We start from the raw sequence: 57,671 nt of genomic DNA on the forward strand, positions 1-57,671 counted from the left end.
AGATAGAAGCAACAGATGGTATAAGTCTTAAATGTGGATCAAACGTTTTAACAATAGACCCCTCAGGTATACACTTTAACACTGATAACTTTAAAGATAATAGTGGGTTGGATGGGGTTGTGGCTGATGCAGTTGAGAAAAATTCTCAAAAAACTATCACGAATACTTATTGGTCATATGGAGAAGATGAAATAAAAATTTCAGATACTTCAAGACACTATAGTGATTTAAATTTACATTTGGAAACTTTAGATTATGAAGCTGGAGAAGATCTAAGTATAGATATTAAAATGGGAGAAGAAATACATAGCTTTTCTACTCAAGTGCAAGAGGATGGTACAGCTAAAATTTTAAATATATTTGAAGATAAAACTTTAATATTAAAGGAAGATTAATATGGCGGGAATGGCAGAAGTTCAAGTTAATGGTCAAACTATAAATACCATTAAAATTAATAGACCAAAATATTCTGATTTAGAACCATATTTTATGAAAGTTGTTAAACTAAAAGCTTGTGAAGTATTTAAATTGATACATAAAGAGTTAGCAGCAAGATGCAAGGGTGAGCGAGAATCTGAAGGTTGTCATCAAGTAGATTATAGTAATGCTTGTGCGACAAGAATGAGTTATACTTTTAACAAAAGTAATTTTAAACTAAAGCTTCCAAAAGATTTTCAAGATGAAAAAACTGGTGAACCGTATGTTCTTTCTGTTAATAAAATGACGCAAGTTTTAGAAAAGGCATTTGGTAATTCAGATATAACATTTGATGGAAATCCTAACAACTTTAAATCTGAAATCAATGGTAAAAAAGGAATACTTATTTTTAAAGTTTCTGGATGGGGTGATGCAAATGGACATATTACTTTATGGGATGGTACTATTTGTCCTAATGGTAATTTAGATTATAATCACTGTTATTTTGAACATCATCAAAATGGAGTAAAAACAACTGATATCATATTTTGGGAGTTAAAATGAAAATACTATTATGTATATTAATGTTTATATCATTACTTTATTCTCAACAAGATTTACCAAATAAAATAAATGATAACATAGTTTTTGCAATTGGTGCGAATCATTTATCTTTAAATGAAACAAAAAAAATTGTTAAAATATTAAGAGATTCCTCAAATAAAAAGCTTAAAAAATTATTAGATGATGGGTTAGACCCCAATTCTGCATTAGCATATAAATTTCCAATAAGAATTTTACATGCAGCAGTATATTCAGAAAATATTGGGGCTGTCAAATTGCTTATCAATTATGGTGCAAACCCCAATGTATTAGCTATTAAAGGGTTTATCCATACGCCACTAACATCAGCTATTATAAAAAATAATTTGCGAATAACAAAATATTTACTAGAACATAATGCTAGTTTAAACATAGAAGAAGAAATGAATTTTGAGTGTAAAGGAAGCTATGTAGAACCACCTTTTTTTTATGCAAAAACAAAAGAAATGATTGAACTTTTAGTTTCAAATGGTGCGAAAATAAAACAACAAACTAGAAACGGGGAAACTATTCTAGATAATATTGATGATTTAACTTTAAAATCTTGGCTTATTAAAAAATATAATTTACCAACAAAATATTTTAAATGTGGTACTCAATTTATAAATATGGAAAAAATTATAAAAGTTACTCATACAAATGATGGATATAAAGAATATGATGCCAATGATAATTTGGTATATGAAGTTAAAAATGGAAAAACAGTTTTTCAAAAATGAAAATCTTGATATATTATCATCAAATCAAAAAGCAAATCAATTAGTTACTTCTTTAGAATTAAATGTACTTGCAAGTTTATGGTATTGGTTTGAAGGAGATAAAAGTGCATCTATTCGAAAATATGTTGCAAAAGATGACATATATTGGGTGTCAGTGAAAGTAAATGGTAGAAAAAAACAGAAAAATCCATATTATACAAATAAAAAATTAGAACCAAATGGAGAGAGAACTAAAGAAAATGCAGAATTCCCCTCAACCAAAGAGATAACACAAGAACACTATCCATCTCTAACTATTCAAAGAGCAAATAGTAATTTTGAAGAGTTCTTGAATACAACAGAAGTTGGTATAGGAAGTATAGACTTTAAAGTTGTAAATTATCGAAAATTTATTTATACAGGGGATAAAAAACATTGTTTAAATGGAGATAGTTGGATGGAAGGTTCACGGGGGCAAAGAAAGCATCATGAACCTTATTCTTATAAAAAACTTTATATACCAGATGATGATGCAGAAAATAATAAAACTGTATCTGATATACATCAAACTTTTATACACTTAGCATTTGATGGGAAAAAGCTAGAAGTAAAAGAGATACTTTTAGAACAAGTAAAAGATAATGAAGGTACGTTAGAACTTATCCCGCCAAATAAAGAAGAAAAAAAATCTCAAGATAATAGCTCTACAGATTTTTGATCTGTCTACAATAATTCATACAAAGAACAAATAAACGCAGATTTTTATAATTTTTCTTTAGGCTTTTCTATAAAATAGCCTTGTGATTTATCAACACCTAGCTCTTTAAGTTTTTTCTCTATATCTTCATTCTCAACAAACTCACCAATTGTTTTCATATGCATCTCTTTTGCAAACGAAACAATGATAGAGGTAATCAGTGCTGATTTTTTATCATGAACGATATTTTTGATGATACTGCCATCAATTTTTATATAATCCGCTTGAAGTCGCATGAGATATTCAAAGTTTGAATATCCTGTTCCAAAATCGTCTATAGAGATTTTAGCACCATACGATTTAACTTCATGTATAAATTTTTCAACAATATCAAACTTCTCAATACCTTCTGTTTCAACAATTTCAAAAGCAACTTTATGCCCTATATTGTACTTTTGTAGCGATTCTATAATGTATGAATTGATTTTTGGATCAAGAATATCTTCAATTGTAATATTGACTGAAAAGTTATAATCTTTATCTTTAAAATATTCAAAACTTTTGTTTATGACAATTTTTGTAAGTTCTTTATAGAGTTTTGATTTTTTTGCGATTTCTAAAAAACTATGTGGAGAGATGACATTTCCATGAGTATCTAAAAGTCTTATAAGTGTTTCATATTTATAAATTTTACCTGTTGGATTGTCTTTTATCGCTTGATAATAGAGTACGATTCTATCTTTTTTAATAGCCTCACGAATCTCTTTTACCCATTTGATATTGTTTTCATACTCGTGGTTGAGTGAAACTTGGTCAGAGTAGATCACAATATGTTTTCCAAGACGCTTAGCAAATTTAAGTGCCATACTCGCAGTTTCTAATAAACTTTCATTCTCTTCTAGTGAAATTCCTACAGAGATGCCTATACTTACCTCTTGCCCATCTATACTAATTGGTGTATCATTTAAGTACTGAACCATATTGTTGATATTGTTTCTTAATACCTCTGCATCTCGCTCTACAGAGAGTACAACAAATTCATCACCAGCAAGTTTATAAAGTTCACATGTATCTCTTTGCTCAACAGCATGATTCATAATTTGACTAAAAGCTAAGAGAACTTTGTCTCCAAAAGATTCTCCATAAAGGTTGTTAATTTGACTAAATTTATCTATATTTATAAGAACTAAAGAGTTATGAGCATTTTTATTTTTATCTCTAAAAAGTGCTTTTCTATTTTTTAAGCCTGTTAAAGTATCTGTATGGAGTAACTGTGTTAAACTCTCTTGTTTTTGTAAAATTTCAGTGATGTTATAACGTATAGCAATAAATTCTACGATGTTATTGTCTTTGTCTAAAATAGGAGATATGGTACTTTGAACCCAGTATGTTGTACCATCTTTTCTCTTATTTTTAAGTTGCCCATGCCATGTTTTTTTTGCTAAGATAGTTTCCCATATCTCTTTATACACACTATCATCGGTCTCTGGATGACGTACTATATTGTGACTTCTGCCTAAAACTTCATTTTCACTATAACCTGAAATATCATAAAAATTTTGATTTGCAAAAGTGATATTTCCATAAAGGTCAGTTTTGGTTACTACAAGGTTTGTATCTATACTTGTTTTATAACTTTTTAAAAAGGAGATATTGTTGTTCACATCATCTTTTGTTTTATCGATAAAATATTTTAGAAGAAAATAGATACCAGAGAGAATGGTTGCTAAGTTAAGAAAAAATAGTACTTCTTTTACATTATGAGATAGTTCATAGTTTGGAAGTTGATGTTCTAGCGGTAAAGAGATAATTAATAATAGTAAAAAAGCGTAAAACCAGAACAAAGCCTCTTTTTTTTCAGTATATAAAAGTGCCATAATAGGAGCCATAAAGCCCCATATGATAATGTTACTTCCATTATCATAACCACCCAAGTTCCACATCATCAAAAATGGAAGTAATAACATCATTACCATTTGCAGACGTATAATGAGCGCTACTTGGAAAGTTATTTTATAATATACTAAACTCATTAAAGAGACGAAAATATATACTAAAGTTATGCTAGAAGCTACAAATAGTTGATAGTAAAGCATTATAAGCATCCAAAGAGATGCTATAGGTAAAATATATTTTATAAGTGTAATAATAGAAATAGTATGTTTAAAATTTAAAATATTTGGCTCCGCTTTATAATTAGTGGATGGAATTATATCACAAAAATATCACATAGATATTATATGCTTGATATAAAGTATTAATATGTTACTATTTTATAAAATATAATCTATGCTATAAATTAAAAAAGGGAAATAATGTCATTTGAAAAGCTTGGGGTTTTTAAGCCTTTACTTGATGCAGTTGAGGAACTTGGTTATAAAGAACCAACTTTGATCCAAAAACGTGCAATCCCTTTAGTGATGCAAAATAAAGATCTTTTTGCAACAGCACAAACGGGAACTGGAAAAACAGCAGCTTTTGCACTTCCTCTTTTACAAAAGTTAAGAAAAAAAGATGAGAGCAAAGGGGTGCGTGCTGTTATCATCTCCCCAACAAGAGAGCTAAGTGTTCAGATCTATAAAGATATAAACGATTATGCAAAATACATGGATGTTAAGTCTGAAGCTATCATTAGTGGAAAAGATATAACAAAGCAGATAGCAAAACTTAAAGGTGGAGCGGAAGTAATTGTAGCAACACCTGGGCGTTTACTTGAACTTACTAAAAACGGACTTAAGCTTGATGATGTTGAGGTTTTTGTTCTTGATGAAGCTGATCGTATGCTAGATATGGGATTTAGCAAAGATATAAGAGCGATCCACCCGCTTTTACCAAAACGTCATCAGACGTTACTTTTTTCGGCGACATTTTCTGAAAAAGTGAGAAAGCTTTCAAAACTTATTTTGACTTCACCTGCATTTATTGAAACTGCAAAGAAAAATACAACGGTAGATACGATCAATCAAGTAGCATACCTTGTTGATGCTGATCGAAAAGCAGAGCTTTTAGCATATCTGATCGGCTCACGTAACTTTCCACAAGTTTTAGTTTTTACAAGAACAAAAACAAGTGCTGATTTATTAGGAAAAGAGCTTGAAAAAGATGGTCTAAAAACGGGTGTAATTCATGGCGATAAAACAAAAGCAAACCGCCTTAAAACTCTTAACCAATTTATGGAAGGAAAGTTCCGTGTACTAGTTGCAACAGATATCGCTTCACGTGGTCTTGACATTGAAGAGTTACCGTATGTGATCAACTATGAACTTCCATCAATTCCAGAGGATTATGTACACCGTGTTGGGCGTACAGGTCGTGCTGGAAGAGAAGGAGAAGCTATCTCTTTACTTGATGTATATGAGAAGTTTGAGATCCGTGACATTGAAAAGCTGATCGGACAAAAGATTGAAAAAGAGACAGTTGAGGGATTTGAACCAGACCCTAACATCAGACGTGTAGATCGTGATGAGGTAAAACTCAAAGCAGAACATAAAAAAGTAGAAAAAGCGTACTTCCAACCTAAAAAAGAGGTTAAAAAAGTAACTGCAAAAACAATCAAACAATCAAAAAAAAGAAAAACTACTAAAAGAGATCCACGATAATCTTCTATGTTTGCAAACTACACTTTAGAGATAATCTACCAAGATGAATATTTAGTCGCTATCAATAAGCCAAGTGGTTTATTGGTGCACAAATCGATGATTGATCGGCATGAAATTTATTATGCAATGAAGATGTTGCGTGATCAATTGGGGCAGTGGGTCTATCCAATCCATAGACTTGATAAACCAACAAGCGGAGTGCTTCTATTTGCCCTTGATAAAGAAACAGCCAGACTTTTAAATGAACAATTTCGTGCCCGAGAGCCAAAAAAAACTTACATAGCAGTTGTGCGAGGCTACCTTGAAGATGGTGTGATCGATTATCCATTGCAAGAGAAACTCGATAAGATTGCCGATAAAGATGCACGGGAAGATAAAGAGCCCCAAGAGGCGATTACAGAGTATAAAGTATTGGACAGTATAGAGCTTCAAGCAAATGTTGGCAAATACGATACTGTACGTTACTCCTTGGTGGAACTTTATCCAAAAACAGGACGAAAACACCAATTGCGCCGTCATATGAAACATATCTCCCATCATATCCTAGGCGATACAAAATATGGGCGAGGGGAACACAACAAGTTTATCCGAAAAGAATATAATGTGCATAGATTATTATTGCATTGTAAAAGTTTGGAATTAGATCATCCTTATAATGGAAATACAATTGTTTTAAAAGCAAAATTAGATAATACATTTATAGAATTATTTAAAAAGTTTAATTGGAGTCGACCTCTCTTATAACCTCTGAATATACTTCAGAGGGCTAAAAAAAGTTAAGATTGTGCAAAATATTTTTTGAAGCATAGCCAAAGCTACGCTGATGAAAATTTTTGTGCAAGGTTGATTTTTTTTAACCCTCCCTTCGGGTAAACTATACAAGCGTATACTCTGCGTTAGACAACCTTCAGCATAGTTCACTATGCTAAAGAACATCTGCCTTGATTATAAACTTGTATAGTTTACTGAAGAAAATTCAGAGGTTATAAGAGAGGTCTAGATGAGTGAAGTAAAAGAGATATTTTTAAAAGACTATAAAGAACCAGATTTTAATATCGAGAGTGTCAATCTTACATTTGAGTTATTTGAAGATGAAACAGATGTAACGAATATTATGAAAATTGAAAAATTAGATAATGTAAGCGACTTAGTTTTAGATGCAGGAGAATTAGAATTAAAAGAGATTGTGCTTGATGGTGAAGTACTTGGAAGTGACAGATACATAACAAGTGAAGAAACGCTTACGATCTTAAATGTACCGCAAAACTTTATACTAGAGATCAGAAATAAAATCTATCCGCAAAACAATACCGAACTTGAAGGTTTATATAAATCGGGTGCTATTTTTTGTACTCAAAATGAGCCCGAAGGGTTTCGTAGAATTACACCATATCTTGATCGTCCAGATGTGATGAGTGTATTTACTACAACTGTTATCGCTGATAAAGAGAAATATCCGATACTCCTTAGTAATGGAAACAAGATCCATTGTCATGAAAGTTTTGATACTCGTCATGGTGTAACGTGGCACGACCCACATCCAAAACCATCATATCTTTTTGCGTTAGTTGCAGGGGATTTAGATTTCATTACAGATAGCTTTACTACTGCTAGTGGTAATGAAGTTGAACTTAACATCTATGTTGACAAAGGTAATAGCCAAAAAGCTACACACGCTATGGCAAGTTTGATCAATGCAATGAAATGGGATGAAGAGAAATATGGACGTGAATACGATCTTGACATCTATAACATCGTAGCAGTAGATAGTTTCAATATGGGTGCAATGGAGAATAAGGGGCTGAATATTTTTAACTCTGCGTATGTGTTAGCAGATGCAGATACAGCAACTGATGCAAATTTTATGGGAATCGAGTCTGTAATCGCTCATGAGTATTTTCATAACTGGACAGGAAATCGCATCACATGTAAAAACTGGTTTCAATTAACACTCAAAGAGGGACTTACAGTCTTTCGTGATCAAAGCTTCTCAGCTGATCTAAACTCTAAAGAGGTGCAACGCATTGATGATGTAAAAGCATTACGTGAGCGTCAGTTTGTAGAAGATGCCTCTCCAACTGCACATCCGATCCAGCCAAAGTCGTATATATCTATGAATAACTTTTACACGGCAACCGTATATGAAAAAGGTGCGGAAGTAATTCGCATGATCCATACTATGTTAGGCGATGAGAACTATAGAAAAGCCACAGACTTGTATTTTGAGAGTTTTGATGGACAAGCGGTCACTACTGATGACTTTTTATGGGCGATGAAGCAAAATGGAGAATTTGATCTTGAACACTTTAAACTTTGGTACGATCAAAGCGGTACACCAACACTTCAAGTTACAGAGTCGTTTGAAAATGGAACGTATGCTTTAACACTTGCACAAAAGATACCAAATAAAGTAGGTGGTGAGACTCAAAAAGCGATGTACTTTCCACTAAAAATAGCACTCCTTGATAAAGATGGGAATGAAATTTTAGAAAAAATGCTGATTATCTCAAAAGAGAGTGAAACATTTAGATTTGATGATTTAGTAGCAAAACCTACACTTTCAATCAATAGAGATTTTAGTGCACCTATCATTATAGATCATCAAGGTGTTGATTATCCATTTTTAATGAAACACGATCAAAACAGCTTTACACGTTATGAAGCGGCACAAGAGTTTGCAGGGCAGAGTATGTTTAAACTGATCGATGGGGAAGATATAAGTGAATTTGTAGATGCATATGGATATCTACTTGATTTAGAACTTGATCTCTCTTATAAAGCACTCTTGTTAGAGTTGCCATCTATCACAACACTTATGCAAAAACAAGAGGTTGTAGATTTTGAACCACTGTATGAGGCAAAAGAGAAGTTGAGTATGATGATTGCCCAAAGATATGAGACAAAACTTTTAGAGCTTTACACGCAAAATAATGAACCAAATAATAGTGAGTTAGATAGTTTAAGTATTGGTAGACGTGCTTTAAAAAATAGAGTTTTAACACTTTTAGGTGCTTTAAAATCTGAGAAAGTACTCACACTTGCAAAAGAGCAGTATGATAATACAGTCACAATGACAGATAAAGTAGTCGCTTTAGATGTATTGGAGATGTTTGAAGAGAGTGAGAGAGTAGAAGCATTTGAAGATTTTTATAATAAGTATAAAAATAACACTTTAGTAATGAACAAATACTTTGCACTTCTAGCAGCTTCTTCGAGAGATGGATTACTTCAACGAGTTCAAGATTTACAAAGTGATGCAGTATATGATGAAAAAGTTCCAAATTTAGTGCGTTCATTAATCGGGGTATTTGCAAGAAATTATAAATATTTTCATAAAAAAGATGGAAGTGGCTATGATTTTGTCGCAAATAAGATCATTGAGATAGATAAATTTAATCCACAAATGGCTTCTGGACTTGCAGGAGCATTTAAAATCTACCCAAAAATGAACGAAAAAAATAAAAATTTAATGGAAATCACGCTTAAATGTGTAATTTCTACACAAGGGCTTTCAAAAAATACATTTGAGATAGTCAATAAAATTTTAAAGTAAAATAATTTTTTTTAATTAATAATTCTATTTGAATACGATAAATAAGTGGTTTCAAAATTATTACAGCGGTTACAAAATTGTTATATCGAGAAGTTTAAGTTTTTTATGTGATAATAATGTGATTTTATTCTGTTAAAGTTATGTAACAACTTATTTAAGGGGAAGGTATATATGGCAAGATTAGTCGTACTTGGTGGTGGAGTTGCAGGTCATACTGCAGCTACATTCGCCGCAAAATGGTTAGGTTCAGCTCATGAAGTTGTAGTTGTAACTCCAAATGCAAAATGGAACTGGATACCATCAAACATTTGGGTTGGTGTCGGTGAAATGACAAAAGAGGATGTAACATTTGATTTAGCTCCAGTATACGCGAGTGCAGGTATTACATATAAACAAGCAAAAGCAGTATCATTAAACCCAGAGGGAAATGAGTCTAGTGATAAACCTTTTGTAACGATCGAATATACAGATCCAAACAAAGCTGGTGAGAGTGAAAATGTTGAGTATGATTACTTAATCAATGCAACAGGTCCAAAACTAAACTTTGATGCAACTCCTGGTCTTGGTAATGGACAAGGGCAAATTGGTGAAAATACAGTTTCAGTTTGTACAGCAGATCACGCAGTTCACGCTTCAGAAGAACTTGCAAAATGTATCGAAAAAATGAAAAATGGTGAACGCCAAAAATTCTTAATCGGTACTGGTCATGGTATGTGTACATGTCAAGGTGCTGCTTTTGAGTACATCTTTAATATTGAGCACGAGTTAGGCAAAGCTGGTGTTCGTGATATGGCAGACATTAAATGGATCTCAAATGAGTCTTTCTTAGGTGACTTTGGTATGGGTGGACTTCATATGAAAGTTGGTGGTTATGTAGTTAGTTCTAAGCTATTTGCAGAGTCATTATTTGCTGAAAGAAATGTTGAGTGGTTAATTGGTGCTCACGTTGCAAAAGTTGAGTCTGGAAAAATTAACTATGAACTTTTAGATGGTAGTACAGGTGAAGAAAGTTTTGACTTTGCGATGTTAATCCCACCATTTGCAGGTGTTGGTCTAAAAGCATATGACAAAGCTGGAGAAGATATTACAGCTACTGTATTTGCTCCAAATGGATTTATGAAAGTTGATGCTGATTATACTCCAAAACCTTATGCTGAGTGGAAAGCAAGTGATTGGCCAAGCACATATCAAAACCCAACATATAAAAATTTATTTGCTGCTGGTATTGCTTTTGCACCACCACATATTATTTCACAACCAATGAGTTCTCCAAATGGAACTCCAATCAATCCTACACCACCTAGAACTGGTATGCCTTCAGGTATCATCGGTAAAGCGGTAGCTCACTCTGTATGTGATCTTATCACTCATGGTGAGGGTGCACACTTACATGAAGCTTCTATGGCTGAAATGGGTGCAGCTTGTGTTGCATCAGCTGGTAAAGGTATATTTAGTGGTCAAGCAGCTGCTATGACAGTTTATCCTGTTGTTCCAGATTTTGAAAAATATCCAGGAACAGGTCGTGATACAGATCATACATTCGGTGAGATTGGTCTAGCTGGACACTGGATTAAACATATTTTACATTATATGTTTATCTACAAAGCTAAACTTAAACCAGGCTGGACTTTAATTCCAGAATAAGAGAGGAGTATTATTATGAAAAAAGAAGAAGTAAACTTTGGTAAAAGTAGAGATTTTAACTTAACTATGATTCCTGGTAAATTTGCAAGAGCAATGAGAACTTGTGTAATTTGGCAATTTATCAGATTTGTTGCGATTAACATCAAAATGATTATTGTTGTAGGCAAAAGTCACTAATTATTTTTTTCTATCTAAGCATTTTAGCTTAGATAGAGTTCTAGGGTTTTAATGGTAAAAGAGATTATAGAGTATCCAGCGCAGTTGAGTGTTGAGTATGGAATCAATGTTCGTGTGTTTGATGAGAAGTTGTTTTCATTGATAGAGGATCTAAAAGATACTATAAATGAAAATAATTTACAAGCCCTTTCTGCTTTTCAGATAGGTGATTACCATAATGTGATAGTTCTAAAGAATGAAGATGGAACTTTTTTAGAACTTATCAATCCAAAAGTTATTTCACATAGTGGTGAAGTAACTACCAAAGAGACAACTTCATATTATCCAAATCTCAGTGCTGAAGTAACTCGTTATGAAAATATAAGTATCATCTATGTTGATCGTAGTGGTGAAAATCAAGTTTTAAAAGCTGATGGGGAACTTGCAATTCTTTTACAAAGAAAGATCGATTACACATTTGGTTCTACTTTTTTACCAAAACTTTCTAAAACTGAGCGTGAAAGATTTGAAGCAAGTTTAGAATTTGGTTCGGACATAGGGTATGAGAACTATTGCCCTGTTAGTTTTTTTAAAGATAAGATTTTAAAAGTTATAAAGATTATCACTGCTTTACTTTTTTTAGTTTTTTTAATATCATTACCTATTGAAGATAAGAAAATATTATCTTACATTTGGCAATCGCAGCTTTATGTATCTTATTTTACAGTACTTTTAACTCTTGTATATGTAATTTATGGAAGGTATGAAGGGTCAAAATATACCTCTTGTACAAGCTGTCAAATAGGTAATATACTTGGGAGCGCATTTATAGCTCTTGTTAAACTCTCTGTAGTTATGACACTTTCTTTTTTCTTCGTAAACTAAAGATATTAAAGAAATGGAAATGGCAGAAAATATTGAAGCCCTACGTGGGTATAGAGAAGTTTTTTCAGCATCAAAAAGTCAAATTCTTTGGCAATGGGTAAATTATGAAACCTCTTCTAACATACTAGAACTGCACAATATCGATAAAGACTATTTTATTCAAATGTATGCAAGTGGTGTATTTGACTACTTTATGGGGGTTATCTCAGGGGATACAGAGATAGGGAATTGTCCTGTAATGCAAGATTTTTTAGCGTATCTAAAAAATAGAGAGATTAGTGCTGATGAACTTTTTGAGCTTTGTAGCCATTTTCGTCGTTCAATGGTGGACTTTTCTTATGATGCAAAAATCAACTCAAAAAATGTTTTTGATGCTATCTCCTATGTCTTTGATAAAAACTTTCGTGGAATCTTAAAATACTATACAGACGTTATCTTTCAAAAACTTGTTGATGCGAGGCAAGAAGCGCTTCTTGCTTCTCAAGCAAAAGAGTACTTTTTATCAAATATGTCACATGAGATACGAACTCCACTCAATGCCATTTTAGGATTTGTAAATCTACTTTTAGATGATGAACTTACAAAAAAACATAGAAACTATCTCGATATTATTTTAAATAGTGGAGAGAATCTTTTAAGTATTATCAATGACATCTTAGACTTTTCAAAACTTAGAAGCGGTGAGTTTCATATAGACCCAAAAATATTTTCACTCCATGATGAACTCTCTCATACAATGGAGCTTTTTGTTGCAAGTGCAAAGATGAAAAATATCACGATTACCTCGTTCATTGATCCTAAGATTCCACTAGAACTCAGTGCAGATATATTAAGAATTAAGCAGATACTCTCTAACTTTTTAAGTAATGCAATTAAGTTTACACCTGCGAATGGGCATATACATATAGAAGCAAGTTGCCATGATAAAGTTCTTAGAATTAGTGTAAAAGATAATGGTATAGGTATCTCAAAAGAGGATCAAGAAAATGTATTTTTAGCTTTTGCACAAGCACAATATGCAAAAGATTCTCGGATTGAGGGGACTGGATTAGGACTTTCTATTTCGTATCAACTTGCAGAGCTTATGGGTGGAAAAGTTGGTGTAAATTCGGAACTAGAAAGAGGAAGTGAATTTTGGATGCAGATACCTGTATCTATCTACAAAAATACGCATCTTTATTTTGATGAGGTTGAGAAACTGAAAAAATATACGATAGCTATATACGCACCACATTATTCACTTAATTATAAACATAAATCATTTTTAAAATATGCGCAAGTATTTAACATGGATATCTCAATTATCAACTCATTTGATTTAGAGTATGATATATGTGTCTTTTTACACGAAGAGTTAAATTCTCAAGATATAGCAGCAGTGATTAAATCAAATAAAAATTATATAGCTATCGTTTCTCAAGAGTGTGATATATTTGATAACTATATGCATATCAATACACTCTCATTTCCACTATACTGTGAGAAGCTCAAAGTTGCTTTTGAAGAGCTTTTATACCCTCAAGAGTACTTAGAACACAGAAAGAAAATAACAAAGCTTTTTAAAGGCAATATACTTGTTGCAGAGGATAATGAAGCAAATCAAGAACTTATAAAAATCATCCTTACAAAATATGGTCTTGATTTTGACATTGTAAGTAATGGAGTTGATGCGATAGAGCTTTATAAAACAAAGAGATATGATCTTGTTTTAATGGATGAGCAAATGCCTAAAATGGATGGTACACAAGCTGTCGAGAAGATCAGAAAATATGAAAAGAAATATGAACTTATCCATACCCCTATATCTGCACTTACAGCAAATGTAGTAAAAGGTGAGAAAGAAAAAGGGTTACTTAGTGGATATGATGCCTTTTTAGGAAAACCTATAATCTTAAAAGATTTAGAACATATTTTTGATACTTACTTAGAACCAGACTTTAGTAATGAAGTTGAAAATATTCCATTGGAAGATAGTGTAAATATTATAGGCTTAAATGCAAAAGCACTTACAAAAGAATTAATGTTAAGTATGGATGAACTTACAATGCTTTTAGAGCTTTTTGTCAATAAAATGCAAGAAGTTCTCCCAATGTTACAAGAGGCGATAGCACAAAGAGATTTTGTGCAAATAGCCAAAAAAGCACATAATATAAAAGGTTCTAGCGGAAACTTTAGAATAGAGTTCTTACAAAAAACAGCCAATGAAATGGAAAAGATGGCGAACAAAGAAGATGCAAAATATAACTATGAAGAGAGTTTTCAAAAGATGAAAGAGGCGATAGAGTCTATAAGAATATTATAGATTAATCTTCCTCTATGTAGTAGCCGATTCCAGAAGCATTTTTGATGATATCGGTTGCAAGTTTATTTCTAAGTCTCCATACAAGCGTACGAACACTATTTTCTGTTGCACCTTTTTCTTCCCAAACATAATTTACCGCTTGATCAAATGTTACAACTGAGCCAAGTTGAGCAACGAGAAGTCTTAAAAAAGCGTTCTCTTTTTTTGTAAGTTTGAGTTTTTTCCCTTTGTAAAATGTTTCGCAAATACTTATATCTAAATGGTAGTCATATCCAAAAGGAACGATTGGCTCATCAGATGATCGTTTTGCATAAAGCATTTTTTCTAGGTTTAATTTATCCACTTTAAGTGTATCAATATCATTTTTTCTCTCACTTTCTACTTGAAACTTAAACAAAGCCATTTGAATAGTCGCATGGAGTGAATTTGGATCAAAAGGTTTTACTATATAACCATATGGTTCAGTCACTTTTGCACGAGTTATCATCTCATCATCTGTATATGATGTGAGGTAAATAAATGGAATAGTAAAGTGTTCTTTGATAAATTTTGCTAGTTCAATGCCATCATCACTCTCTTGTAAAGAGATATCAATGATAACAACACTTGGATGGTGAGTTGAGATTTTACTTTTAGCTTGTTCGATGTTGTCACATACGCCAACAACGCTATAACCATGTTTTTGTAAAGATATATTGAGATTGAGTGAAGTTATTTCATCGTCTTCTACGACTAGTATTTTGTCTTTTGTATTCATCTTTGCACTTCCTATATCAAAAAAAAATGATGATTATGTGATAACATTACCTCTAAAATTATAATATAACTTTTTTTTATTTACAATACTTAATCTAAATAAGTGTAAAATTTGTTACAAAATGATACTAACAATTTATCATAATAATCATAAAGGATTGCTAATGCGCGTGTTTTACATACTTTTTTATTTATTTATAGCAACAGTTTTAGGAGCTGAAAATTCAGAAAATTTACCCAAATTGGAACTAAATCCATTAACTGAAAAAGAAAAATATGTCATCATTTATAAAGGAACTGAAAGACCTTTTAGTGGAAAATATTATGATTTTGATGAAAAAGGTGAGTACCTTTGTAAACATTGTGGAGCAGTTTTGTTTCAATCAAATGATAAGTTTCATAGCGAATGTGGTTGGCCAAGTTTTGATGATGCAGTACCGGGAGCTGTTAAAAGAGTACAAGATGCTGATGGAATTAGAACAGAGATTCAGTGTGCTCATTGTGGTGCACATTTAGGGCATGTTTTTAAAGGTGAGGGTTTTACCGATAAGAACACTCGTTATTGTGTAAACTCAATCTCACTGAATTTTCAAAAAGCTAACCATACAAACTTGAAAAAAGCTTACTTTGCAGGTGGGTGTTTTTGGGGAGTTGAGTACTACTTGGAGAAACAAAAAGGTGTAAAAAGTGTAGTCTCTGGTTATATGGGAGGGAAAAAACCTCACCCCTCTTACAAGGATGTTTGCACAGGTGATACAGGACATGTTGAAACTGTAGAAGTGACATACGATCCAAAAGAGGTGGATTATGAAACATTGGCAAGATTGTTTTTTGAGATTCATGACCCGACACAACAAGATGGGCAAGGACCAGATATAGGGCAACAGTACCATTCAGTTATATTTGTACAAGATAAAAATGAGCGAGAGACTATAAAAAAATTGATCAAGCTTTTAGAGTTAAAAGGGTATGATATTACAACAAAAATTCGTGAGAAACAAGAGTTTTATAAAGCCGAAGAGTATCATCAAGATTATTATGAACGTAAAGGGCATAAACCTTATTGTCACGGGTATGTAAAAAGATTTTAGGATAAAAAATTGATCGAGTATGTGTTAATGGATGAGTATATAGAACTCTATAAGCTCATAAAATTGTTAGACCTAGTAGATAGTGGCGGACAAGCAAAACAGATCGTAGCAGATGGACATGTGATCCGAAATGGCGAAGTAGAGCTAAGAAAAAGAGCAAAAATCATCCAAGGAGATGTTTTGGAGATAGGGGAAGAGGTTACTATCAAGGTTGTGTAAGATTTTAAAAACTATTAGCTACAATTGATTTGGAAATTTAAACATAATAATTTTAAAATAGTTATAAAGGAAAAATTGAGTATATGGAAGAGAATACATGGTTAGACTATATTTCCGCTATAGGTTCTATCACTACACCTATTCTTGTCTTATTACTCACTGCTGTGGGATGGAAATATAGACAAGCAGTAGAAAGAAAGTTAAAGTTAGAAGAAAAACTTCGAGATGATCGTATAGAAATTTATAATCAAATTTTAGAACCATTTATTATACTTCTTATGAGTGATATTGCTTGGCAATCAGATAAAAGAAATAAAGGTAAAGATAAAAGTGAAATTGCAATTGCTCAAATGCTTTCATTAGACTATAGAAAAACTTCTTTTAAGTTATCCCTTATAGGCTCAGATTCTGTAGTAAGTTCATTTAATAATTTAATGCAATATTTTTATAATAATACAGATAATGAGCAAAATCCATCAAAAGATCAAATTAAAAATATGATGTCACTACTTGGCTCATTTTTATTAGAAATTAGAAAAAGTATGGGAAATGAAACAACTAAAATTGATAATTGGGGGATGTTAGAATGGTTTATTACAGATGCTCGAGAAATGAGGAGTGGCACATATTTATAGCAAGTTGAAAATATTTACGAAAGCCAAAAAGAACTAATAAGCCCAATCAACCCTCCAAAAACTCCACCCCATACAACAAGCCATTGTAAATGTTCATGTATAAGTTTTTGTACCATCTCTTTTACCATTTGAGGGGTAAGCTCATCAAGTCTGGTATCTATTACACCCTCTATAGAGTTTAGAATGTCATCATTGAGTGATGAGTTTTGTAGGTGTTTATCTAATGTCGCAGCAAAACTTTCAGAGTTTACGATGGTGATGATAGATGATTTTAGTTTGTTTGTAAAAGGTTCACGTAGACCCTCTAATGCTTTTTCTCCTCCAAACATCCCAAGCATTCCACCAAAAGGGGAATCCATTACACTTTTTGTAAGTGCATCAAATGCAGGAGAGAAGTCACTCTCTTCTATAATGGGTGTGAGGTCTATTTTTTTCTCCTCTTTTGCAAAGAAGTTGTTTAATTGCTCTTGTGTAAAAAACTGTTCCATCAAAAGGTTTTTAATCGCCAATTTGAAAGCTTCAAATCTATCTAAAATAACTCCAGAACCATAAAGAAATGGAACTTTTTCAAAAAGCATGTGGATTGCCAATTGGTTTGTCACCGCTCCAGAGAGAGCGAACAGTCCTGTATAAAGCAGAGGTTTTGTAATGTCTGGTTCAAATGGGATAAAAAGTGCTGCTATTACTAAGATAAGTGCTAAAAGATTGGTTATAAAACTTTTATTTAGATTCAATATAAACTCCAAATTTTTTGGGTAATTATATATAAAAATTGGCATAATTTCCCAATGAAAACTTATTTATATCTAATTATTTTAGTAACAGCTTTGTTTAGTGAAACACGTACCCAAGTGCATATGGGTACAATGGTAAGTATTTCATTGGATGAAAATCAAGAACTTTTTGGAAATGGATTTAAAATTATTCACGAGGTGGATAATGCTTTGACATCTTACAAATCTTGTGGTGATATATATAAACTAAATAAAAATCATGTTGTTCAATTAGATCCTTTAACTTATGAAGCATTAAAACTTTCAAAAAAATATTATCAACAAACGTATGGCTATTTTGATATTACGATTGGTTCGATTACAAAAGGGCTGTATCATTTTGGAGAAGATGAAGAGTTTATACCCCATCCAAAACTTTTAAAAATTGCTCATACAGGTTTTTATAATCTTCATTTTTCTACTAGTACAGCATCTACAAAAGAGGGTATTAAAGTTGATCTTGGAGGGATGGGTAAAGGCTTTGCAGTACAAAAAGCAAGTGAGTATTTTCTTGATCAAGGAGTAAAAAGCGCAGTTATTGCTGCAAGTGGAGATATTCGTTGTATTGGTAAGTGTGAAGTGGCTTTACAAGATCCTTTTAGTGAGAATACACTTTTTATTATGAAAACGAAAAAAGATGAAACAGGGATAACAACAAGTGGCAATTATCGTAGATACGTAGCTTCCAAAAAGTATAATCATCTGATCAACCCTTATTTTAAAACAAGCAATGAAAAATTTGCATCGGTAACATTGATCTCAGATCGAAGTAGTGCTGATCTTGATGCATATGCAACAGCTATATCTGTAATGCCTTCCCCTTTGGCAAAGAAGTTTTTACAGAGTTTTAAAATCGCATATATTATTATTACAGTAGAGAGAAAAATGATAATTAGTAAAAATATAAATGAGTATATTGAGATTATTCAAAAATAATCGAATAAAGCAACACTAAAGAGATATAAAACAATAAAATGATAAAAATGAAAAAACTAAAAAGTTTTATCGTACTAAAAAATTCAAATCCCATGAAAATTGCTAAAGGGGAAAAAAGTTCTAAAAAAGCAAAGATATATAATGTAGGAGTGAGAATTTTTAGTTGAGAGTTTGATTTGCTAAATACCAAAAAATGTAGCATTATCATCGCTAAAACTCCAAATACAAAAATATGGGGAAGGTTGATTTTTAATATCCCCTCCAATGATTTTTCAGAATAATACTTCAAAATACTCGCAGCTTCAAAGCCAATCTTTTGGACAAAGATTATGATAGCACTTGATAAAAGAAGCCACATGAAAAGGATGAAATAAACTATAAGTTTTTTGTAATGTTTAGTTAACATAGAGTCTCTTTAGTGAGGTTACAACCATGTATAAAGCACCTATATGCCAAAGATAAAAAGTTCCCAAATATATAAAACTTAGTTTAGGATAGAGAAAAAAACATCCTGCTAAACTAAGGAGTGAGGAAAATGCACAAATCATTGTCAAATGGGTAATGTAACTATCAAATTTAATATGGTTGGATAAACGGATAAATACTGCACTTAAAGTAAGAAGAATCATCATCATAAAAAATATCTCTACATGCCAGTTTTCTAAAAACACACTCGTTTGCATAGGGTCAAGATACTCTTCATCATTTCCAAAAAGGGTACTTTGAAGTGTATTTTGTGTAACTCCTAGAGAATGTGCTTTGACATAAAAATCACTTGGGATATAAAATAATATAAAGAGTAACAGACCTGTCAATATTGGTTTAAAATGTTGATCATGTTTGAGATTTTTTACAACTAAAAACTTCATTATTGCTCTTTTAGTTTAATTGTATACAATGCTTGGGCTATACGTGCACCCTCGATAATACTTTTAGCACTAAGAGTAGCTCCAGTAATTGGAGTGACATTGCGTCCAAGCTCAGGGTGTTGATCAAGAGGTAAGTTGTCAAACTGTTTTTCCCATGAGCCTTTGGGGAGGTATTCAAGTGGCTCATTAAATGCAATAACTTCTATGTTCAGTATTTTTCCTTGATGATCTAAAAGATAGAGCACAACACCATTTTTAGAACGAATTTTTCTACTGATTAAAATACCGTAAGCTTTTGTAGAAGTGTCACTTTTTACTATATATATTTTTACTATATGTGAATGTAGTTTTAGTTTTGCAAGTTTTTCAACTTCGTTACTCTCTTTTTTTGTTAGTAAGATATTTTGTTTTATTATTTGTAAGTTGTGTGTATTTAAAGAACTCTCTATGGCCTTTTCTACGGTTGTTAAAACCTTTGCATTTAAAGGGATAATGCTTAAAAATATAACTGTTAATATAAAAAGAGATAGTTTCATATTTCTTCCTTTTTTTAATGGAATCATATACAAAAATGTTCCACTTTGTCAATAATGTTGAAAATCATTATCAAAACTTAATATAAAATTAATAACGATTATCAATATAATTTTTCTTAAAGGTTCTTCTTGGTAGTATTTCGATAATCAATATCAATATCAAGGAAAAAAAGATGAAATTGGACAAAAAGTTTATAGGAGCAACAACCTTAGTAGTTGCACTCGTGTTTAGTGGATGTGGTGGAGGAAGTGATTCTTCTAGTGAGGATGCAGGTATAACAGCTGCTCAGAAAAAAGCAGTTTTAACTACGTATGCAGATATAGCTCTTGCAAATTATACGGATGCATTGAGTGATGCAGAAGCTTTACAAACGGCAATTAATACTTTTGTAACAACTCCAACACAAACAAATTTTGATGCTGCAAAAGCAGCGTGGCTTACTGCACGTGAGTCTTATGGAACGACAGAAGCATTTCGCCTTTCAGAGGGTCCAATTGATGCAGAAGAAGGTTTTGGGGCAACATTTGGTGCACCAGAAGGTCAGTTAAATGCTTGGCCGTTAGATGAAAATATGATCGACTATACAACAGCAGCTGATGGTAGCACGACAAGTGGCAATATTATAGATACTACTGGTGTATTTACTCCAAGTGGTGATGAAGCAACTGAGGTAAATGTTACTACTATCACAAAAGAGGCTTTAGCATCTTTAAATGAAAATGGTGGTGATGCAAATGTTGCAACTGGTTATCACTCAATCGAGTTTTTACTTTGGGGGCAAGATCAAGATTATAACTCTTTTGTTGCAGATACTGTAACAAATGGTGCTTTAGTAGCTGGACAACGTCCACTTACAGACTTTACCTCGGCTGCAAATGCTGATCGTCGTTTAGCATATCTACAAGCTGCTGCTGATCTTATGGTTGATGATCTTCAAAGTATGGTAGATGCTTGGACTTCAGGTACTGGAAGTTACCGTGAAGCACTTTTGGGTGGAGGTACAAATGCTATAGATGCTGATGAAGCATTAACACAAATATTTGCAGGTTTAGGAGTGTTTATAAAATCTGAATTAGCAAATGAGCGTATGGCAGTTGCAGTTCTTACTCCAAGTGAAGAGGATGAACACTCATGTTTTTCAGACAATACACATAGGGATATTACTCTAAACTATGAAGGTTTTAGAAATATCATAAAAGGTGAGTACCCAAAAGGGACATCAAAAGGGACAAGTTTCTATTCGCTTTTAAGTAGCTCAACAAAAGCTGAGGTAGATACTTTAATTGAAACGATAGATACTGGTGTAGATGCTATAGATACAGCAGCAGCAACTGAGCATTTTGATTATCAGATTCAATCTGGTAGCTCTTATCGTCAAAATATAGTAGATACAAAAAATTCTATGCGCGACTTAGGCGATGAGATGGTAGATGTAGCAGCTGATTTTGGTATTAGTCTTACGGAAGATGATGTCACTGATCCTGATGAAACAGTGATAGAGTAAGGTAATATTATGTTAAAAAAATCTTTGCATATAGCACTACTTGCTTTGGTAGTAAGTGGGTGTAGTTCACAAACTTCATCACAAGAACAAAGTGTTGCTGTATATACCAAAGATCAGAGTAAACATGCTTTTGCTCAAGCAGTAAAACTCTCCCATGAAGATGAAGATTATCGCATCCTTGGGAGGAGTTTTTTTTCTATCCCTTGGGTAGAAGCTCCCTCTGCAACTACTGCTAGAGATGGTTTAGGACCTTTGTTTTCTGCAAACACTTGTAAACATTGTCATACAAATAATGGTGCAGGAGTAGCACAAAAAGAAAATGGGGAGATAGATCGCTCTTTGGTAATGCGTTTGTCAATTCCTTTTACAAAAAACCTTAATAATAGCTTGATAATGAGAAATGGATTTGTTCCAGAACCTACATATGGTGGACAGCTTAGTTTCAATGGAACAAGTGATGTGAAGTATGAAGGAAGTGTTTCAATCTCCTATACACAGATAGAGGGTAAATACGCTGATAATGAGCTCTTTACTTTGCATCAGCCACATTATAAGCTTACAAGTTTGCAATATGGAGATATGCAAAAAGATGTCAATGTCGCACCCCATATCGCTTTGGCTTTGATCGGACTAAATGCTATAGAAGCGATTGATACACAAGAGATTCTAAAAAATGAAGATATTACTGATACAAACAAAGATGGGATTTCAGGCAAGGCAAATTGGGTATTTAACCCTGAAACAAATACTACTCAGCTTGGGCGTTACACTTGGAAAGCAGCAGCCGCAAGTGTAAAACAGCAAGTAGCAAATGCGGCACATAATGATATGGGGCTTTCAAACCCTTTGTATCCAGGTGATAACTGTACGGATAAACAAGAGGAGTGTTTAAAAGCTCCAAAAGGGCGTGGAGAGTTTGATCTTCCAATGGATCGAATTGATGCAATCACATACTATCTCGAAACTTTAAAAATACCTGCACAAAGAAAAGGGAGTAATTTTGAAAAAGGTCAGGAGATATTTAACGCGTTGGGGTGTGTAAAGTGTCATATTTCGAGTTTTATAACAAAAACAGGTGAAACAATCCATCCATATAGTGACTTTTTACTTCACGATATGGGGACACAATTAAGTGATGGACACACAATATTTTTAGCTGAAGCAAATGAGTTTCGCACCCCTCCACTTTGGGGAATCGGGCTTTATGAAAAGGTTTCAGGGAAGTTAAATCTTTTACATGATGGACGTGCAAAAACTGTTGCAGAAGCTATCCTTTGGCATGGCGGTGAAGCAAAAACTCAAAACGAGGCATTTAAACAACTCACTAAACAAGACAGAGACGCTCTTATAGAGTTTTTAAAAGGGATATAGATGAGAGATGTGGTTTTAAGACTGTTGCTATTTTTGGGGTTGATGCTCCAAGGGTGTGGCGGTGAAAATAGTTATGATGGAATACATGGGCTTAAAAGTAGTGAAAATGTGGATGTGAGTGCAGCAGTTGAATCGATATATACGATCGTGCAAAATGATGCAAATACAACGTACAATCTCGCTTTGGAAGTATCTGCATTAACAGATGATGCAAATAGTTCTTTGGATAATTTTGAAGCATTACAGACAAAAACACAAGAACTTATACTTGCATATAAAAGAGTTGAAGCACTTTATGTTGCTGAAAAACTACAAAGTTCTATGACGGATATTCCTGCATACGTAGAAACATTTAGCGCAGGAGATATAGATAGAAAAGAGCCTATTTTAAATGAACTTGCAAACATTTTAGACTCAAACAATACAACAGCGATTGAAGATGCACTTTATAAAAATGCGTATAAAAGTCTTACAGGTTTAATATACACGCTTTATGGAGATCAAGAAAGCTCCACAGAAATATTTGCAAAGATGGATACAAGACGTATGGAAGCCATGAAAATTATGATTGAAAATATTGCTACACAGCTTTTGATTATTCAAGATTTTTATGAAAATAATACAACGTTTTTAGAAGATGATGACAACGCTATTACTATTTTATTAAATCGGCTTGCTATATCAAGTAACCGCTTAAAAGAGTGGCGTTTAGGTGATCCAGGAGGACTTACACAAAAGTATAAAAATGATCCTGATTCTACACGCTTTGAGTATTACGCTTCTTTAAGTTCACTTGAAGCGATCAAAGCGATTATACAAACACATCAAGATGTATTGAACAATGGGCTTTATGAGATCGCTACATTAGGGAGTGCAACTTCCGAAGCAGATGCAATTCAAGAGCAAATAGAGTATCTTTTAACACTTTGTGAGAGTTTTTCTCAGCCTATAGAGAGTGATCTTGATGATGAAAAAATAGCACAACTTTATAATGGAGCTTATGTGTTGCAAAATGATTATACAGCACTTATTAATGCTCTTAATTTCAAGCAAGATATCATTGAGGCGGATGGAGACTAGCAATGCAGTACTTGGGATTTGAGTATTTTTTAAATGCAACACAGCGGGTTTATTGGATATATATATTAAGTGCTCTTTTGATTGCACTTATATATACACGAGTATATCCAGAGACAAAAACTTACTTTTCAAAAAGTGTGCTTTGGCATACTTCAGCTCAAATGGATTACCTCTATTTTATAGTGATTAGTGCAATCAAAATAGGAGTTATCTTTCCTTTAATACTCAGTTCTAAAGATGTAGCTTTGCAAACTACATTTTTTATGCAGAAGCAATTTGGTTTTTTACATTTGGATACAGCACAGATAGGGGTGATTGCAACATATACTATAAGTATTTTTTTGATTAATGATTTTACACGCTATTGGCTGCATAGATGGATGCATGAGAGCACATTACTTTGGAAATTTCATAGAGTGCATCACTCAGCAGAGGTATTAAACCCTTTGACATTTTACAGAGTGCATCCTATCGAAAATATTTTGTTTGGGTTGCGATATGCACTTAGTGTTGGTTTTGTTACAGGGGTATTTATATATCTTTTTGGAGCAAGTATAGGTGTAGTAGAGATACTGGGTGTTAATGTAATTACCTTTTTGTTTGGTTTAGCAGGGAGTAATCTACGTCATAGTCATATTCCTTTACGTTATGGGGTTTTTGAAAAGCTGATTATATCCCCTTTTCTTCATCAACTACACCATGCAAAAAAGAGTATAAATACAAATTATGGGTCTGTTTTAAGTGTCTGGGATCAGATATTTAAAACATACTATGTAACGCAATCAAATTCAAAACTTGATTTTGGTGCAGATATAAAACATACAACGGTTTTAGAGATGTTACTTGAGCCGTTAAAGACAATTATGAAAGAGATAAATTTAAAAAAAGGAACTTATAATGAAAAAAATATTGCTTAGTTTAGTGGCAGCAAATGCCCTTGTATTTGGTGCTACAAACGATGAGTTAGCACAAGAGATAGAAAATCTAAAATTAGAGATTAAACAGATGAAGTCTGAACAGACATCTACAAATGAGGCTATTTTAGATGAACTTAGTCAAAAAAATTATAAAGATACAAACAAGTATGATAGTTTTAGTTCTATGGGTGGGGCAGCTTCGAAAGTTTACTATGCAGAGGATGGTTTGAGTATTGGTGGTTATGGTGAATACAAATATACAAAATATATAGATTTTAAAAATTATTCAGATGATACAGCAAACGCTACACGTAATAAAGGGGAGTTTAACATCGTACGTTTTGTTCCTTACTTTGGCTATAAGTTTAATGAGTATGTCATTATGAATACAGAGATAGAGTTTGAAGATGGTGGTGCACGAAGTGACAATACGAAAAACTATAAGTATGCAATCGTAGAGTTCTCATATTTGGATTTTTTACTTGATCAAAGTTTCAACATACGTGTAGGACATATTTTAACACCTATGGGACTTACAAATCTAAATCATGAACCAACAGCATACTTAACATCAAGTCGTCCAGCAGTTGAGACACTTATCATCCCTTCTACTTGGCATACAAACGGTATTTTAGCTCATGGAACAATGGATGATTTTGAATATTATGCAGGTGTTGTAACTTCTGTGGATGCAGGTGGATTTACTGAGGGAACATTTATACAACAAGGGCGTTTAGGTGCACGTCAGTTTAGTGATGACTTCTCTTTTGTAGCACGTCTTTCTTATGATGTAATAGAAGGATTAAATGTGGGTGGATCATTTATGTATGGAAATTCAAGCATAGCTGAGGAATCAAAACCAGGGACTTCAACAGGGCATAGCGGTGATGCAGAAGTGACAATAACGATGGCTGAGATACATGCATCATATAAAAATAATGGTTTTGATATTAAGGCTCTTGCAACATTTGGTGCACTTGGAGGAGATTATGCACAGTTATCTGGAAACACGACTGCAGATACAAATGGAGATTATGATCGTATAAGTAATAGGGTGAACGGACAATACCTTACAGTGGGTTATGATATTTTTACACTGATGCAAGGGTATGGACGACTTTACGTTGTTGGTGAAGTGGAGCGTTTAGATATGGATGCTTCTGGAAAAACACAGTATGTAGATAATAACCGTTTTTTTGAGTATACAGGAGGTGTAACTTATTATCCTGACCCACGTGTTGCGTTAAAAGCAGATTATAAAACAAGAAATTATGCCACACATGCAAAACTTGCTGATGAAAACTCATTTGCTCTTTCTTTGGGATTTATTTTTTAAAAAGGGACGAGGATGAAATTTTTAACAATATCAATAGTAGTTGTAGCTATATTATTTAATGGTTGTGGTAGTGGAGAAAGTTCAGATATACAAACAACAAGTATTACTAAAGAGGAGCTTGGAGAGAAACTTTTTTTTGATACAAATCTTTCACTTAATCGTGGAACTTCATGTGCAACTTGTCACGATCCAGAACATGGTTTTGTAGATGCTCGATTTGCAAACGAAGGTGTAGATCAAGATATTTTTGTTGATGGAGCATTTTCAGTTGGTGATGATGGTGTAAGTCTTGGTGGGCGAAATGCTCCAACTGCTGCGTATGCACAACTTTCTCCAGAATTTGGGCTTTATGATGGCGAGTATAAAGGTGGGCAATTTCATGATGGACGAGCAAGTAATTTAGCAGATCAAGCAGGTCGTCCGCCACTTGATAGTGCTGAAATGATGATGAGTGACAAAGCTTCTATTATAAATCGTATCAAAGAAAATACAGAGTATATAGAGGATTTTGAAAAGCTTTATGGCACAGATATATTTGATGATGTGAATGAATCTTATGAAGCGATGCGTGAAGCTATAGCAAAGTATGAAAAAACAGAAGAATTTGCACCATTTGATTCTAAATACGATAGATATCGAGCGTGTAAAGATAACGGTGGTTTTACAAGTACATGTTTGAGTGAAGGAAACTGGAGTATTGAAGAGCAGCTAGGGTTTGATCTGTTTTTTTCAGAGGGAAATACAAACTGTTCACAGTGTCATACACTTAATGAAACGCCAACTGATCGTACAGAGGAATCCTTTACAAACTTTAAATTTGAAAATATTGGTGTCCCTAGAAATATTACAGCAATGGATAGACGTGCTTACCTTGGGCTTCAAGATGAAAATGCAACATTTTTAGGACTTGGTAAAACTGTAAATGATTCTACACATTATGGAAAAACAAAAGTTCCTACTTTACGAAATGTTGCAATAACAGCTCCATATATGAATAATGGACAGTTTAAAAAATTGCGTACAGTGTTAGAGTTTTATGATCATATGGCTGGTCAAGGTAATCATCCAATTAATCCAGAAACACAAGAGATTTGGGGAGCAAATGATCATAATACAACGATCAATACAACAATACTTCATGACACTGCAGCATTAAGTGATGCAAAGATACGAGCCCTTGAAGCATTTTTACGAACACTTACAGATCAGCGATATGAAAATCTTTTACCAGAACTCGCTCCAGAGGGTGAATTAGGAAACTAAAATGTTGTATATAAATGCTAAAAAGCGAGTGAGCTTAAATAAATTTCGTTTAGTTATTTATAATTATATAAAAAAAAATAGGCTCCATTATTCGGATCAACGTGAACGGATACTTAAAATTTTGCATACACAGAACTATCCTGTAAGTGCAGAGTTTATCTCTAAAGAGTTAAAAAAGGAGAAAATTGGTGCGGGATGTGCTACTGTATTTCGTCACCTAAAATTTTTTGAAGAGTTAGAACTTGTAATAGTTGTCAATAAAATCCCTAAAGGGTATCTTTTAAAAATAGATATTGACTGTGATGAGGTAGAAGTTTTGCAAAGTGAGATAGAATAGTAAAATTCAGATTATAATTGTATCATTACAAAAAAGAAGGTGCTATGAAAGAATCAACTTATACTCTATTTGCTAATGCGTCGCTTGAAGAGATTGTTCAAGAGATAGAAGAAGAACTAAAAACGCGAAATGAATCTCCATTTTGGAGTGAAAAAGTTGGTCCATTTAGTAGTGCAATATTGTCTGTTTTGATTCCACTTAGAGATAGGAATATTTTATTTGATCCACAAGGTAAAAAGATAGATATTTTAACACCTGAGTTGTTTTTAGAGTGGAGTGATTTTGTATCGCTAAAGATGTTGGTTTTTATTTTGGCAAAGTCAAATGAGGCAGGGCAACTTCTCAGAACAAAACTAAATGTTGAAGAGTGTAAAAGATATGAGTCAATTGACCTTGAAAAGTTAGGAAGTTATCTCAGTAACTATAGTGTCAACTTAGAAAATGAAGCACTTGATTTTCCAATAGCAAACTACAACCTACATCAAGGTGTAAGTAACGTTATAAAGTCGCTTCTTTAATAGAAGATAAGGTACAACAAGCCCCAAAGTAAAAAAACTAAAAGGGCGATTACTCCAAAAACAATCGTTACCCGGAGTGTAAAAGCGACTAAAAACTTTAGAAAGTTTTTCATGGTTTATATGGATATGTAGGGAGTTTTAAACCTTTTGTAGCGTAATCCATTCCCCCTTGAAGGTTAATGACATTATAGCCTAATTTTTGTGCCATCCAAGGTCCAACTAAAGATGTGCGGTTACCTGTATGGCAGATGATGGCAAAAGGTTTTTTCGTATCAACTTTTGCATTTAACTCTTTTAAAAACTGATCTATATTGTAACCACCACGTTGATCGAAGAACATAATGGGAATAGCACCTTTTAAAAGACCAGTTTCCTTCCATTCTGGTGGTGTTCTTATATCTACTATAGGTGTTTTTGAATCCACAAGTTCTTTTGTAATATATTGACTTTTATACTCTGCAAAAAGTGAAAGTGTAAAAAAAGTAAGTAGTAAAAAAATCTTTTTCAATTTTTATCTCCAAATTAAAATTGTATAATTATAACCATAAATAGAAACAGGATAATACTAGTGGCTTCTCAAAAAGCAATAGATAATGCAAATAGATTACGATATATAAGAGCATTAGAGCGATTTCATAAAAGTATAAACTCGTATCTTGCAAACAGTGAAGAACTCTCCAAAGAAACGTTTATAAAAAAAGTAGATAACGGCTTAAAACTTTTAAATAGAGTAGAAGAGGCACAGTTGTACAAAGGTGAACTTCAAGATTTAGAAACTTTGGTAAAAAAAATTATCGCCTATAAAGAGAGTGATGAAGATATAGAAAAAATAAAAGAAGAGGTTACCTACGCTTCAAATCAACTCGATAAGAGTAAAAATGCGCGCCGTTATAAAAAAGATAAACATACCCAGTCCAAGTATAAAGACTGGGATGTATAAAGATTATTGAACCCCATTTTCCCCATGTGATTCAACAAGCATACTGTCAAGTAGATTAAATAGAACATGTGATGCTTCTTCCATTTTCTCAAAACTCTCTATAAGTACTTTTTCATCTTCAAGTACTTTTTGTTCTGCATTTGGAAGATCAATATATGCAAGGTTTGCATTTGCTTTTTCATGAACTTGTGCATGTACATTTTCAGTTTTTGCATATGCTGTAGTAGTCCCAAATCTGCGTTTACCTTCACCATCGTACCATTTACCAAGATTACATTCATGGTGAGAAGATGGCTCAAGCACTTTTTTGAGTGTAATAAGTGAGTTGTATGCACGCGCTTTGTAAAGGATATGATCGATTTTTGCAAGGACGATAAAGAAACTGTTTTCCATATAGTATGATTGGTCAACAATTTTAGATGAATTAGAGCTGAGTTCGATCAAGGTATCTTCAAATGCCCCAATTTTTTCTGTTGATTCATCAACAGTTATTTTCATAGCTTCTGAACTCTCTTGAATCTCATTCATACCTTGCTGTAATGATTTGATTGATACAGAGATTTCACTTGTAGCTTTGTGTGTACGCTCAGCTAGTTTTCTAACTTCATCAGCAACAACAGCAAATCCACGCCCATGTTCACCTGCACGAGCAGCTTCGATAGCAGCATTGAGTGCAAGTAAGTTTGTTTGATCGGCAATATCAGTGATAAGATCAATAACAGTAGTGATGCTACTCGTTTGTGATGCTAACTCTTCGATACTTCCATTGTTCATCGTTACTTGTTCGTGAAGAGTATGGAGCTCACTTACAACTGATGCGATATTTTCACGTGAATCGTTTGCAAGACTAGATGCTTCTTTTGTAGATGAAGTTACAGCTTTAAGATTCTCAATATTTGTTTTTAAATTTGTTTGGATAAGTGTTAGAGACTCAGTAACATTGGTACTTTTGACACTGAGTTTAGAGTTAAGTGCATCACGTTTTACTTTTTTGCTTTGCTCTTTCATAAACTCTATACTTTTTGCAACACTTTCAATCGCTAGGATAAATTCACCTTTAAGACCTTCAGAAGAGATAGGTTTTGAAAAATCTCCTTGAGATGCATTTGTGATAGTGATATTGATTTCACTTATGAGTGTTTGTACATGTTCTAAGAGTTCAGCTAGGTGGTTCCCCATGATGCCAAGTTCTGTTTGTGTATTTGGATCAACATTACATTTATGTGAAAAGTCACCGTTTGATGAGAATGTAATCAGTTCAGTAAATTCTTCAATACCAGAGGTGATAGATTTTCTAATGAAAATTGCTGCCATGAGTACCACTACACCAACAAATATTCCTGCGATAAATACAAAATATTTAAAGAAAGATATTTTATTTTGCATATCTTGAGAATCTTGCATAAGTTTCTCTTGTCTCATCTTTGCAAGTTCTTTAAAGTATTTTCTAGCTTCTACTGCATAAGGTGTAAGATTTTTTCTATACTTTGCATATATTTCTGCTTTTGAGTTGTCAATTTCATCAAGTGTCAGTGAGGAAATCATAGCGTATGCATTATCTAAAAAGATAAGTGTAGAGTCTTTTGCTTTGACTGAGAGTTCATACGAAGAGTCATTTTGAAGCAGTTTATCAAGTTTGTCAAAGTCAGCTTTAATTTGATCTATAGTGTCTTTAATTCTTTGAACATCAGCATCATGATCGCCACCAAGCATAACAGCTCTATCTGTTCTACTAACATAGTTCATATTTTTTTCTATCTGTAAAGTTAAAAGTCCTGCTTGAAGTGAACTTTTATGAAGTTCTTCATAATCTTTATCGATAACACTCATAGCAAAAAATACAAATGCTGTTGCAGCTAAAATTGCAATAGTCGCTATTGCAATGAGGTAGTTCATTTTTTGTTTGATACTCAAATTTTTGAACATTTCCATCCCACCTTTTTTTATTTTATATTATCATTCTAACACATACAAAGAGATTTTAAGATTAAAAAAAATTGAATTTTTTAAAAAAACTCTCTTTTGTGATACAATTGATGGTATAAAAAATATTTATTAACAATTGATAATTTCAAGGTGATTAAAATGGGATTTGTAGAAACAGAAATACAAAAATTTGAAAATCCAAACTGTGCTGAAAACAATGTTTTTTATCAAGCAATGGAGGAGGTTATATACTCTATAGCACCTCTACTTGAATCAGATAAAAAGTATGTGAAGTATTCCATTTTAGAACGTCTAGTTGTACCAGATAGAACAATAAAATTCAAAGTAACATGGTTAGATGATAATAATCAAATTCAAGTCAATACTGGATACCGTATACAATACAATAATGCACTAGGACCATATAAAGGGGGACTTCGTTTTCATCCATCTGTAAATGAGGGTGTTTTGAAGTTTTTAGGGTTTGAGCAGATTTTGAAAAATGCCCTTACAGGTTTGCCAATTGGTGGTGCAAAAGGTGGTAGTGATTTTGATCCAAAAGGTAAAAGTGATTCTGAAATTATGAAGTTTTGTAAATCATTCATTATTGAACTTCATAAATATATAGGTCCGTGTATAGATGTTCCGGCTGGAGATATAGGTGTTGGTAGTAGAGAGATAGGGTATCTTTTTGGTGAGTATAAAAAAATAACTTCACGCTATGAAGGAGTTTTTACAGGAAAACCTTTTTTCTTTGGTGGTTCACTTATGCGTCCAGAGGCGACAGGATATGGAGTAATCTATTTCACACAAAGTATGTTAGAAATGGAATCAAAAGACACACTTGAAGGGAAAATATGTACAGTGAGTGGCGCTGGAAATGTTGCTATCCATGCGATAGAAAAACTTTTACAAATTGGAGCACTGCCTGTGAGTTGTTCAGATTCTGGAGGGACTATTTATGATTCAAGAGGAGTAGATTTAGAACTATTAAAAGAGATGAAGTTCGAAAAAAGAGAATCGTTAGAAAAGTATCTACAAACACATCCAGAAGCGAAGTATATCCCTATAGAAGAGTATCCTGAGGGTGGACATGCAGTTTGGGATATACCATGTTATGCTGCTTTTCCATGTGCAACACAAAATGAACTTACAGAGATAGATGCACAAAATCTTATTCAAAATGGTTGTGTAAGTGTAACAGAGGGAGCAAATATGCCATCAACTCCAGAGGCGATTGATCTACTACAATCCCATAAAATTTGTTTTGCACCTGCTAAAGCCGCTAACGCTGGTGGAGTTGTTGTGAGTGAGTTTGAGATGAGTCAAAATGCTTCTATGAGCAGGTGGAGTTTTGAAAAAGTTGATGAAAAACTAAAATCGACTATGGAGATGATTTGTAAAAGGGTAGCTTTAACCGCAAAAGATTATGGAGTTGAAGGGAACTATGTTGATGGTGCAAATATTGCTGGATTTAAAAAAGTAGCAGATGCGATGATTGCAGAGGGGATATAGACAAAGTATGAAAAAACTGTTTTTTATTTTAACAACATTTATTTTAGTAAGTAGTTCATTTGCATATACAAAGTTTATCGATGCGCAACTACAAAACTATTATAAATTAAATGATGTAAACATCTCAGAAGATGAGATTAAGCAGACTATAGAAAATGAAGCTAAACTTTACCATGTGGCTTTACAAAATTTACTCTCAGATAAAACAAAATTTATCAAAGGGTATGAAAAATATGAAAAAGAGATGTTCTCTTTAGAAAAAGTTATCACAATCAATGAACGAGTTGGAAACTCCACAGCAGTATTGCGAGATGAGGTTAAACTAAAGTCATATCAGATTTTAAACTTACAAGGCAAAATGATTAAAGATATTGTTCTTGCTTTAGATCAGTCTAGTTTTGAAGCATATGAAACAAAACTTGCACAATATATAAATCAAAATCAAGAAGATGTAACCAAAATAAATAACACAAACTACAAAGAGTACCTCTCTTGGGAGCCAAATTCAAAAGTAGTTACACAGTTGCAAGAGAATATAAAAGAGTATTATGCAATTTTGGAACTCAATAAAGATTTAATTGTTTATTTGTTTAGGTTTAAAGATAAAATGTACCGATTAAACAAGTATGCAAATCTTCATTTGAGTCAAATCGCTTTTGAGATAGATTCTTTTGAAGTCATTAGGAGTATAAATTCAGCACTTGAAGAGTATGGCGTAGATATTATTAAACTTTTGATGATGATTTTCATAAGTGTTTTTGTTTACATTTTAAGAAAAATTACACTTATTTTTCTACAAAAAATCTTATATAAAATCCCTTTTTTAAGAGCATATGCAGAAAAAATCATTATCAAATTAGTGCGTCCAATCGATACACTTTTTGTTGTTATAAATATAAATCTACTTATATATCTTTACAATAATTTTAGTTCAGTAGAGTTTGTAGCAAGATCGTTTAACATCGTCTATGGACTTTATGGAAGTTATATCTTTTATATCATTGTAAACACAGTCGCAGCTATAAAACTAAGTTCACTTGATACTAGTAGTACAAATGTGAGAAAAGATGTTATCAATGTGAGTATTAAAATTGTAAACTTTATTATACTGATTATAGGTCTTTTACTTGCTCTGTATTTTGCCGGAGTTGATCTTACAGCGGTTCTTTCTGGTCTTGGAATTGGTGGTTTTGCTCTTGCATTTGCAGCTAAAGATACAATCTCAAACTTTTTTGGAACTATTTCAGTTTTATTTTCAGATGTTTTTTCTCAAGGAGATTGGATAGAGATAGAAAATAAAGAGGGTGTTGTTGTTGAGATAGGTTTACGTGTAACAACACTAAGAACATTTGATAATGCTTTGATTGCTATACCAAATGGTACTTTTGCATCCAAAGAGGTAAAAAACTGGAATAAAAGAAAAGTTGGTCGAAGAATCAAGATGAATATTGGTGTGAAATACAACTCTAAAGTTGAAAATATTCAAAATGCAGTAATACAAATACGAGAGATGTTACACAATCATCCAGATATCGCAACACCACATACAAAGTATGAATATATACATAGAGATATGACCAAGTTAGTTTCAAAGGAAGATTTAGAAGGTGTAAGAACAACACTGCTTGTGTATATGGATCAATTTTCTTCATCAAGCATAGATATATTGGTATATTGTTTTTCGAAATCTGTTGAGTGGGAAAATTGGCTTAAAACAAAAGAGGATGTAATGCAAAAAATTATGAAAATTTTAGAGCAAAACTCTTTAGAATTTGCGTTCCCATCACTCTCTGTGTATCAAGAAAAATAAATAATTTTGATTTTAGCATTTTATGCTAAGATTTGCACTTTCAAATAAAAACATAAAGAGAGAAAATGTTAAAGTTAAATGCAGGTCTTTGTGTTCGTTCACTCAGTGTTGAGAGTGAATGTAACAGATGTGAATTAGCTTGTCCAACAAATGCTATTAAAATGCAAGAGGGCAATACCTTACCAGCTATTAATTTTTCAGAGTGTGTATCATGTGGAGCTTGTGGGGCAGTGTGTCCAAGTGAAGCACTAGCACTTGATGAGTTTTCTCCTACAGAGTTTTTCTTTAACTTTATGCAAGAGCAAGATTCACTTATCTCTTGTAGAAAAAATGTCCCTTGTATTGCAGCACTGAGTGTTGAACATCTTATCTCACTAGCTGTATTAAAAAAAGAGCTTGTTTTTGATATGGGACATTGTGCTGAGTGTGAGATAGCTTCAACTTGCAAAAAACAAATAGAAGAGAGTTTTGAAGAGGTGTCATATATCTTAGAAGCGATAGAAAGTGATGCAGTTATCACAATGCAAGATGTGAAGTATGAAAATCAAAAGCAAACATATAAAGATAGAAGAGAGTTTTTAAATACGCTCAATCTAAAAACAGTTGCAAAGGCTCGAAAGTCATTTCAAGATGAGGTGCAAAAAGCAACAGATGAAATTGTTGAGCATAATCTACAAAAAACAGATATTGCACTTTTAAGAAAGAAGATCATCCCTGAAAAAAGAAAGATATTTTTTACCGCAATCAAAAGGGTTGAAAAACCATCAACTTTTCATGTTATAGATGCGACAGAAGTGAGTTTTACTTCGCAAAAGCTGATGAACGAAGAGACGTGTAGTGCATGTCAAATGTGTTACAGAGTTTGTCCAACAGGAGCACTAAGTTCTGATATGAAAAACTCTAAGATTGACTTTGATCCATTTGTATGTATCAAATGTAATATCTGTCATGATGTGTGTGAACCAAATGCTATAACACTTTCAAGCTCTTATAAAATCAAAGAGTTTTTTGAGCCGGAAGTTGTGAACTTGATCCGCTTCCAAGTAAAAAGATGTGATGAATGTGGTGCTGTTTTTAGTGCAAACTCAGATGACAAGTTGTGTCATAGATGCAAAATTGAGGATGAAGAAGCAAAAGCACTTTGGGGAATAAAATAGGATAAAGACAATGATGAATAATGACAATAAAATCTCTGTAGAGACAAAACTATTTGGTTATATTGGTGAACATGCAGGGGTGAGTAGATTTTGCGCACTTATAAACAAACTTTTTAAAGAAAATAGCGATGATGTAATGATAATTCCTATGAATATTCGCCCAGATGATTTGTACTTTACAGTGAGTAATATGAAAAACTCTCATGTTAATGGTGCAGTGATTTCAAGTGAGTATGTAACTGAAGTGGTAGAAATTCTTGACGATGCCTCATCATTAGTTAAACGCAGTGGGATGTGTGACATCATCTATAGAGAAGAAAACAAACTTAGAGGTTGCCTTTTCTCTATAAGAGTTTTGAGCGAACACTTAAAAGATATATATGCTTCAAAAATCGCAATCATTGGAACAAATCATTATTCAAAAGCATTCTCATTTTTAGCCTGTGGTTTTAATGTAAGTTATTTTAATGATAACCTTGAAGAGCTTTTGACATTTACTGAGGAAATTGAAATCAGTGATGCTGACATAAACAGAATAGCAACTGGAATGGAAGTTGATTTTTCTGGCTTTGATGCTGTGCTTGATTTTTCAGAGTTCAATGATCTCTCAATGGTTACACAACTTGCAAAAAATAACTTTGATATGAAAAACACAAAACAATTTTCAGCTCTTAAAAAACGTGCAAATGAACTAGGAAATAGTTATACAAGTTATGATGATTTGCTAGAAAAACTTACAAATAAAGCTTACAGTTTAATCAAATAGAAAGATTGTAATTTTGTTATATTTGTTGAATAAATAGCTATGTGGATAGACATGTATAAACACACTCAAATATTTTTAGTATTGGTTTTAATTATTTTATCTGGATGTTCACGGACAAATAAACTTCCAGCTGGTTCGGATATGCAAAAATTTGATTCTATTGTCTGGCAAAATGAGTCATCTATCAAGTCAAAGAATAATTCTATAAGCGCAAGAGAAAAAATGCTAAAAGACCTAGTGGAAAATGTCTTACCTAATAAAACAAAAAATGAGATTGAGGATTTACTTGGCAAGTCATTAGAAACAGTATACTTTAAATCAATTGATAAAGATATGGTTTATTACCTCGGACCACAAAGAGATAGTTTCATGAATATTGATTCGGAATGGCTTCTTATCTGGTTAGATGACTCTGGCAAGTTTAAAGATTATCGAGTAGTAAATGACTAAAGCACATTATAAATTATATAAAGGTTATAAGAAAAAGTGAGCTTCTCGATGAGAAGCTACTCCACATATTCTAGGGCTCCAATATCAAAATTTTCTTCTTGAGGACGAAGTGTTCCTAAAAAGTCCTGTAAAATGTTCTCATTGTTGCTAAAGTCAGCTGTAAAATCTTGCTGGTATGTCAAGTAACTGTCAGTTGCAGTATCGATTGCTAGGCTTCCAGAATTAAGTGAAAAATTCCCCTCACTAGTAGAGATGAATTGCGGATTGGCAATGAAATTACCATCACCATTAACCTGATTGTTAATCGATGAAGCTGTTGAATGTGTTTGACTATCATTTTGCAGTTTAATGATGCCTGACCCACCACTATTATAGAAAAGATTATTAGTGATTGTTACATTGTTCGCAGATTCTTCTTGATCATAAACAATCCAAGCAGTGGGACATTGTGCAAAAATATTGTTTTCGATAGTTGTAGTTAGCAATCCACCTTGCCAAGGACCACTGAGGCAGGTTGGAGTATCATAAATAGTATTGTGGGCGATGGTAACTGGACCTTCTCCAGATTTTTCCATTTGGATTCCATAAGCATCGACGTTATGAATAATGTTATTAATGAGATAACCATTCCAAACTTCTTCAATACGAATTCCATTTGCCGATGCGTAAACTTCATTGCCAATTGCCCAAAAATTTTGAGGAGCACCATCCGATCCGATGACAATTGAAGCACCATCTGAACCACTGCTTCCAGTTGTACAACCAGAGCTGTCATCATAGCAAAACTCAACACCTGCTTGAGTTGCTTGATGATTGTAAGCTATGTTAGATGAAAGGATGATATTTTCTCCATACTTAAAATCAAATCCATTTTCGCGGTTTCCATAGGCAGTATTATGACCTATGTAAATATTTCGTGGTGGGTTGTCGGAGCAACCATGACAAAACTGAATACCATCTCCACCATTATGATGAAATTGGCTATTTAGCACCCAGATATTCTCACTTCCTTTCACAATGGTAAGTCCATGTTTATCATCTCCTTGATGATGATGAGATATAATATTGGTCACTACAATATTATTTCCTCCTAAAGAAACACCATTTTGAAGATTAACATTTGATTGACCATCAATGTCAAGATTCCTAATGATAGCATTAGATAATTCAGAAGTAACCAGTCGTCCACCAACAATATCAAAACCTTCAAATAGAGCATAATTTCCACTCATTTGAATTTTAGTAACACTACTTCCACTCAATTTAGGGTTTCCAACACCATAAACGTATATAGGTTCATTTGCATTCCCATTAAAGACGAAAGATTTGTTTCCACTATAAGGACCACCATGTACCTCCACAACACTACCAGCTATAAGCTGTGTTGGAATTGATATCCGTGGCTTATCAGGATAACCATAGGTATTGCTACTGTCTGTAGCGTCAGGATGAGTGTTATCGATATAGTAGTATCCTACTGATTCTGTAGTTGGCCAATTTGTAGGGGTTGTAGGAATTGATGTATCAATACCATTGCCAAGTATTGACCCAAGAGATGGTTCGACAATTCCTACTGCTAAAGAGAAATTGTTGAGTGTACTTCTTTGAGTGGCTTCATTGGAATTTTCCCCTGTGCCACAACCTGAAAAAATAATAGTACTGATAAAAAAAGACATGAACAAAAGCTTAGATTGACATTTTAATCTTAACAAATTTCTAATTGACATAATAACCCTCTTAAGTGATTGCTTTTCATTTTAATATGTTTTTTTTAGATTGTCAATGGCTTCCTATTTAAATCGCTGGGAACCTAGTTTAATTAAAAAAGAGTAATTAGTTTTAAGTACCCTTGCCACAGCAGTGCAGATGAGATTCCTGCTGCAAAACCAGCGATGATGTCATCGCCCATTACTCCGATTCCACCTTTAGCTTCTCTATCAATTTTCCCAATGATTGAAGGTTTTGTAATGTCAAAGTATCTAAAAAGAGCAAAAGAAAGCAGTGCTTGGATTAAAAAACCATTTTCTAAAGTGAGAACTTGATCGAAGCCTACTTGTATAGCAGGGGCAACACTTAGTGCAAACCACATCCCTGCAAGTTCATCTATAACGATTTGTTGGTTATCATGGATACCTGAACTTTCTTCATAGTTGTTGATAACTTTAATAGCTATAACTGAGATTAAAAGAGTTGCTAAAAAAAGAGTACTTGCACCAAAGTAGATAAGTATAGCTATCCCAAATGGTAATGATACGAGAGTTCCAACAGTACCTGGTGCTTTTGGAGAGAGTCCACTGTATCCTAAGGTTAAAAAAAACCAATTCATTAAGTTCCTTATGTTAAAGAAGTTGTTTGATACAACTTCATAAGTTCAAGATAAAAATCTTTTTCTGTATGCTCTTCAAGCAAACCAGTTACAGGAAAAGTATCGTAGTAAAGTTTTTCAAGATTTTTAAATCTATTTGGAAACTGTTTTGAGAGAATAAACGATGATATCTCTTTACGGATAAGTACAGCTGGTGGTAAAAGACCATACTCTAAAAGCTCTAAAAGAGAGTCTGAATGGTATGAGATTTGATGATGTTGTCCGTGTGGGCATGTATTTTTACTCACAAGTGTACGACATTCATTACAGTATACATATTCACTTGCTACGGTGATCTCTAAGTCTATACCAGTTACTCTATCTACAATTGATTTGTTTGAGTTACAATCATAAAACATCCCAAGACCAGCATGATTTCGTCCAATTGTCAGTCTATCACATCCATAGTTTTTTGCAACAATAGCATCGATAATTATCTCATTGTATCCTGCAAAGATATAACTGTTTTCTAAAGGGACTATTAAAACTCTATTTTTAGGAAGATAGTTGTTTATAAAGTACTCTAAAGACTCTTTTCTAATCTCATAACTCAAATTTGCATTGTCATATGGTTTAAGCAAAAATATTACAAGTAAGTCGGTACCATCTAAAGTTTGACGAATAAGTTTTTCATGTGCACGGTGCAGAGGATTTGCTGCCATTACTAATGAGCTTACATGTTTTGCTTCTATAATCTCTTTAGCCTCTTTGATACGCTCTTTTGATTCGTTAAATGGATGATTGTGTAATTCATATTCACCGCAAATCGCAAAGTTTCCGAGTCTTTTTATAGTAGCTAAAACGCCTGGGTGGGAGAGATCATCTGTTCCATATATCTGTTTAACACGCTCTTTTGGATCAATTTTAAATACTTCATCAACTTTTAATGTTGCATATTCAACACCATCACAAAGAAGCACTATCTCTTCACCAACTTCTAAAGATTTGATAATTTCTTCGTTCTTTTTTCCTGAAGGTGCTAAGATAAATGGAAAAGGGAAAGTTTTACCATCAATGAGACCTGTACGCAGAACCTCTTGTGATTCTGCTTCACTCATCAGTTTTGTTACAGGGAGTAAAAGACCATCTTTTACAAGTTCTAGCGCAGAGGCTGCCTCTTTGTCAATATAAAGTGTTTTATTTTTTCTTGATGATGTCATATTTCTTTCGCTTCTCCCATAAGCTTTTACGACTGATACCTAATTTTTTTGAGAGTTCCGTGTCAGGATATTTATCTTGATAATTTAAAACAATGTATTTAACATAGTCTTCAATTGGTAATATTTCATTTTTGTCAAAAACATTACTTTCACTTTTGATCTCAATAACTTTATGTTGCACATCATCAATTTTATCTGTTGAAGATATGATTGCTTTTTTGTTGGCAATTAAATCACAAAAAGTTTTTTTATCAGTTTTTTTCAACGTTTGATAGTCAATAAGATAAATTATACTGTTTTGTGGGAGATTTTCTATCTCACTGAGTGCTTTTGGATCACTGAGTGTTACAAATTGTATAGGTAGGTTTTGTCTTCTAGCGTATTCAAAAGCAAAAGCATCTGCAAATTTTTGAAAATTTGAAGAGATAAAGAGTGGTAATTCAACATTTTCTAGACTAATTTCATTCTTTACACTTGCAAAAGCGTGGTCAAGATATTTTTCATATGCTTCATTTCGCTTTTTAAGTCTTTCGTAGTCTTGGTAATGATCTATCTTTCTAACCAACTCTTCGATCATAAAAGGTTTTAAGATGTAATCTTTTGCCCCAGCACTCAGTGGTTTTGAAACAGTATCATTACTGATATATGAAACCATTAAAATAACAATAGAGTTTTTAAATGTTTCAATAACAGGATTGAAATCTTGCCCATTAATATTTGTAGAAAGAAGAACCACATCATAATTGTTTCCTCTTATAGCATCTTTTGTAGAGGTACACATCTCACAAACATGACCGAGTTCACCAAGCTTTGTAGCTATACTTTGTGCTAAATACACTTCATTTTCAATAATTAATATCTTCAATTTAATTCATCCAATTAAAATATTTTAAATTTGCGTTTGACCAAACGCCAACACCTTCAGATCTACCTATAAATCCAAGTTTTTCAGTGGTTGTTGCTTTTATATTGACTTTTGATGTCTCAATTTGCATCACTGATGCAAGAGTTTTGCGCATTTGATCTTTATACTCTGCTAAACGTGGTGTTTGAGCTGCAATAGTTAGATCAACATTGACAATCAGATATCCAAAGTTATTGATCTTTGTCACAACATGATGTAATAGTTCTTTGGAATCTATCCCTTTATACTGTTCATCGTTGTCTGGAAACATCATACCAATATCTCCCATTCCTGCAGCTCCTAAAAGTGCATCTATTAAAGAATGGATTGCAACATCTCCATCACTATGTGCTTTAAATCCAAAATCAGATTCAATTTTTACACCACCAAGCCACATCTCACCTTGTGTATCAAATGCATGTACATCAAAACCATTTCCGCTCAAGATATCTGTTGTGGGTGGTTGTAAACAAGGAATCTTTTTCAGATCGTCAATATATGTAATCTTATGCGCATCTTCATCGCCTAAAATAAACTCTCTAGTACCTCCAGCAGCTACAATAGCACTACTTTCATCAGTAAACTCTTGGGATGTTTCTAGTGCCTTTCGTAAAACATCTGTCTTTGAGAGTTGAGGTGTTTGAACACGTTTAACTTTCTCTCTATCAATAGTTTCTTTTTCATACACTATAGTGTCTGTTGCTTGTAGGTAAGGGACAATACAGTCAGCATTACCTTTAGCATCTATGATAGTTGTCAAAAAAGAGGCATTTACACAAGAACGAGCAATATCACTTACTAAAACATACTCAGTTTGTACTTTTATAAGTGCATTTTTAAGTGATTGTTGCCTTGTGTCTCCACCAACTACAAACTCGTAAGAGGCATAGTTTTTCATAAAAACAAGGTCTTGCGCAGAACTAACAATAATAATTTGTGCAAAGTTTTGTAATTTTTCAAAACTTTGAGCAACGTAGTGCCATAAAGGTTTTTCACCTATACGTAACCATTGCTTCTTAACTTCCATCTCAAATCGAGTGGAGTTTCCAGCAGCAAGTAATACAAGTGTCAAATTTGACAATTTGTCTCCTGATCTATAAAAGTGTTACGAAATTATACACATCAAAAACTTTTTAAATCTTAAACAAGACGATTATTCCCCTCTTTTTACAAATTTTTTTAGGTTAAATTAACTTTATTTGACTATATTTCCAATATATAATGATGAAAAACTAGGAGAGGCTATGAGATCTTCATGGATAAAAGAGCGTGAAAATGATTCTGTTCGTACACAGATGTATTACGCTAAAAAAGGCATAATCACACCAGAGATGGACTATGTCGCAAAAATCGAAGATTTATCTCCTGAATTAGTTCGTAGTGAAATAGCACGTGGAAGGCTAATAATTCCAGCAAACGTGAATCATACTTCATTAGAACCGATGGCGATAGGTCTAGCAGCAAGATGTAAGATCAATGCAAATATTGGCTCATCTGCAATAGCTTCAGATATTCAAGGCGAAATAGAAAAAGTGCAAGTATCGCAACATTATAAAGCTGATACGGCAATGGATCTTTCAACTGGTGGTGATCTTGACGAAATTAGAAAAGCGGTTATTGAAAACTCTAAGATACCAATAGGTACAGTGCCGATTTATCAGATTCTTCATGATGTAAATAATAAAATTGAAGACTTAAGTATAGATGTAATGCTTGAAGTATTAGAGCGTCAGGCACAACAAGGTGTTTCATATTTTACAATTCACGCAGGTTTCTTACTTGAAACAATGCCAAAAGTTGCAAAACGTAAGATGGGAATTGTATCTCGTGGTGGATCATTGATGGCTGCATGGATGATGCACTACCATAGAGAAAACCCGTTTTATACAGCTTTTGATGAGATATTAGATATTTGTCGTAAATATGATGTTTCGCTTTCACTTGGGGATTCTTTACGTCCAGGTTGTTTAGCTGATGCTTCAGATGATGCACAGTTAGGTGAGTTAAAAGTTCTAGGGGAACTTACACTTCGTGCTTGGGAAAAAGATGTTCAAGTTATGATTGAGGGTCCTGGACACGTTCCACTCAATCAGATTGAGCGTAATATGAAAATCCAGCGTGAATATTGTCATGAGGCTCCTTTTTATATCTTAGGACCACTGGTAACTGACATCGCGGCAGGATATGATCATATCTCTTCTGCTATTGGTGCTGCTGTTGGTGGATGGCATGGTGCATCTATGCTTTGTTATGTAACACCAAAAGAGCATTTAGGGCTTCCAAATGCACAGGATGTTCGTGAAGGTATTATCGCATATAAAATTGCTGCTCATGCTGCTGACATTGCACGTGGACGTAAAGGTGCTCGTGATATAGATGATGCGATGAGTGATGCACGTTATGCATTTGACTGGGAAAAACAGTTTGAACTTGCACTTGATAGTGAACGTGCACGTGAGTACCATGATGAAACCCTTCCTCAAGATGTATTTAAAGAGGCGGAGTTTTGTTCTATGTGTGGACCTAAATTTTGTTCTTATAAAATTACACAAAACATTATGGAAAATCCAGAAGCTATTGCAAAAATCGCCGAAGAAGCGAAATTAGCGGAAGCTCATTAAAAATTTTAGAAAAGGAAAATATATAACAATGAATGAAGAAATTGTAAAATCAGCACTTTCAAAAGTTATGTATCCAGGTTTTGCCAAAGATATCGTAACTTTTGGATTTGTAAAAGATATTGTAATTAATGGTTCAGATGTAAGTTGTACTATAGATATAACTTCATCAGCTCCAGAAGTAGCTGCTCAAATTACAGATGAAGCTACAACAGAGTTAAAAAGAGTAGGGGCAGCAAATGTTGCTCTTAACATTAAAGCACCTGTAATGCCAAGAGAATCTTCTTCTCGTGGTAAAAATATCGCTCCACAAGTAAAGAACTTTTTGATGGTAAGTTCAGGTAAAGGTGGAGTTGGAAAATCAACTACATCTGTAAATATTGCAATCAGCTTAGCAAAAATGGGTAAAAAAGTGGGACTTCTTGATGCAGATATCTATGGTCCAAATGCTCCTCGTATGCTTGGTGTAAGTGATATTAAACCAGAAGTAAATGGAAATAAAGTACTTCCAATTAAAGCCTATGGTATTGAGATGATGTCTATGGGTTCACTTATGGAAGAGGGGCAATCTCTCATCTGGCGTGGTGCGATGATTATGAAAGCGATAGAGCAATTTTTACGTGATATCTTATGGTCAGAGTTAGATGTACTTGTTATCGATATGCCTCCAGGAACTGGTGATGCACAGCTTACTTTAGCGCAAAGTGTACCTGTAACTGCAGGTCTAACTGTAACTACGCCACAAACAGTTTCACTTGATGATTCTCGTCGCTCACTTGATATGTTCAAAAAATTACATATTCCAATTGCGGGTGTTATTGAAAATATGAGTGGTTTCATTGCACCAGATACGGGTGTTGAGTATGATATCTTTGGTAAAGGGACTTCTGAGCCGATGGCAACAGAGTTTGATACTACTGTGATTGCTGAAGTACCAATAGAACCAGCTATTAGAACTGGTGGTGATGAAGGTAAACCTGTAAGTTTTGTAGCACCTTCTAGTGAAAGTGCAAAACGTTATATGCAAGCTGCTGAATCTATCTGGGCATTTATTGAAAATATCAATGCTACAGGTGGTGTTGATAATGCGGCAGTACAACCAACTACACCTCCAGGTGTAAGTGCTTGTTCAACTTCTTCTAGCTCTTCTTCTGAGCAATCAGGGTGTGGTTGTCACTAAAAGTACAAGAAGTTATAGCTCGTTCCAATGCTCTGCATTGGAATGCAAATAACTAAAATCACAAATACAATTTTATAATACAGATATATACACTCCAACGCTGGAGCATTGGAGCGAGAAAAATGAACAATGATTTAGAAATCATCCCCCGCTTTAAACATCTCTGGTTTAAACTCAACTATTTTATTTCTACCTGTATTTTTTGCTTCATATAAAGCAGTATCAGCATATTTAATAGCTTTCCAAATACTGTCTGCATCAGTTGGATATCTTGACATACCAATACTGATGGTTTTTTTCAGTCTTTCACTTGTACCTACATCAAAAGATAGAGCACAGAATGCTTTATGGATTTTTTTAGCAACTCCTAATGCACCCTCTTCAGTTGCATTATAAAGCATCACTAAGAACTCTTCTCCACCATAACGAATCGCTAAATCAGATTCTCTTGTATTTGCTTTTAGTACACCTGATAGTTCGACAATAACTTTATCGCCAATATCATGTCCATATGTGTCATTTACCATTTTAAAGAAATCAACATCAAGCATTAATACAGCATAAGTATCATTTTTTCTATCTGCTTGACTCATCATTTGATCGATAAACTCTTCTAAGAACCTTCTATTGTATAATCCTGTCATACCATCTCGTAAAGAACTATCACGAAGTTTTGCTGTAAGGATACGACTTTCAATAACTGGTTTAGCAGCTTCAAGATAGTTACGTATACTAGGAGTGATAATATGAATCTCATTTACTTGTGCATCATCTTTTGCATGAATATTTAAAACAACAGAATAGTCATCATTAATTGTAAAAGGGATGCATACATAAAAATCATCAACTTTTGAACACTCCTCACAGAGTTCCATAAAGTCGGTAGAGATTACATCTGCTTGTGTTCTAAAAGCACGGCATAGGTTCGCATTTTTATCTACATTTACACTACAAAGTTTTTTATTTTCAGATGAAAAGATGAGTTTTCGTTCATTTATTACATGGTTAATTTCATAAAAAGCGAAGCTATAAAGTTCAAATTTATGCTCCATAGCGTCCACAAATCTTTTATATACAGTCTCTTTATCAATATCTAATTCAATAGTTTTTTTGAATTTATAGATATCTGAAAGTTCACCAATAATTGTTTTTGCTTCAAAAAGTGGATCTTTTGAAGCTACACATCCTTGAGGTATAAATGTAGAGAGGTTGTACTTGATATTTCCAAAAGTCTCTTGCATTTTTGTAAATAGCGTATTGAGTTGTTCAGTGATTTGACGAGCTTCCCCTTTAACATTTGTAAAAAATTTGTGGGTAAAATCGCCACTATATGCTTTTGTAATCCCCTCTTGCATACTTGCAAAAAGTTTCATATATGGAGCTACATAATGGTTAATTAAAAATAGAGCAATTACTATAAAAATAAGATTTATGATTAAAATTTTAAAAATAGTTATCATTCCAACATTACGCATATTAGTAATATCGAACTCCATAGATATTACTCCTAGAATTCCATCTCTTTTTATATCGTGACACTCTAAACAGTTTGGTTGTGATGTAGTTGCTTTGTATGGAATAGATACTCTTAAGATAATAGAGTCAGCTCCCTCATGGATAGTTTTAATTATTTTTCCACTATCGAGTACATTTTTATCAGTTTGATCACGAACTGTTTCACTATTGAATCCTGGACCATACTGTTTAATAACACTAGGAGCACGGACAAGCCAAAGGGATTTAACATCACTGTTATTATTTGAGATTTGATCTAAAAAGTATTGACGTTTATCCATCATACCATTGACCATATGAGCAGTAAGCCCATCTTTAACTATTGCTGCAGTTGTTGTAGCCTTTTCAGTCGCACTTTTAATACTATAATCTCTAAAATTTAAAGAGACATTGATAATAGTTGCTACTGCAAGTCCCAGTAACATCACTGTTACTATAAATAATAGTTTGAATTTTGTTCCCATTTACTCTACTCCACTGTTACACTTTTCGCTAAGTTTCTTGGCATATCCACATCATTACCTAGCCTGATAGAAACTTCTAATGAAAGTAATTGTACCACAATCATCATTTCAAAGAATTCTAACATGTAATGACTGTGTTTATGCGTTTGTATAAAATCATCCGCTTTATCAAAAGATAAAGGGCTTATGGCACATATTGTTGAATCTCTAGCACTAAGCTCTTCTACATTACTTTTTGCTTTTTCATGCAGTAGAAGTTCTGGTAGTAATGCTATAGTAAAGAGCTCAGGATCAGCTAACGCAATAGGTCCATGTTTCATCTCTCCACTAGGATAGCCTTCAGCATGAAGATACGATATCTCTTTTAATTTTAAAGCACCTTCAAGTGCTAAGGGATAGAAGATATCTCTTCCAATAAAGAAAAATCCATGTCCATGGAGATATCTTTTAGAGAGTCTTTTTACTTTTTCATGAATTTCATCGCGCACTTTTACTGATGCTGGAATTTGACGAATAGTTTCGATCTCTTTTGCAAGTACATTTTTATCTAAAGTACCTTTTAACTCTGCAAGATGAAGTGCAAGCATCCAAAAAATAGTAACTTGAGTTGCGAATGCTTTTGTGGAAGCTACACCTTTTTCAACACCAGCACGAGTGAGAATTGTAGCATCTGAAAGTCTTACCATTGAAGAGTTATCAACATTACAGATAGTGAGAGTTTTTAATCCTGCATTTTTAGCCATTTTAAGTGTTTCAAGTGTATCGGCAGTTTCACCACTTTGAGAAATCACAACAAAAAGGGTATCTTGTGTCATGATTGGATCGCGGTAACGAAATTCACTTGCAATCTCAACAGAAGTTTTTACTTTTGAATAACGCTCAAATAGATAAGACGCTGCAAGTGCCGCATGATAACTTGTCCCACAAGCACATAATTTTATCTCACTAATGCCATTGAAAATTTCTTTATCAAGCTCTTCAAAAATTACTGTATCAGTTGAGAGCCTTCCAAGTAAAGTATCTGTAATCACATCACTTTGTTCATAAATCTCTTTTTCCATAAAAAATCTAAACCCATCTTTTTGTGCTGAGAGTTTATTTGTAGAGAGTTTTGTAAAACTGGCTTGTTTCTCTTTACCTGTGTTATCATAAAGTTTGATTTCACTTGGTGTTACATATCCATAATCACCATCATCAAAATAGTTTACATTCTCACAATGTCCAATGAGCGGAGTATCTGAAGATGCAAAATATTTATCATTATTTGCATCTACACCAACTAACATTGGAGAGCCCAATTTTGCAAAAAAGATGGTGTCTTCCTTAGATTTAGTTACAAGTAAGATTGCATATGCACCTTGAAGCTCGGCAACCGTTTTTTCAAATGCTTCAAATTCAGAGCTGGAATGTTTAAGCTTTTTTTCGAAGAGATGGACTATCACCTCTGTGTCAGTTTGACTTAAAAATGTTACACCATCAATTTCGAGCTCTTTTTTGAGTTCTGCATAGTTTTCAATGATACCATTATGGACTACATAAGAGCTTTCACCTAGATGGGGATGGGCATTGAGTTCTGTTGGTTTACCATGTGTAGCCCATCTTGTATGACCGATACCAACAGCAAATTTGTCTGTTGTAAAATCTTTTGTTTTATCTTCAAGGTTGATGAGTTTACCTACAGCTTTAAAGTTATGAAATTCACCATCACTAAGCACTGCAATTCCAGCAGAATCATAACCTCTGTATTCGAGTTCTTTTAAACCATCTATTAAAATCTCTTTAGTATTTTTTTTACCTATATAACCGACAATTCCACACATTCGCTAAACCCTATAGAGCCTATTTTGTTAAGAGCTCATAAATTTTGTTCACATTATTGCATATGTTATTTTGTTTTTCCATTAAAAAGCTGTCACGTACTTTGAATTTACTTGAATGGATTTTTGCACTCACAATGTTGATGCCAAGTTGTTCAAATTTATGTATCACATAAGCAAGTAGTCCCATCTGATTTTTGGTTTGAATGTTAATCTCAGCATGTGTGAGTGAATGTTCACAATCTATGATAATCTCTGATTCTTTTATCTCAATATTACGGAGTTTTACCTCTTTGCTCATATCAAAAGCATCATCAATAATTTGTAATATATCTTCAATAACACTCTCATCAGCTTTTTTTGTAAACTCAATTTTAAAGTATTTTACATCATCAAAAAGTGTATAAATTTCCATAGATGCTACATCAAAATGTGATAAAGTTGCGAGAAGATACGCAAGATTTAGTGGACGTGTTCTAAATATCTCAATCGTTAAAGATTTTTCATTAAAAATATTAAACGTATAATCTTGTGTATTTTTTGCTTGGAGTGCGATATCTATGATATGCAGTGGAGTATTTTTAAAAAAGAACAGATTTGAAACTACAGAGAATATTTTATTTTGAAGTAGTTTAGGGAGTTCTTGAAATTCAGGAAGATTTTTTACCCTTTTTTCAACAAGTACTCTTTTTTTAGCATCTGTAATTCTCTCTTTGTTTTGTGCAACCTCTAAAGCATTTGTATAGAGTTCATAAAGTAGTTTTGAACTAAAAGTTGTATAGGTATGTCCGCCAACACCATTGATATCTGCATAAGTTAAAACATATAAGAGTTTGAGATTTTTTTCATCTCCTACATTTGACATAAATTTGTAAAGTGTTTTTTCATTATGGATGTTATCTTTAAAAGCTACAGAACTCATTAAAATATGATATTTCACCAAAGTAATTGCTCTAACAGTTAACTCTGGGTCAAAGTGCATTTTTTTTGCAAACTCTGCAACGAGTTTAGCTCCAACTTCACTATGATCTTGTTTTCTCCCTTTTCCAGTATCATGAAGAAGTACAGTTGCTTTTAAGAGAAGTTTCTCTTTCTCGTTCATCTCTTCATACAGTTTCTTTATAAAAGGCTCTTTTATATTTTCTAATGCTTGGATAGATTTCACTGAATGTAAATCTACAGGATAATGGTGATATCCATCAAATTGTGGTAGATGGAGAACTTTTTTAAAGCTTGGGAAAAGTTCATGTAAAATTCCAGCATCATAAAAAAGTTTTAAAAATGAGTAGATATGTTTTTTCTCTAAAAGTTTTTTTATTAGAGTATAGGTTTTTTGTCGTAATGGATGAGCTATAGTTGTATATGTAAACTGATTTAAAAAACCAGCATCATATTTATAATCTTTATCTTCTAAGTTGATTAATAGTTCTAAAAGCTCATTGATTGGACGAGGCGAGAGGTTGTATGAAGCAAAAAGCCTACTCTCATATTCATAAATCCCTTTTTGTAAACGTTGTTTTTTGAAAATTGATACATTTGAACTTTCGTAAATAAAACTACGCACCATTTTTTTGACAAATATTTGTGTAAAGTTATTGACTCGCCAACCAGCTTCTAAAACCTTTGAAGAGAACTTTTTATGATCTGAAAACCCCAAAAGTTCTGCAACTTGTGGAATGTGTTCCAAACGGAGAGTATCTTCTTGTTTTGAAGTGATAAGATGTAAAGCACTGCGAACACGAAAGAGTAACTCTAATGCCATACGGTACTCTTTATATTCATCATCTGTAAAAAGTTCATCAGTGAGTTCGCGTACAGATTCTACGCCGTAAATTGTTTTTGCAACCCAAAAAATGAGTTGTGCATCACGAAGTCCACCAACCCCCTCTTTAATATTTGGCTCCATAGATATAGAAAACTTTCTTCTTCTAGCTTGTGCTTCTTCAATTTTATTTAAAATAAACTCTTTTTGATTATAATGGCGCATTTTAGAGAGTTCACGAGAAGTTGCATGCCAAGTAAAAGAGGAACCACAAATAAAACGACCCTCTAAAAGAGCCGTTTTTATTGTAATATCTTCATTTGAAGCTTTAAAAATATCTTGTACCTCATGGACACGGTGCCCAAGTTTAAGACCTGCATCAAGTGCTAGATAAAAAAGTTTTTCGATGATAAGTTCAGAGTTATATCCATGTACATCTTCGTACACTATGAGTAAGTCAATATCACTATGTACACATAATTGTTCACGTCCATAACTCCCAAGTGCTACGATAGCTATAGGGATAGAACTTCTCATAGGCAGATAATTTCCAAACGTTCGACGCAGTACTGTTTTGTACATAAGCTCTATAATTGAATCGAGTTTTTTTGTATGACGCACTAAAAAATCTTTTCCCTGATTTTTTTCAAAAAGTTGGTGCAACGAATCTTTGTATTCTTTTATATATTGTCTAAACAGTTTTGAAAGCTCAAAATCTGAACCATTTTTTTCTATAATGTCTTCTATTTGTATTAGTATATCCATAACTTCAATTATATAAAATTTTTCGATATAATCGCTTAAAAAATTGGATAAAAATATGACAATTACAAAAAGAGTGACTTTTATTGCAAAAGAGGGATGTGAGCAAATCATGAAAGATTTACTTGCAGCTATGGTCATACCAAGTAAAGCAGAAAATGGATGTGTTTTTTATGAAATATTTCAGTATGAAAATAATCCAAGAAAATTTATGGCAGTAGAGACTTGGGCAGATGAAGCAGCCCTTGATGGACATAAAGCTTCAGCACATTACGCGGTGTATAAATCTTCATACGAGCCATATTGTGAAGACAAATATACTGATGAATTAGAAGTTTTGGAGGAAAAATGAAAAACTTATGGGATGACAAAGTAGCACTAAAATGCAAGGATGATTTAGATCTTAGAGTCTATACATCAAACCTTTTAGGCTCAAACGATGAGCTTGTTTTACATGGAGGGGGAAATACTTCTGTAAAAATTGGAGGTGTATTGTACGTAAAGGGGAGTGGATGGGATCTCTCTAGCATTCAAAAAGAGGGATTTTCACCTGTAAAGTTGGATTTACTTTTAGAGATGGCAAAGTTTGAAAAGTTAAGTGATAGTGATATGGTACGATTACAGCATGCTGCTATGATTGATGAGAGTGCACCAAACCCTTCAGTTGAAGCAATTTTACATGCACTTATTCCGTATAAATTTGTTGATCATACACATGCTGATGCTGTAGTGACGATATCAAACTCTGTAAATGGAAAAGAGCATATTGAAAGTTTATATCCAAACTTTTTAATAGTTGACTATGTGATGCCTGGCTTTGAATTAGCTCATAAGATTTATGAATTAATTGGGAGTCTTGATTGGAAAAAAATTGAAGGGATTATTTTACATAATCACGGGATTTTCACTTTTGATGACGATGCTAAAAAATCTTACACTAAAATGATAGATGCTGTAACAAAAGCTGAGGAGTTTTTGGATGAAAATGCACAGGTAAATATTCAGCGAAGTTATGAGCATAGTGGATGTGATATAGCAAAGATTACAAAAGTTTTTTCACAATTCAAAGGGTATGAGATACATCTCAATATCAATCAGTCTCCTTTAGCATCTTTTTATGCTTCACAACCAAATTTAAAAGAGTTTGCATCTTGTGGAGTTTTGACACCTGAGCATATCATCCGTACAAAGCGTACACCACTTGTGATGGAAGATACAAATTTAGAAGAGGGGATCAAAAACTATATAATGGAGTATGAGAAGTATTATATGCGTTATGAAAATGGTGAAACAATGATTAACCCTGCACCAAACTATATGATTATTAAAAATCTAGCTGTGATCTCTTTTGGATCAACTAAAAAAGAAGCGGATATTATTAATGACATAGTTGAGCATACAATGTTAGCTGTACTTCGTGCAGACAAGCTTGGTGGTTATCAAAGTATAAGTGAAGCGGATAGTTTTGCTATGGAGTACTGGGAGTTAGAACAAGCGAAGTTGAAGTAGTTTGTTTTTTCTGTTTGTTGTATAGCGCTTTGTGTTGTCTTATTTAGCAGGACAAATCCTCCCGTTGGTCTGAGCCTACTAAATAAGACAACACAAAGCTAAAAACTGGAAAACTTTTTATTTACGATAATATTTTTGAGGTGCCTACTCACAGACTCAGACCGTAGGGAGGATTTGCTCTGTTAATAGGCAGCTTAAAAATATGCTAAGTTACAAAAATGGAAGAATTTTATGGATAAGTATTTACTGGCAATAGACGCAGGGACAGGGAGTGTTCGTGCGGTTCTTTTTGATACTAAAGGAAATCAGATCGAAGTTTCTCAATATGAGTGGACACACTTAGAAGAAGAGGGTGTGGCTAACTCTATGAGCTTTGATTTTGCAACAAATTGGCAGTTAGTGATTCGTTGTATAAAAGAGATTATCCAAAAATCTGGTGTTGATCCAAAAGATATTTTAGCTCTTAGTGCTACGAGTATGCGTGAGGGGATAGTTCTTTACGATAAAAATGGTAATGAACTTTGGGGCGTGGCAAACGTAGATGCAAGAGCTTCAGAGGAAGTAAAATATTTAAAAGAAAATTTTCCTAAGATTGAAGAAGAATTTTACCAAAAAAGCGGACAAACTTTTGCTCTTGGGGCACTACCTCGTTTGCTTTGGCTGAAAAATAATCGCTCTGATCTTTATGAAAAAATAGCCTCTATCTCGATGATCGGAGATTGGATCTTAGCAAAACTCTCTGGCGTTATAGCATCTGATCCTAGCAATGGTGGAACAACGGGCATTTTTTCTTTAGAAAAACGCACTTGGGAGAGTTTTATGGCTCATCGCGTTGGATTAAAAGATGATATTTTCCCAAAAGTGTATGAGGTTGGAGAAGTTATCGGGAGTGTAACACAAGAAGCAAGTGAACAAACAGGTCTTGCAACAACTACAAAAGTGGTTATGGGTGGCGGTGATGTACAACTTGGTTCTGCTGGACTTGGCGTTGTAAAAGAGGGCGATGTAGCAGTGCTTGGTGGGAGTTTTTGGCAACAGGTTGTAAATATACCTTCATCTACAAAGCCACCTAAAGATATGGCATTGCGTGTTAATCCTCATGTAGTAAATGGACTCTCACAAGCTGAGGGGATCACATTTTTCTCTGGGCTAGTTATGCGATGGTTTCGTGATGCGTTTTGTGAGCTTGAAAAACTTCAAGCACAAGAACAAGGCAGAGATGTATATGAGGTTTTAGAAGAAAAAGCAAAAGGTATCCCTGCTGGAAGTTATGGGATTTTGCCAATTTTTTCAGATGAGATGAGGTATGGCAAATGGTATCACGCAGCTCCTAGTTTTTTAAATCTTAATTTTGACAATCCAAACTCTAAAATAGCGATGTTTCGATCGTTAGAGGAAAATGCTGCGATCGTGTCAAGTATAAACTTAGAAAATATCAAAAAGTTTAGTGGTGTGGAGTTTGATACTATTGTTTTTGCAGGTGGTGCAAGTAAGGGGGCATTATGGTCGCAGATATTAGCGGATGTGACTGGTTATAGTGTGAAGATTCCAAAAGTAACAGAGGCAACAGCACTTGGAGCTGCGATGGCAGCAGGTGTTGGTGCTGGAGTGTATAACTCTTTAGTGGAAGCGTCAAAGAAACTTGTGAAGTGGGAGAAAACATATACTCCTAATTTAGAAAACAAAGAAGTTTATGATAACTTGAAAATGAAATGGAAAAAGGCATATCAAGTGCAAATAAAGCTAGTTGATGATAATATCACGCACCCCATGTGGAAAGCCCCAGGTCTTTAACAAAATGTTTGTATGACAGGGATGCAGTTCTTTTAAAATGATTTCGTGAGGCTCAGACCGAAGGGAGGATTTGTCCTCTAAGAAATTAGTTTAAAAGAACGGAAAGCTTGACAAAGAAAATAATGAGAGAAAGAATGGATAGAATAGATTTCAAAACAGCACTAAAACTTTACGATGAAGACCTCTTTACACTTGGTGAGATGGCGGATAATAAACGTAAAGAACTCCATGGCAATAAAACATACTTCAATATCAATCGTCATATAAATCCGACAAACATTTGTGCAGATGTTTGTAAATTTTGTGCATACTCTGCAAATAGAAAAAATCCAAATCCGTATACAATGAGTCATGAAGAGATCATGGAGATTGTTGATAAGATTGTTCTTGATGGTGTTAAAGAGGTACATATCGTCTCAGCTCACAATCCAGAAACCGGAATAGAATGGTATTTAGATATTTTCAGAAAGATTAAGGATAAATATCCACAGTTGCATGTAAAGGCTCTTACTGCGGCAGAAGTTGATTTTTTAGCTCGCCACTATGAAAAGACGTACGATGAGATCTTAGATATGATGGTGGAAGCTGGAGTGGATTCTATGCCAGGTGGGGGTGCTGAGATCTTTGATGAGAAGGTACGTGAGTATATCTGCAAGGGCAAAGTAACTTCCGAACAATGGATCGAGATCCATAAAAAATGGCATGAGCGTGGGAAAAAATCAAATGTTACTATGCTTTTTGGTCATGTAGAATCACGTGAACACCGCATCGATCATATGATGCGTATACGTGAGTTGCAAGATGAGACAGGTGGGTTTAACTGTTTTATACCACTTGTGTATCAAACTGAAAATAATTACCTCAAAATTGAAAAACCGATCACTGCCGATGAAGTTTTACGAACAATGGCTATTTCACGTTTAGTGCTTGATAATGTTCCAAACCTAAAAGCATACTGGGTAACTTCTACGGTTAACTTAGCACTTGTTGCGCAAGAGTTTGGGGCAAATGATCTCGATGGGACTATCCAAAAAGAGTCGATCAACTCTGCCGCAGGGGCTAAGAGTGCAAATGGGATCGAGCTTGAAGATTTTGTGGGGCTTATAAAAGATAGTGGTTTTAGCCCAGTTGAGCGAGATAGTTTATATAATGAGATTAAGGTTTGGTAGTTGGATATAACGGTCGTTATTCCTTCCCTTAACCGATATCATTTTTTAAAAAGAGCTGTTAAGTCAGTTCTTGTACAAAGTTACCCTCCAAAAGAGATCATCGTTGTAGATGATGGATCAAATGATCAAACGGCACAAATTCAAAAAGATTTCCCACAACTTAAATATATATATCAAGAAAATCAAGGTGTTTCTGCTGCACGTAATGTGGGGATCAAAAATGCAAATTATGAGTGGATAGCATTTTTAGATTCTGATGATACTTTTCACTCTAAAAAATTAGAAGAGCAGTGCCTATTTCACAAAAATAATCCTGAAATACTTATGAGTTATACTGATGAAGTTTGGATTAGAGATGATCAAAAGGTCAAAATACCAAAAAAGTTTCAAAAGATCGGTAAAGATGTGTTTATGGAAAATCTTTCCTATTGCAATATAGCTCCATCTTCGGTACTTATACATAAAAAGATATTTAACCAAGTGGGCTATTTTGATGAGAGCTTAGAAGTGTGTGAAGATTATGATCTATGGCTGAGAGTTGCACTTGATTTTGAAATAGCTCTTTTGCCAAAAAAACTGATCACAAAATATGCAGGGCATGATGATCAACTAAGTTTTAAACATTGGGGAATGGATAGATTTCGTGTAGTGACTTTGGAAAAGTTATTGCAAATTACAAAACAACATCAAAAAATAGAAATAATTAAACTAGAAGCACAAAAAAAGTACAACTTGTTACTTGAGGGTGCGATTAAATATGATAAAATACAATCCATTCAATACTACAAGGAAAAAATTGAACAGCTTAACAAGAGAAACTAAATTAACAATACTTTATATATTTTTAGCATTTGCATTTTCTGTTGCGATGAGAATGGTTTGGACATATCATTTTAATGGGTATGAGCCATTTTATTATAATGGTCAGTTTATGATCAACACAAATGATGGCTATTATTGGGCTGAGGGATCCAGAGATTTACTTAGTGGTGGGTATAGAGAGGGGGTAGACCTTACACCTGTTACATCTGCACCAGCAATTCTAACTGCATTTTTTGTCAAAGTTTTACCATTTTCTTTTGAAACAATTATCTTTTATATGCCTGTATTTCTCTCTTCATTAATTGTTATCCCAATAATTTTAATTGCAAAACTGTTAAAAAATTTAGAGATGGGTTTAATTGCTGCAATGTTTGCTGCAATAGTTTGGAGTTATTATAACCGAACAATGATAGGGTATTATGATACAGATATGCTCAATATTGTACTGCCTATGTTTTTGCTTTGGTCTATTATTTGGGCAGTAAAAACTGATCAAAATATCTATCTATTATTAACTGGTTTAGATATTTTAGTATATCGTTGGTGGTATCCACAAAGTTACTCTTTAGA

At 33.5% G+C, this 57,671-nt stretch carries 52 protein-coding genes and 1 pseudogene (1 of these 53 running past the window's edge); 37 read left to right on the forward strand and 16 right to left on the reverse strand.

Features of this window, described 5'->3' with window-relative positions; all coding sequences use genetic code 11:
* From ACQY56_RS06235 to ACQY56_RS06250, 4 genes and pseudogenes are all read left to right on the forward strand, one after another.
* Positions 1–395: pseudogene (locus ACQY56_RS06235) on the forward strand (hypothetical protein); the annotation flags it as partial.
* A gap of 1 nt (position 396) precedes the next feature.
* Positions 397–981: a type VI secretion system amidase effector protein Tae4 gene (locus tag ACQY56_RS06240; protein WP_428737061.1), complete on the forward strand. Its 585-nt coding sequence runs from the start codon at positions 397–399 to the stop codon at positions 979–981.
* Positions 978–1,739 (forward strand): ankyrin repeat domain-containing protein, encoded by a 762-nt coding sequence (locus ACQY56_RS06245; RefSeq protein WP_428737062.1) that lies wholly within the window; start codon positions 978–980, stop codon positions 1,737–1,739. Before ACQY56_RS06240 ends, ACQY56_RS06245 begins: the two co-directional genes overlap by 4 nt.
* Positions 1,702–2,436 carry a hypothetical protein gene (locus tag ACQY56_RS06250; protein WP_428737063.1) on the forward strand — a complete coding sequence of 245 codons (735 nt, stop codon included), beginning with the start codon at positions 1,702–1,704 and terminating at the stop codon, positions 2,434–2,436. The genes ACQY56_RS06245 and ACQY56_RS06250 overlap by 38 nt, the downstream gene beginning before the upstream one ends.
* Positions 2,437–2,480: 44 nt before the next feature.
* Here ACQY56_RS06250 and ACQY56_RS06255 read toward each other — a convergent pair whose 3' ends face one another.
* Entirely contained in the window at positions 2,481–4,511 is a 2,031-nt protein-coding gene (locus ACQY56_RS06255) for an EAL domain-containing protein (protein WP_428737064.1), read from the reverse strand.
* Between the two features lie 219 nt (positions 4,512–4,730).
* On the opposite strand from ACQY56_RS06255, the gene ACQY56_RS06260 reads away from it, so the two are divergent.
* The 7 genes from ACQY56_RS06260 (at position 4,731) to ACQY56_RS06290 (ending at position 14,554) form a co-directional block, all read left to right on the forward strand.
* Positions 4,731–6,014, forward strand: a complete 1,284-nt coding sequence (locus ACQY56_RS06260) for a DEAD/DEAH box helicase (protein ID WP_428737065.1) — start codon at positions 4,731–4,733, stop codon at positions 6,012–6,014.
* A 6-nt stretch (positions 6,015–6,020) separates the two neighbouring features.
* On the forward strand, positions 6,021–6,758 hold the full coding sequence (gene truC, locus ACQY56_RS06265; RefSeq protein ID WP_428737066.1) for a tRNA pseudouridine(65) synthase TruC: 738 nt from the start codon (positions 6,021–6,023) through the stop codon (positions 6,756–6,758).
* Positions 6,759–7,014: 256 nt separating this feature from the next.
* The gene (pepN, locus tag ACQY56_RS06270) at positions 7,015–9,567 is read left to right on the forward strand and encodes an aminopeptidase N (RefSeq protein ID WP_428737067.1); all 2,553 of its coding nucleotides are present in this window, start codon (positions 7,015–7,017) and stop codon (positions 9,565–9,567) included.
* 171 nt (positions 9,568–9,738) lie between these two features.
* Positions 9,739–11,211, forward strand: coding sequence for an NAD(P)/FAD-dependent oxidoreductase (locus ACQY56_RS06275; RefSeq protein WP_428737068.1), 1,473 nt, complete (start codon positions 9,739–9,741; stop codon positions 11,209–11,211).
* 15 nt (positions 11,212–11,226) lie between these two features.
* On the forward strand, positions 11,227–11,388 hold the full coding sequence (locus tag ACQY56_RS06280; protein ID WP_428737069.1) for a hypothetical protein: 162 nt from the start codon (positions 11,227–11,229) through the stop codon (positions 11,386–11,388).
* 51 nt (positions 11,389–11,439) lie between these two features.
* Positions 11,440–12,252 (forward strand): peptide deformylase, encoded by an 813-nt coding sequence (locus ACQY56_RS06285; protein ID WP_428737070.1) that lies wholly within the window; start codon positions 11,440–11,442, stop codon positions 12,250–12,252.
* 19 nt (positions 12,253–12,271) lie between these two features.
* Positions 12,272–14,554, forward strand: a complete 2,283-nt coding sequence (locus ACQY56_RS06290) for an ATP-binding protein (RefSeq protein WP_428737071.1) — start codon at positions 12,272–12,274, stop codon at positions 14,552–14,554.
* Between the two features lies 1 nt (position 14,555).
* Here ACQY56_RS06290 and ACQY56_RS06295 read toward each other — a convergent pair whose 3' ends face one another.
* Positions 14,556–15,311, reverse strand: coding sequence for a response regulator transcription factor (locus tag ACQY56_RS06295; protein WP_428737072.1), 756 nt, complete (start codon positions 15,309–15,311; stop codon positions 14,556–14,558).
* A gap of 163 nt (positions 15,312–15,474) precedes the next feature.
* Here ACQY56_RS06295 and ACQY56_RS06300 point away from each other — a divergent pair, with 163 nt between their 5' ends.
* The 3 genes from ACQY56_RS06300 to ACQY56_RS06310 all read left to right on the forward strand — a co-directional run bounded on the left by ACQY56_RS06300 (position 15,475) and on the right by ACQY56_RS06310 (position 17,255).
* Positions 15,475–16,401, forward strand: a complete 927-nt coding sequence (locus ACQY56_RS06300) for a bifunctional methionine sulfoxide reductase B/A protein (RefSeq protein WP_428737073.1) — start codon at positions 15,475–15,477, stop codon at positions 16,399–16,401.
* Between the two features lie 9 nt (positions 16,402–16,410).
* Positions 16,411–16,620 (forward strand): RNA-binding S4 domain-containing protein, encoded by a 210-nt coding sequence (locus tag ACQY56_RS06305; RefSeq protein ID WP_428737074.1) that lies wholly within the window; start codon positions 16,411–16,413, stop codon positions 16,618–16,620.
* Positions 16,621–16,703: 83 nt separating this feature from the next.
* The gene (locus tag ACQY56_RS06310) at positions 16,704–17,255 is read left to right on the forward strand and encodes a hypothetical protein (RefSeq protein ID WP_428737075.1); all 552 of its coding nucleotides are present in this window, start codon (positions 16,704–16,706) and stop codon (positions 17,253–17,255) included.
* 14 nt (positions 17,256–17,269) lie between these two features.
* Here ACQY56_RS06310 and ACQY56_RS06315 read toward each other — a convergent pair whose 3' ends face one another.
* Positions 17,270–17,989, reverse strand: a complete 720-nt coding sequence (locus ACQY56_RS06315; protein ID WP_428737076.1) for a DUF445 domain-containing protein — start codon at positions 17,987–17,989, stop codon at positions 17,270–17,272.
* Between the two features lie 54 nt (positions 17,990–18,043).
* On the opposite strand from ACQY56_RS06315, the gene ACQY56_RS06320 reads away from it, so the two are divergent.
* On the forward strand, positions 18,044–18,964 hold the full coding sequence (locus ACQY56_RS06320; RefSeq protein ID WP_428737077.1) for an FAD:protein FMN transferase: 921 nt from the start codon (positions 18,044–18,046) through the stop codon (positions 18,962–18,964).
* Here ACQY56_RS06320 and ACQY56_RS06325 read toward each other — a convergent pair.
* The 3 genes from ACQY56_RS06325 to ACQY56_RS06335 are packed head-to-tail and all read right to left on the reverse strand — an operon-like array spanning position 18,951 to position 20,369.
* Positions 18,951–19,370, reverse strand: a complete 420-nt coding sequence (locus ACQY56_RS06325) for a hypothetical protein (RefSeq protein WP_428737078.1) — start codon at positions 19,368–19,370, stop codon at positions 18,951–18,953. The two genes, ACQY56_RS06320 and ACQY56_RS06325, sit on opposite strands and share 14 nt — an antisense overlap.
* Entirely contained in the window at positions 19,360–19,833 is a 474-nt protein-coding gene (locus tag ACQY56_RS06330; protein WP_428737079.1) for a hypothetical protein, read from the reverse strand. Before ACQY56_RS06330 ends, ACQY56_RS06325 begins: the two co-directional genes overlap by 11 nt.
* On the reverse strand, positions 19,833–20,369 hold the full coding sequence (locus ACQY56_RS06335; protein WP_428737080.1) for an FMN-binding protein: 537 nt from the start codon (positions 20,367–20,369) through the stop codon (positions 19,833–19,835). The genes ACQY56_RS06330 and ACQY56_RS06335 overlap by 1 nt, the downstream gene beginning before the upstream one ends.
* A 173-nt stretch (positions 20,370–20,542) precedes the next feature.
* Here ACQY56_RS06335 and ACQY56_RS06340 point away from each other — a divergent pair, with 173 nt between their 5' ends.
* The 8 genes from ACQY56_RS06340 to ACQY56_RS06375 are packed head-to-tail and all read left to right on the forward strand — an operon-like array spanning position 20,543 to position 28,696.
* Complete coding sequence (locus ACQY56_RS06340; RefSeq protein WP_428737081.1) at positions 20,543–21,874, forward strand: imelysin family protein; 1,332 nt, start codon at positions 20,543–20,545, stop codon at positions 21,872–21,874.
* Positions 21,875–21,883: 9 nt separating this feature from the next.
* Positions 21,884–23,245, forward strand: coding sequence for a di-heme oxidoredictase family protein (locus tag ACQY56_RS06345; protein WP_428737082.1), 1,362 nt, complete (start codon positions 21,884–21,886; stop codon positions 23,243–23,245).
* Positions 23,246–24,325, forward strand: coding sequence for an imelysin family protein (locus tag ACQY56_RS06350; protein WP_428737083.1), 1,080 nt, complete (start codon positions 23,246–23,248; stop codon positions 24,323–24,325). It begins immediately after the preceding gene.
* A gap of 2 nt (positions 24,326–24,327) precedes the next feature.
* Positions 24,328–25,242 carry a sterol desaturase family protein gene (locus tag ACQY56_RS06355; protein ID WP_428737084.1) on the forward strand — a complete coding sequence of 305 codons (915 nt, stop codon included), beginning with the start codon at positions 24,328–24,330 and terminating at the stop codon, positions 25,240–25,242.
* Positions 25,223–26,578 carry a hypothetical protein gene (locus ACQY56_RS06360; RefSeq protein ID WP_428737085.1) on the forward strand — a complete coding sequence of 452 codons (1,356 nt, stop codon included), beginning with the start codon at positions 25,223–25,225 and terminating at the stop codon, positions 26,576–26,578. Before ACQY56_RS06355 ends, ACQY56_RS06360 begins: the two co-directional genes overlap by 20 nt.
* Positions 26,579–26,590: 12 nt before the next feature.
* Positions 26,591–27,841, forward strand: coding sequence for a cytochrome-c peroxidase (locus ACQY56_RS06365; RefSeq protein ID WP_428737086.1), 1,251 nt, complete (start codon positions 26,591–26,593; stop codon positions 27,839–27,841).
* 1 nt (position 27,842) lies between these two features.
* Complete coding sequence (locus ACQY56_RS06370) at positions 27,843–28,178, forward strand: transcriptional repressor (RefSeq protein WP_428737087.1); 336 nt, start codon at positions 27,843–27,845, stop codon at positions 28,176–28,178.
* A gap of 44 nt (positions 28,179–28,222) precedes the next feature.
* Positions 28,223–28,696, forward strand: a complete 474-nt coding sequence (locus ACQY56_RS06375) for a hypothetical protein (RefSeq protein WP_428737088.1) — start codon at positions 28,223–28,225, stop codon at positions 28,694–28,696.
* A 109-nt stretch (positions 28,697–28,805) separates the two neighbouring features.
* On the opposite strand, the gene ACQY56_RS06380 is transcribed toward ACQY56_RS06375, so the two are convergent.
* Positions 28,806–29,204, reverse strand: coding sequence for a rhodanese-like domain-containing protein (locus ACQY56_RS06380; RefSeq protein ID WP_428737089.1), 399 nt, complete (start codon positions 29,202–29,204; stop codon positions 28,806–28,808).
* Positions 29,205–29,264: 60 nt separating this feature from the next.
* On the opposite strand from ACQY56_RS06380, the gene ACQY56_RS06385 reads away from it, so the two are divergent.
* Complete coding sequence (locus ACQY56_RS06385; protein ID WP_428737090.1) at positions 29,265–29,636, forward strand: hypothetical protein; 372 nt, start codon at positions 29,265–29,267, stop codon at positions 29,634–29,636.
* A 3-nt stretch (positions 29,637–29,639) separates the two neighbouring features.
* On the opposite strand, the gene ACQY56_RS06390 is transcribed toward ACQY56_RS06385, so the two are convergent.
* Positions 29,640–31,562: a methyl-accepting chemotaxis protein gene (locus ACQY56_RS06390; protein WP_428737091.1), complete on the reverse strand. Its 1,923-nt coding sequence runs from the start codon at positions 31,560–31,562 to the stop codon at positions 29,640–29,642.
* A 159-nt stretch (positions 31,563–31,721) separates the two neighbouring features.
* Between ACQY56_RS06390 and gdhA the strand changes: the two genes are divergently transcribed.
* The 5 genes from gdhA to ACQY56_RS06415 all read left to right on the forward strand — a co-directional run bounded on the left by gdhA (position 31,722) and on the right by ACQY56_RS06415 (position 37,260).
* On the forward strand, positions 31,722–33,077 hold the full coding sequence (gene gdhA / locus ACQY56_RS06395) for an NADP-specific glutamate dehydrogenase (RefSeq protein WP_428737092.1): 1,356 nt from the start codon (positions 31,722–31,724) through the stop codon (positions 33,075–33,077).
* A gap of 7 nt (positions 33,078–33,084) precedes the next feature.
* Entirely contained in the window at positions 33,085–34,887 is a 1,803-nt protein-coding gene (locus ACQY56_RS06400; RefSeq protein WP_428737093.1) for a mechanosensitive ion channel domain-containing protein, read from the forward strand.
* A gap of 65 nt (positions 34,888–34,952) precedes the next feature.
* Positions 34,953–36,044 carry an NADH-quinone oxidoreductase subunit I gene (locus ACQY56_RS06405; protein ID WP_428737094.1) on the forward strand — a complete coding sequence of 364 codons (1,092 nt, stop codon included), beginning with the start codon at positions 34,953–34,955 and terminating at the stop codon, positions 36,042–36,044.
* Positions 36,045–36,054: 10 nt separating this feature from the next.
* Positions 36,055–36,810, forward strand: coding sequence for a hypothetical protein (locus ACQY56_RS06410; protein WP_428737095.1), 756 nt, complete (start codon positions 36,055–36,057; stop codon positions 36,808–36,810).
* Between the two features lie 51 nt (positions 36,811–36,861).
* A complete protein-coding gene (locus tag ACQY56_RS06415) occupies positions 36,862–37,260 on the forward strand; it encodes a hypothetical protein (RefSeq protein WP_428737096.1) in 399 nt (132 codons plus the stop codon).
* Between the two features lie 56 nt (positions 37,261–37,316).
* Here the strand turns inward: ACQY56_RS06415 and ACQY56_RS06420 are convergent, their stop codons facing one another.
* From ACQY56_RS06420 to ACQY56_RS06440, 5 genes are all read right to left on the reverse strand, one after another.
* Positions 37,317–38,936 (reverse strand): right-handed parallel beta-helix repeat-containing protein, encoded by a 1,620-nt coding sequence (locus ACQY56_RS06420; RefSeq protein ID WP_428737097.1) that lies wholly within the window; start codon positions 38,934–38,936, stop codon positions 37,317–37,319.
* Positions 38,937–39,079: 143 nt separating this feature from the next.
* On the reverse strand, positions 39,080–39,586 hold the full coding sequence (locus tag ACQY56_RS06425) for a phosphatidylglycerophosphatase A family protein (RefSeq protein WP_428737098.1): 507 nt from the start codon (positions 39,584–39,586) through the stop codon (positions 39,080–39,082).
* A gap of 8 nt (positions 39,587–39,594) precedes the next feature.
* On the reverse strand, positions 39,595–40,785 hold the full coding sequence (locus ACQY56_RS06430; RefSeq protein ID WP_428737099.1) for a sulfate adenylyltransferase: 1,191 nt from the start codon (positions 40,783–40,785) through the stop codon (positions 39,595–39,597).
* Positions 40,763–41,650 carry a response regulator gene (locus tag ACQY56_RS06435; protein WP_428737100.1) on the reverse strand — a complete coding sequence of 296 codons (888 nt, stop codon included), beginning with the start codon at positions 41,648–41,650 and terminating at the stop codon, positions 40,763–40,765. Before ACQY56_RS06435 ends, ACQY56_RS06430 begins: the two co-directional genes overlap by 23 nt.
* A 1-nt stretch (position 41,651) precedes the next feature.
* Positions 41,652–42,770 (reverse strand): bifunctional 2-C-methyl-D-erythritol 4-phosphate cytidylyltransferase/2-C-methyl-D-erythritol 2,4-cyclodiphosphate synthase, encoded by a 1,119-nt coding sequence (locus ACQY56_RS06440; protein ID WP_428737101.1) that lies wholly within the window; start codon positions 42,768–42,770, stop codon positions 41,652–41,654.
* A 163-nt stretch (positions 42,771–42,933) separates the two neighbouring features.
* Here ACQY56_RS06440 and thiC point away from each other — a divergent pair, with 163 nt between their 5' ends.
* Both thiC and ACQY56_RS06450 read left to right on the forward strand, forming a co-directional pair.
* Positions 42,934–44,310: a phosphomethylpyrimidine synthase ThiC gene (gene thiC / locus ACQY56_RS06445; RefSeq protein WP_428737102.1), complete on the forward strand. Its 1,377-nt coding sequence runs from the start codon at positions 42,934–42,936 to the stop codon at positions 44,308–44,310.
* 28 nt (positions 44,311–44,338) lie between these two features.
* The gene (locus ACQY56_RS06450) at positions 44,339–45,487 is read left to right on the forward strand and encodes a P-loop NTPase (protein WP_428737103.1); all 1,149 of its coding nucleotides are present in this window, start codon (positions 44,339–44,341) and stop codon (positions 45,485–45,487) included.
* A 134-nt stretch (positions 45,488–45,621) separates the two neighbouring features.
* Here the strand turns inward: ACQY56_RS06450 and ACQY56_RS06455 are convergent, their stop codons facing one another.
* Genes ACQY56_RS06455 through ACQY56_RS06465 form a run of 3 tightly spaced genes read right to left on the reverse strand, consistent with a single transcriptional unit; the run spans position 45,622 to position 51,810 of the window.
* The gene (locus ACQY56_RS06455; RefSeq protein WP_428737104.1) at positions 45,622–47,466 is read right to left on the reverse strand and encodes a GGDEF domain-containing protein; all 1,845 of its coding nucleotides are present in this window, start codon (positions 47,464–47,466) and stop codon (positions 45,622–45,624) included.
* Between the two features lie 5 nt (positions 47,467–47,471).
* The gene (glmS, locus tag ACQY56_RS06460; protein ID WP_428737105.1) at positions 47,472–49,286 is read right to left on the reverse strand and encodes a glutamine--fructose-6-phosphate transaminase (isomerizing); all 1,815 of its coding nucleotides are present in this window, start codon (positions 49,284–49,286) and stop codon (positions 47,472–47,474) included.
* A gap of 19 nt (positions 49,287–49,305) precedes the next feature.
* Positions 49,306–51,810: an HD domain-containing protein gene (locus tag ACQY56_RS06465; protein WP_428737106.1), complete on the reverse strand. Its 2,505-nt coding sequence runs from the start codon at positions 51,808–51,810 to the stop codon at positions 49,306–49,308.
* Between the two features lie 55 nt (positions 51,811–51,865).
* Between ACQY56_RS06465 and ACQY56_RS06470 the strand changes: the two genes are divergently transcribed.
* From ACQY56_RS06470 to ACQY56_RS06495, 6 genes are all read left to right on the forward strand, one after another.
* Positions 51,866–52,159, forward strand: a complete 294-nt coding sequence (locus tag ACQY56_RS06470; protein ID WP_428737319.1) for a putative quinol monooxygenase — start codon at positions 51,866–51,868, stop codon at positions 52,157–52,159.
* On the forward strand, positions 52,156–53,316 hold the full coding sequence (locus tag ACQY56_RS06475) for a class II aldolase/adducin family protein (RefSeq protein WP_428737107.1): 1,161 nt from the start codon (positions 52,156–52,158) through the stop codon (positions 53,314–53,316). Before ACQY56_RS06470 ends, ACQY56_RS06475 begins: the two co-directional genes overlap by 4 nt.
* 231 nt (positions 53,317–53,547) lie before the next feature.
* Positions 53,548–55,110: an autoinducer-2 kinase gene (gene lsrK, locus ACQY56_RS06480; RefSeq protein WP_428737108.1), complete on the forward strand. Its 1,563-nt coding sequence runs from the start codon at positions 53,548–53,550 to the stop codon at positions 55,108–55,110.
* Positions 55,111–55,244: 134 nt separating this feature from the next.
* Entirely contained in the window at positions 55,245–56,279 is a 1,035-nt protein-coding gene (gene mqnE / locus ACQY56_RS06485) for an aminofutalosine synthase MqnE (protein ID WP_428737109.1), read from the forward strand.
* The gene (locus tag ACQY56_RS06490) at positions 56,280–57,101 is read left to right on the forward strand and encodes a glycosyltransferase (RefSeq protein WP_428737110.1); all 822 of its coding nucleotides are present in this window, start codon (positions 56,280–56,282) and stop codon (positions 57,099–57,101) included.
* On the forward strand, positions 57,076–57,671 hold the 5' end (the start) of the coding sequence (locus ACQY56_RS06495) for an STT3 domain-containing protein (RefSeq protein ID WP_428737111.1). The gene runs 1,510 nt beyond the window's last position; the window shows 596 of its 2,106 coding nt (coding positions 1–596); it begins with the start codon at positions 57,076–57,078; its stop codon lies off the right edge, out of view. Before ACQY56_RS06490 ends, ACQY56_RS06495 begins: the two co-directional genes overlap by 26 nt.

The organism is Sulfurimonas sp., from assembly GCF_050296975.1.
Classification (GTDB): Bacteria; Campylobacterota; Campylobacteria; order Campylobacterales; family Sulfurimonadaceae; genus Sulfurimonas.

Bases quoted from the DNA above. Each gene is read 5' to 3' on its own strand.
- ACQY56_RS06295 (WP_428737072.1), bottom strand. From the start codon at position 15,311: ATGAATACAAAAGACAAAATACTAGTCGTAGAAGACGATGAAATAACT.
- ACQY56_RS06290 (WP_428737071.1), top strand. From the start codon at position 12,272: ATGGCAGAAAATATTGAAGCCCTACGTGGGTATAGAGAAGTTTTTTCA.
- ACQY56_RS06275 (WP_428737068.1), top strand. From the start codon at position 9,739: ATGGCAAGATTAGTCGTACTTGGTGGTGGAGTTGCAGGTCATACTGCA.
- ACQY56_RS06355 (WP_428737084.1), top strand. From the start codon at position 24,328: ATGCAGTACTTGGGATTTGAGTATTTTTTAAATGCAACACAGCGGGTT.
- ACQY56_RS06325 (WP_428737078.1), bottom strand. From the start codon at position 19,370: ATGTTAACTAAACATTACAAAAAACTTATAGTTTATTTCATCCTTTTC.
- ACQY56_RS06340 (WP_428737081.1), top strand. From the start codon at position 20,543: ATGAAATTGGACAAAAAGTTTATAGGAGCAACAACCTTAGTAGTTGCA.
- ACQY56_RS06420 (WP_428737097.1), bottom strand. From the start codon at position 38,936: ATGTCTTTTTTTATCAGTACTATTATTTTTTCAGGTTGTGGCACAGGG.
- ACQY56_RS06365 (WP_428737086.1), top strand. From the start codon at position 26,591: ATGAAATTTTTAACAATATCAATAGTAGTTGTAGCTATATTATTTAAT.
- mqnE (WP_428737109.1), top strand. From the start codon at position 55,245: ATGGATAGAATAGATTTCAAAACAGCACTAAAACTTTACGATGAAGAC.
- ACQY56_RS06455 (WP_428737104.1), bottom strand. From the start codon at position 47,466: ATGGGAACAAAATTCAAACTATTATTTATAGTAACAGTGATGTTACTG.
- ACQY56_RS06335 (WP_428737080.1), bottom strand. From the start codon at position 20,369: ATGAAACTATCTCTTTTTATATTAACAGTTATATTTTTAAGCATTATC.
- ACQY56_RS06250 (WP_428737063.1), top strand. From the start codon at position 1,702: ATGAAGTTAAAAATGGAAAAACAGTTTTTCAAAAATGAAAATCTTGAT.
- gdhA (WP_428737092.1), top strand. From the start codon at position 31,722: ATGGGATTTGTAGAAACAGAAATACAAAAATTTGAAAATCCAAACTGT.
- thiC (WP_428737102.1), top strand. From the start codon at position 42,934: ATGAGATCTTCATGGATAAAAGAGCGTGAAAATGATTCTGTTCGTACA.
- ACQY56_RS06260 (WP_428737065.1), top strand. From the start codon at position 4,731: ATGTCATTTGAAAAGCTTGGGGTTTTTAAGCCTTTACTTGATGCAGTT.
- pepN (WP_428737067.1), top strand. From the start codon at position 7,015: ATGAGTGAAGTAAAAGAGATATTTTTAAAAGACTATAAAGAACCAGAT.
- truC (WP_428737066.1), top strand. From the start codon at position 6,021: ATGTTTGCAAACTACACTTTAGAGATAATCTACCAAGATGAATATTTA.
- ACQY56_RS06405 (WP_428737094.1), top strand. From the start codon at position 34,953: ATGTTAAAGTTAAATGCAGGTCTTTGTGTTCGTTCACTCAGTGTTGAG.
- ACQY56_RS06360 (WP_428737085.1), top strand. From the start codon at position 25,223: ATGAAAAAAATATTGCTTAGTTTAGTGGCAGCAAATGCCCTTGTATTT.
- ACQY56_RS06255 (WP_428737064.1), bottom strand. From the start codon at position 4,511: ATGCTTTACTATCAACTATTTGTAGCTTCTAGCATAACTTTAGTATAT.
- ACQY56_RS06410 (WP_428737095.1), top strand. From the start codon at position 36,055: ATGATGAATAATGACAATAAAATCTCTGTAGAGACAAAACTATTTGGT.
- ACQY56_RS06310 (WP_428737075.1), top strand. From the start codon at position 16,704: ATGGAAGAGAATACATGGTTAGACTATATTTCCGCTATAGGTTCTATC.
- ACQY56_RS06470 (WP_428737319.1), top strand. From the start codon at position 51,866: ATGACAATTACAAAAAGAGTGACTTTTATTGCAAAAGAGGGATGTGAG.
- ACQY56_RS06400 (WP_428737093.1), top strand. From the start codon at position 33,085: ATGAAAAAACTGTTTTTTATTTTAACAACATTTATTTTAGTAAGTAGT.
- ACQY56_RS06475 (WP_428737107.1), top strand. From the start codon at position 52,156: ATGAAAAACTTATGGGATGACAAAGTAGCACTAAAATGCAAGGATGAT.
- ACQY56_RS06370 (WP_428737087.1), top strand. From the start codon at position 27,843: ATGTTGTATATAAATGCTAAAAAGCGAGTGAGCTTAAATAAATTTCGT.
- ACQY56_RS06285 (WP_428737070.1), top strand. From the start codon at position 11,440: ATGGTAAAAGAGATTATAGAGTATCCAGCGCAGTTGAGTGTTGAGTAT.
- ACQY56_RS06245 (WP_428737062.1), top strand. From the start codon at position 978: ATGAAAATACTATTATGTATATTAATGTTTATATCATTACTTTATTCT.
- ACQY56_RS06465 (WP_428737106.1), bottom strand. From the start codon at position 51,810: ATGGATATACTAATACAAATAGAAGACATTATAGAAAAAAATGGTTCA.
- ACQY56_RS06240 (WP_428737061.1), top strand. From the start codon at position 397: ATGGCGGGAATGGCAGAAGTTCAAGTTAATGGTCAAACTATAAATACC.
- ACQY56_RS06345 (WP_428737082.1), top strand. From the start codon at position 21,884: ATGTTAAAAAAATCTTTGCATATAGCACTACTTGCTTTGGTAGTAAGT.
- lsrK (WP_428737108.1), top strand. From the start codon at position 53,548: ATGGATAAGTATTTACTGGCAATAGACGCAGGGACAGGGAGTGTTCGT.
- ACQY56_RS06350 (WP_428737083.1), top strand. From the start codon at position 23,246: ATGAGAGATGTGGTTTTAAGACTGTTGCTATTTTTGGGGTTGATGCTC.
- ACQY56_RS06375 (WP_428737088.1), top strand. From the start codon at position 28,223: ATGAAAGAATCAACTTATACTCTATTTGCTAATGCGTCGCTTGAAGAG.
- ACQY56_RS06425 (WP_428737098.1), bottom strand. From the start codon at position 39,586: ATGAATTGGTTTTTTTTAACCTTAGGATACAGTGGACTCTCTCCAAAA.
- ACQY56_RS06430 (WP_428737099.1), bottom strand. From the start codon at position 40,785: ATGACATCATCAAGAAAAAATAAAACACTTTATATTGACAAAGAGGCA.
- ACQY56_RS06390 (WP_428737091.1), bottom strand. From the start codon at position 31,562: ATGTTCAAAAATTTGAGTATCAAACAAAAAATGAACTACCTCATTGCA.
- ACQY56_RS06450 (WP_428737103.1), top strand. From the start codon at position 44,339: ATGAATGAAGAAATTGTAAAATCAGCACTTTCAAAAGTTATGTATCCA.
- glmS (WP_428737105.1), bottom strand. From the start codon at position 49,286: ATGTGTGGAATTGTCGGTTATATAGGTAAAAAAAATACTAAAGAGATT.
- ACQY56_RS06415 (WP_428737096.1), top strand. From the start codon at position 36,862: ATGTATAAACACACTCAAATATTTTTAGTATTGGTTTTAATTATTTTA.
- ACQY56_RS06320 (WP_428737077.1), top strand. From the start codon at position 18,044: ATGAAAACTTATTTATATCTAATTATTTTAGTAACAGCTTTGTTTAGT.
- ACQY56_RS06330 (WP_428737079.1), bottom strand. From the start codon at position 19,833: ATGAAGTTTTTAGTTGTAAAAAATCTCAAACATGATCAACATTTTAAA.
- ACQY56_RS06300 (WP_428737073.1), top strand. From the start codon at position 15,475: ATGCGCGTGTTTTACATACTTTTTTATTTATTTATAGCAACAGTTTTA.
- ACQY56_RS06280 (WP_428737069.1), top strand. From the start codon at position 11,227: ATGAAAAAAGAAGAAGTAAACTTTGGTAAAAGTAGAGATTTTAACTTA.